Source organism: Enterococcus raffinosus (assembly GCF_018917525.1).
GTDB lineage: Bacteria > Bacillota > Bacilli > Lactobacillales > Enterococcaceae > Enterococcus_A > Enterococcus_A raffinosus_A.
Genome location: NZ_JAHLOS010000021.1, coordinates 1 through 57,671 on the forward strand (window position 1 = coordinate 1; position 57,671 = coordinate 57,671).

Sequence of the window (57,671 nt, forward strand, 5' to 3'; positions counted from 1 at the left end):
ATATTGGGTTTCATCTCTCTAGTTTAATAGGAAAAAGACCAGATGAAAAGCGGTCAAAAGATTGATGTATCAATCCTTTGACCGCTTAAAATGTTATACTTCCTTTAATGTTAAAAAAAACAGCGAAAAAATCGCTGTCTGACCATCTAGCCAATTATTCCTAACAAAAGAATTTTATTTTCACACTCTTTTGAATAGAACTATGTTTTAGTTTTCCACCTGTGCAAAACTTGTTTGATTCGCTAATTGATAGATTGGTACCAATTGTTTATAAGTTTCTACCATAAATGCTTGAGCGGCTTCGGGATTTTCCCAAATTGGATCGTCTCTTTTGATGATTCGACCAATTTGAAATTCGCCTTTTTTCACATCGCGAAATCTTATCAACAGCTTTTCTGTGCGTTCTGGTGATAACTCTTCCACTTTTGGTTTTGTGTGATCGCCGGATAGAACAAAATCTGAGGATAAGTTCTCAAATACTTCTGGATGATCTAGAAAAATTTGCGCAATCGCTTTTTCTTCCTTCGGCTGATCAATACATGATAACCACATAAAAACATACTCCGGCCAAATTCCCAGCTGAAAATGGGGCTCCATTTTGTATCCGCGCTTTTGCCGACTCAAGGCTGACCAGGTATTTTCAGGCGGATAGGTCGTCCTGCGTCGATGCTGGGCAATGTGGATAAATAGCTTTTCGTCTAGCAGCGGCTCTAACTCCTGTTGAAAAACTTCATCTAACTGTTGAAAAGTTGGTTGAACTTCCTGGCGAATCGCTGCCATTCGTTCATCCAAGCCGTCGATATCAAAAACATCAAAACTCTTTTCAGTGAACATGTTACTCCCCCTTATTCCTACTATCGTAATTCTACCTATCTTATCGCTGAGTCACAAGTTATCAACTACCCATGTTGATAAAAAATTCGTAGTGATTTTCCCTTCGAACAAACATCGTTTCAAAATTTTGATAAAACTCGCTGATTCTTTTGCTATTTTAAAGAAAATATTTCCTTCTCTTTGTGAAATCAAGTATATTATAAGTAGCCATTTTATTATTGGAGATTCAGAAATTTATTTCTGAGGAGGGTAAAACGAATGATTTCAGACGCAATTGGCTTCGAGAAAAAATTTCGTTTAAAAGAAGACAAAAAATTTGAACAATACAAGATCATGCTTCCGAAACTACGGGAAAATGATGTGATGATAAAGATTTCCGCTATCTCGATCAGTACCTTAGATACGCAGATTCGACAAACGATCAAAGGAGCGAAGAAACCTTATATTTTAGGCTTTGGCGGTGTCGGCATTATCACCCGTCTAGGCAGCAGCAATCAATACTTAAATGTTGGTGACCGTGTTCTCTATGTCAATAAGGTCGGAAAATACGGCAGCTATAGCAACTTTCAAATCGCTGATGTCCGTTCCATCGTCAAGCTACCAGACTCTTTTCCCACCGACGAAGCCGCCGCTTTTTCCTATAGCTTCTTTTTGGCCTTCGAAGTATTGTTCACCCAGCTGCAATTGACACCTAAGCCAAAAAAAAATCAGGGAAACTTATTGATCCTAAATACTTCTGATGGGCTAGGTGCGACCATTATCCAATTAGCGAAGTGGGCCGGCTTAAAGGTTGCCGCTACGATTGATAAAAACAATTCAGAGATCTGGATCAAAAACATGGGGGCGGATGTTGTCGTCTCTCAATCCACCCAGCTATCAAAGGAATTGACGAACGCGGAAATGACACCGGTTGATTATGTGATCAATTTGGATACTGAAAAGGAAAAAAACTTCGATCACCTGTCTGAATTCAAGGACACGGCCAAAGTGTTGCTTTTGCATTTCATAAATAAGAAAAATAAAAACTTTGATCCGGACTACCTCAACTTCTATTGTGAAGATTTCTTGGAATCCTCCTTTACTACCGATGAGGGTATCGAGTATTCCCGCAAGGTCATGGAGCTTTTGGTCTATTTATGGGAAAAGAATCAACTAACATCTATTTTGACCGCACAGCTGAACGGCTTTTCCGATAAAAATTTCTACGGAGCCCACAAACTGATCGAAAACAATCCAAACTTTCGTCACCTAGTTTTAATAAACTGACATAATCTCGTTCAATTGAGCGAGATTTTTTTTATAGAAAGCAATTTTTGGAGCTAAAAAGCAGCCGTTCTTCGCTTTCATAACGTTTGTTGTCATATCCTATAGAAATTTCTCGTTTTTCTGAGGTTAACATTTGCTAATTACAAAGAATGGGATTAAGATATAAAATGAAATTTTCATTTACATTTTCATTTCAATTATTTTATAGGAGGTCTTTATGGATTATTCACTGACTACTCGGTTAGCAGCTGAGTTCTTGGGAACTGCTTTGCTAGTAATGCTAGGAAACGGTGCAGTTGCCAATGTTGATTTAAGAGGGACAAAAGGTTACGGAAGTGACTGGATGTTGATTGCGGTAGGTTATGGCTGCGGGGTTATGATTCCTGCAATGATTTTCGGCGGTATCAGCGGTAATCACATCAACCCAGCGTTTACAATTGGTTTAGCTGTTAGCGGCATGTTCCCTTGGGCGGAAGTTCTTCCTTACATCGTTGTCCAAATCCTTGGCGCGATGGTCGGACAATTAGTCGTAGTAGCCAGCTACAAACCTTATTACGATCAAACAGAGGACAAACTACATGTGTTAGGTACCTTCTCAACGATCAATAGTGTCGGTTCTAAATTTAATGGATTCGTGAATGAATTCTTCGGATCATTCATTTTATTCTTTGGTGCACTGGGGATTACCAAAGCGCCATTCTTCCAAAACAATTTAGGAACAGCTCACTTAGCATTAGGTTTCTTAGTTTGGACATTAGTTGCATCCTTCGGCGGACCAACTGGCCCAGGTTTAAACCCGGCTCGTGACCTAGGTCCTCGTATCATGCACGCCATCTTACCACTGAAACACAAAGGCGATTCACAATGGAGTTATTCTTGGGTACCCGTACTTGCCCCAATCATCGCTTCAATCGTAGCAATCGCATTATATAAAGCATTGTTTATCTAAAAACACGAAACTGCCGCAATTTATTTTTGCGGCAGTTTTTTTGATCAACAATCTATGAAATTCTAAAAAGCTGTTGCATACTATTTACAGTTCCATCACGTATCGATTCAATCAAAAAAGAATAGCCACTCTAGCTTTTCCTTCTATTTAAACCAATCCTTCAACAAACTCAACCGGAAACATTGTTTTCTCAGCCGTCTCCTCCACTGACATTCCCTGAGCTAAATAGCGTTTCGCCACACTGGCCATACTTTCTGAGACCTCCACGATAAATTTATCATAGTCATAAAAACGCAGCACACGCTGGCCCCAAGGATATTCCTTGCTGTGATGCAGAAAGTCGATTCCTTCGACCTTTGAAAGCTTGTCTTCCCATTTATCCAAATCCTCAACCTCAAAATACAGTTGAAAATTATCCGACTGCTCCTTTGGATTCAATGGAACTCCCAGCAATCCTGCATAATCGGCCTGTAATGAAAAGCCGCTCTCAAAAGCAACATGGATATTATCCAGATCCATTTCTATTTTTTGTTCCATAACCTCTACATAAAACTGTTTCGCCTTCGTCATATCCTTCACTGCCAATAATACGCCGCCAAAATTCATTTTTATCCCCATCAGAGCCGCTACTCGACTCCCCTTCCTTTTTTACCAACTATACCCTTAGAATTTGGCGATTTCACTGTAAAAATCGGACATCTTCCGCTGATAAGCTTGCGGTGTAATGCCCGTCACCTGCTTAAAATCACGATTAAAATGAGAGAAATCGTAATAACCAGCTGCTTCAACTATTTCCGTAATACTCTGCGAATGAGTCAGTAAGCGAATCGCTTGATTGACTCGGACTAAACGAGCAAACGTTTTGGTACTCATTCCTAGATATTCATTAAACAGTCGCGTAAGATGATGTTCACTATAAAATACCTCATTAGACAACTTCTTTAAGGAGATATTTCCTGATTGTTGAACGATCGTTTTTCTCGAAGTTGCCAACTCTGGCGGACAGCCCTTTAAGAGTGCACGAACAAATAAATGATCAACTCCAGCCAGCAGCTCTTCCACACTTTCCGCTGCCTCCAACAATTCCATCAGCACCTGATTCAATTTGGCATGAAGCAATTGAAAAGAAAAATGCTGATCCGCTAATTCATTTTGTTTAAGACCTAGAAACGCATGAAGTCCAGCCGGTTGAAATTCCACGATGAATATCTGATTGAAAGTCGCGGCCTGCTCACCTACATTGGCAGCCACAGTCATTGGGCCAAGCAGCTGATTTTCAATTTGATGGTCCTTAATCCCGCATACCAATGTCCCACAGCCATGAGGAATGACCGTATAATTCTCAGAAATCGCCTGTTTCGTCGGAAAAGTCAATGTATAATTCGAAATATAAGGCAACAATGCCGCATGTGGCCTCACATACATACACTCTTGATTCCGAAAAATAATCCGTTGATTCTGCGGATACAAAAACAACGCCTTTTGATCGATCATTCCCTCACCTCATTCATAGTAATGATTCAATTTTGGTTAAAATTGATTGATCTTCATTCCTATTAATGACTCAATTCTATCATCATATCAAGACTTTTTTAGTTGCTACTAGATATTCATAACTTTCCTAGATGGTTATAACATGTTATAATTCTATAAAAAAGAGGGGATTTGAATGGGACAAATCAAAGTACGGAAGATTGGTAATTCCGTTGGGGGAATATTCCCTAAAGAATGGGGATTACACGAGGGAGATATCTTGGAGGTTAAAAAAGAAGGAAATTACTTCATATTAGATGCCCAAGAAGTCGCAAAAAAGAAAGATCGTGATTTAATCGAAGAGAGTTTTGCAGAGTTTGAAACGAATCAGACTGTTTCTGAAGAAGAAATGACTACGCTCTTTAGCAAATATGGTTGGGGTGAGTAATGAAATCTTATCAGCTCATTTATTCCGTCTCTTTTAGAAATAGCCTGATCCAGCTTATATCGGAATGGGAGAACGAACTTTTTCTTTCAGAAGAAAAAATCAAACACTTCGTTCAATTAATTTATCGCTCACTAGAATTATTAAAACTATTTTCTAAAAAGCATGAAGATGTTTCTCCATTATATGGTTTTGACATTCCGACTTATCAAATCTTAATTGGTCAAAGTTATGCAATCTTTTATCGAATTGATGAAGAGAACTATTCAGTTCTAATTGGAAAAATCTTTAAACAGAAACAAATGCATCTGAAATTTTAAAAGACCAAGCACAATGATTAACTAAAAAACTGCGACTCTCATCGAGAATCGCAGTTTTTCATTTATTTAGTTAGAAACGCCAATGCATTGTCAATCAAATGCTGAACCGTTTCTTTCGGCATAACCGACATGATATCCGTGATTTGAGGAGCAGATTTACTGTCGGTAAAGACGACGTTCAATGGCATGTACAGCTTACGTCCTTTTTGTCCTGTTTCTGCTTGAACAGCTGACAAGATGGCAGGATAATCCACTGGTTCTGAATCATCCTTTAATTTTCCTGACATCGCAGTCAAAATTTGTTTAACGCCTTCGCTATCAAATTCTGCCAAGTCGGTATAAGTGAAGGTCACTTGGTTGGCATTTTTGATAAACAAGATTTTTTCCATGAATGTCATTAAGGTCTTGGCTTCTGTGTGATAGATATCCACGACTTTTTTAACAAAATCAAGATCCTTTTCGATGCCAATTGCTTTTAATTGTTCCGCTACGTCTGTTTCAGCAGCGTCAACGAGTAGCATAATCCGTCTGGTCAATTCGTCCACAGAGGTCTTTTTAATGTATTCCGCATTGGTCCAGTCAAGTTTCTTTTGATCAAAATAAGCAGGCGAAGCGGACATCCGATTGATATCGTAAGCTTCGATCAATTCTTCGCGGGTGAACAATTCTTTTTCTCCGACTGGTGACCAGCCAAGGAAGGCGATAAAGTTCAACAATGCTTCATTCAAGTAACCGTATTTACGATATTGACTGATGAATTGCAGGGTATTTTTATCCCGTTTACTCAATTTTTTATGAGTATCCAAGCTATAGATCAGTGTGATATGACCAAATAGTGGTTGTGGGATACCTAGTGCTTCGTATACAGCGATTTGTTTTGGTGTATTTGCAATATGGTCATCCCCGCGTAAAACGTGGGTCATCTTCATTAAATAGTCGTCAATAACTACGGCAAAATTGTACGTTGCCATCCCATTACTTTTTTCAATAATGAAATCTCCGCCGATATTATCAGAATTGAATTCCACTCGGCCTTTAATCATATCGTCCCAGCCATAAACGTGGTCTTCTGGTAAATGAAGGCGAACGGTCGGTTTGCGGCCTTCTGCTTCGGCTTGTTTGATTTGTTCTTCTGTTGCACCATACCAGCGACCATCATAATGAGGCGCGATTTTGGCTTCGATTTGTTGTTCATGTAATTCTTTTAATTCTTCTTCAGTGGCATAGTCTTTATAGGCTAAACCAGCGTCTAATAATTGTTGTACATATTTGTGATACAAATTCACACGATCTTTTTGGTGGTAAGGGGCAAATTCAACTTTCGGTTTATCCGGACCTTCGTCCCAGTCGATACCTAACCAATGAAGATTTTCCATCTGGCTTTCTTCACCATGTGGAACATTTCTTTTCAAGTCAGTATCCTCGATTCGCAAAACCCAAGTACCCTTATAATGTTTGGCAAACAGATAGTTGAATAACGCCGACTGCGCATTCCCTAAATGTAAAAAACCTGTTGGACTTGGTGCGTATCTCACTCGTACGTCGCCGGTAACTTCTACTTTGTCTTTTTTCAATTTGATTCCCTCCAGTTTAAAAGCCCTAATAAATGATGAGATTATTAGGACTTTAATAACAGATGCTATTATAGGTTAAGATGCGTGATGAATCAAATGATTACGATTTAGATCGTCAATTGCACGATGTAAATCATCAATGAAGTCATCACAGATAGCCATGGTCATAGCTGGACGAACGACGATTCGGCTGATAGTTACATCATCAAGATCTTTTGGAAGTGGATAAGCAGGCACTTGCCAGCCGTATTCTTTTAGCTTGTCTTCTAAATCATATAGGTTCCAAGTTAATTCGATATTATCCGCAATTTTCCAACAGTTGATTGGTAATTTTGATCCGTCATTGATGATATCAAAAATACCTAGCGCTTTTAATTCTGTATTGATTCGTTTAGATACTTCTCTTACATTGTTCATAATCGCTGTGAATCCTTCACGACCAAAACGAATCAAGTTGTAGTATTGTGCTACAATATGTGCCCCACTATGTGAGAAGTTAATAGCGATCGAATCTACGCTGCTTCCAAGATAAGGTACAGCGAAACGCATTTCTGATGGTAAATATTCTTCCGTATTTTCACGCCAAACAATCCAACCAATCCCAGGATAGACCATCCCGTATTTATGTCCTGAAACATTGATTGATGCTACATTTTTCAAACGGAAATCCCATGGTTTGAACCCATCAACAAATGGTGCAAAGAAACCGCCAAAGGCTGCGTCTACGTGGATTTTGATTGGTAATTTAGCTGTTTTGTTGTATTCAGAAACAAGTTCATCTAATTTTTGAATATCATCTACTTGGCCAGTGTAAGTGATCCCTTGGATACCTACGACCCCAATCGTATTTTCATCTACGTAATCCATAACGATGTCAGTATTTAATGACATATGGTTTTCATCCATTGGAATTTCCCGCATCTCGACATTCCAGTACGTACAGAATTTTTCCCATACTACTTGGAATGCAGACATGATAACTAAGTTAGGTTTGTGTTCATGTAAGTTGTCGATATCTAATCCGGCTGCTTTTGCACGGTGTTTCCAGCTGTGCAATAACGCTAATCCGCCTAGCATACAACCTTCTGAAGAACCTACTGTTGAAGTTCCGATGAAGTCTTTATATAATTCTTTGCCTTCACCAATATTCCACATATGTGCAATCATACTAATTGAATAGTTTTCCATTGCTGTGGTTTTTGGATATTCTGATTTGTCAATCGCATTCGTTTCAAGTGAACCAAGCATCAAGCGATCCGCTTGTGGTTCCATTTGAGTGGTACAGAATGTAGCCAAATTTTGATCTGCTTTCGCTTCATTCAATCGAATATGATTGACGAGCGTCTCGGCTGTGTCAGGGTTCATACCCTCATCAGGTAATACTTGTTTAGGCATGCTGCGTGCTGCTTCTCTGCTTCCTAAAAATGAACTTTCTAAATAATCTGTATGCATTTAAAAGATCTCCTTATTCGTATTAAAGTAATCATTTTTCCAGGGAAAAATGAGGTCGATTCTCTTGCCGTATATCATTCCGCTAAACCTTTCTAGCCATGTCTCAAATAAATTTCTTTATTTTGTTCTATCAAAAGACAAACTGCGAAAAGTGGAACTGACATCCTTATTTGTACTTTCTTATATTTTCTAATGAACTTGATGGTGCAAATCTTTTCCTGATTTATCATGATGATGCAAGGTCCAATTTCCATGGAACAAATACATGATAAACGGAATAAAGAAAACGATAATAAAAGCTGTTAATAATAATGTTAGGTACGTATGTTTTTGTTGCATGTTGTAAGCAGCTGGTGGGAAGAATGTTACGACAAACCCGAAAGCTGATAAAACTAAACCTAGAACACCCATGATGACACGCATTACTTTTGATTTTGCTGCACGGAATGTCCGATGCAAATCGTCGTGTTTGAACACTAAAACTAAATAAGTAACAAACATCAGCATATACATTAAGGTATACAGAGCAACAGTTAAACTCATCGCTGTTTGGAATGAAAGGTTCGATTTGTCTCCGCCGGCACCAAAGGTTAATAACGCAGCCATGATTGAAACGATCACACCTTGCAAGATCATGACGTTTGTTTCGACACCATAAGGATTTGTTTTAGCAAAGCGTTCTGGCAAGTAGCCTTCTTTCGCTGCTTCGTACATTCCAGCATTTGGACCAACGACCCAGCTGCTGATTTCACCAATGATCCCAATTGCTAGTAGTAAACCAATCAACCGTTCAATAAAGACTACATTGATCCATGGAAATTGTTGAACTAAAGCGCCATAAGCATAAACAATACCAGTACTTAATTGAATTTTGGCATTGGGAATTGTTGCACCGATTGAAATTGTTCCGATAATATCAGAAGCAATCGCACAAATGGCCAAAGCCATCATAACTTTTGGATAGATAGATGGTTTCTTTAAGTCTTTAACGTGAGTAGCTGAACCTTCAGCACCTGCAAAGGCTAAAATAAATGGAACAAATCCGACTAACACATTACCGCTCCAGCTTGATGGCAAAATCGTGTGTGGATTGATTTTGATCAACATTGGATTGCCCTTTACTAGATAAGTAATCGTTAAGAACAACAATAGAAAGACTGGAATAATAACACCAATTGTAAAGCTCCATTGAGCAATTTTCCCTGTGATTTTTGTTCCTCGTTGTTGCGCGAAGATCAAGCCCCACAAGATAACCATCATGATGATGAATTTGAACAATGGATTTGTATTAATAACTGGAACATTAAAAGTGATCGATAAACAGCCAATGATGAAATACATCATGGTACACATACCAACAGTGATGTGGATCCATTGGTAAAATAGTGCAGACCACCCTAGGCGTTCGCCTAGCATATGACGTCCCCAAGTAAAGATTCCGCCTTTACTCCAACCATCAACTGAGGCCATTTCTCCAGCGGAACGAGTAACAGGAATGAACCATAGAATCCCTGCTAAGAATAGGAAGAACAAAGCTGTTGGTCCTTGTTTAGCGAAGGCTGCAAAACCGTAGACAGTCATGACCATTGAAGTAGTCATTGAGAATAGTTGAACACCTGTGAGCTGATTATGATCGCTAATAGAGGCGTTCTTCTCTTCGTTATTCATTTGTGACACATCCTTTAAATTCATTGCAATCGAAGTGCGCACCTTTCGAACTACAGCCATCATCATAGTCTTTACAAACTCAAAGTCAAACTACGCTAAACACAGCAAATTAGAAAAAATATTAAAATACATGCTATCACCACAATGGAAGAAATCCTTTAATAATCACCCTTTTGTATTAATTCTAGTAGTAAATAAAAAAGGTTTTTAAGAAAAAAAAGAAAAGGTTCGAATTGTGCAAAAAAAAGACGCAAACTTTTAGAAACTCGATATTAATCTTTTGCATCAAATGATAGTTCTCACAAAAAAAGCGGACACAAAAAAGAATCCTCGCAGTTATCTTTAAATCAACTTTCACATAGTGCTTACCCTTCCTTTAATCATTGCGGATTATACTAGTGACCTTGAAGGAGTGTTAATTCATGAGCATCGATCTACTATTAGATTTTGAGAGTCAGGCGCTTTTCGCCATTTTTACTTATTTAAAAGAAAATCCCGGCTTTCACGATATCAATGAAATTTCAGAACAAATTGGGTTTGAGAAACGAACAACGTTGAAATATTTGGAGCGTTTAGCGATGCTTTCTAACGAGGTAAAGGAACGTATTGGAACCAATCCGCTAACTATCTCGGACCGAAACTACCAAATCATTCAACAAAATTACGTGGAAAATAAGGAATTGAGCTTAGCCATCTATCACATCTCGATTAAGATTGACTTGCTGGAGGGGCTACTGCTAAATAAAGAAAATACGATGGATTCGCTGACGAATAAATACAGCCTGAGTTATTCTACCTTGAAAAAAGATGTGTACGAAGTGCGGGATTTCCTCAAAGAAGCCAATATCGATCTTCATATTAGAAATGGCGAGATCGTATTATCCGGCTTAGAACCAACGATTCGTCTCTTCTTCTTGAGCTTCTTTTGGCAGTTATATGGCGGCTACGGTCATCCCTTCAATATCGAAAATTCGACTGAAAAGAATTTTATTTTTGAGAAACTCAGCTTTTTACTTTCAGATCAAATCGATCCGATCACTAAAATTCAATACGATTATCTAGTAGATATTACGCTGATCCGCTATCTATCCAATCATCCGATTGAAAACAATGAACTGCCGGTGGAGTCTATCCTGATTGGAAATAAATTTGTTCAGCATTTCCATTTTATTACGGAAGAAAACGTCTCGGCTTACGCGAATTTTAAAGACGAACTTTATTTTATGCTATTATTCCTACAATCAAAAATGGTCTTTTATCGTAACACCAGCTTCTTCCGTGAAATAAAGAAGTATCACCAAGAAATTGATTCAAATATTTATCAGGCCAATCAGTTCTTTTTCCAAAACATCGGCCTGCTTTTTAATCAATTTGAATTTGATTATGACGAGCTGGAAAAAGAGCTTTACGTCATTCACACGCGTTTATTGTTCAAAAGCTTTTATAACTATGTACCGATTGGCGAACATCACAATCTTTATCCCGATGATATGGCGATCGTACAAGAAAATCTGCGGGTTCGTTTTGAAAACATCTGTCCCCGCAATAGCCTAATCTATTCACAGCTTGATTACGCCATTTTTCTTTACGCCGCTTTAAGTATTGCCAATGAATTTATGACAGAATACGAATTATCTATTTTTATTGATGATTCAAAAGGCGAGTTTAACTCTATTTGGTTAAAAAAATTCTTTATGAAAAGCACCAACGGATTGGTCAAATTGAACTTTGTCGACCCAAATCGCTTTTTATTAGCCGATGAATCCGTTGATCTAATTATCAGCACCAATAAATTTTTCCCAATCAAGAACGTCCATAATAAACCCATCCTGTTTCTAGAATGCAAAGACAAATACGAAGACCTGAAAAATGTCCAATCAATGGTTCGGAAAATCATGATGGAGAAAAATAAACTGCTGCAAACAAAATAGAATTACGCACACTTTTTAAACATAAATCTGACTTTTTCGCTTTTTTTAGAAAATCCTCATCTTATAAAGTACGCACCTATCAAAGTGTCTCAATGCAAAAGAATTATTCTGTGCTATACTACCCACAGTTAGTTTCTCTTTCCAAAATAAAACTAACAAAAGAAGACGATCGACCGACATATTCGATCGTCTTTGCGAGTTCTACTTCCTGCTTTCAGCAGGTTAGTAGAATCGTATGCGTACGAAATTCAAATCAACTTTTTTGCTTTTTAAAAAAGTTCTTCCTTAATAGGAGTTAGCTGCGTGTTCTTCTTCCTACTTTAGTAGGTTAGTAGAATCGTATGCGTACGAAATTCAAATCAACTTTTTCGCTTTTTGAAAAAGTTCTTCCTTAATAGGAGTTAGCTGCGTGTTCTTCTTTCTGTGTCAATTTCTAGAGACTATCAAAAAAACAGGATCAAAATCAGATAGCTGATTTTGATCCTGTTTTTTTATTCATGAACTTCTGCGTATGACTCACCGCTAATTTGTTCAGAGATAGCTGGATAATTTCCTCAATCATCCTCTCCTTCTATGGATATACAGATAGACTACGACTAACCCAACACCGGTCATAAAACACATAGCAGACAATAGAATGAAAGACCGATTAGCAAAACTCCCCGTTCTCGGTAGTGTTCCTGTTCGACTACGATTTTTTACTTTTATCGTCACCTGATTCTCATCTTTACCTAGTTCAACTGTATTAGCTACCCATGGATTATCATCAAATGACACCAGACCGTTGTCAAAAATATCAATGGTAATTTCTCCATCTAAACCAATATAGCTATTTGGAGCAGTCAGTTCTTTGAGATAGTAGACACCCGAATCTATATCTGTAAAAACGAAGGTTGATCCAGAAGTGAGCGTTTTGTTGTATGTTCCAGAGGAATTTCTCAAACGAAACGCAGCACCCACGATTTCATTTCCTTGTTCATCAGTCTTAACAACTGTTAATTTGAACTTATTTAGTTCATTAGTGACTGTTTTATTCGATGAATCAGCGATAACCGCCGTACCATCAGTTCTCTCTGTCACTGTAAAGATGAAATCGTCACACTTTTTGAATCCTTCTGGAACAAACGTTTCGCTTACATGATAAATACCTGCAGGCAGATCAGTAAAATTAACGACGCCTCCATTGTCAGGCGCAACATCTCTTACTACTACCATATTTTTTATCGTTTCTGTTAAAGTAAATTTGGGTCTTTTCTCATTTGAATCAGTAAACGGTTGTCCGTTTTTCATCACCTTCTTAAATGAATAATCAGTAGTCAGCAATCGATTCGTGATGGTAATTCCAATTGAATCTAAATTACTAGAGGTAAAACTTTCCTGACTATATACCGGCTTGGCATAACCAGGTACTCTATTCAGATTTCCAATTTTCTCAATAACTCGATACTCGATAGTGGGATTCCCAGAAACTGCAGGAAAGCGGTTAACCCAATGATTTTCTGTATTCAGATCAACTTCATGTAAATCAATCCATCGATTCCCATCTTTCTTTTGCAAAACAGCAATTACCTCTTGTCGCTTCTGCCAGCGATTATTTTCATCATCCGACCAGATTTTTTTTACTGGAATAACAAAATCTTCATTGAATGCTCGAACTGATGGAACACCGAAATCTAACTTGTCCTCGGTACGGTCAGGTGAAGAGTGTAATATTGTCTTTCCATTGGCTGGGTACCATCTTCCCGAAGCAAAACTAGACTCTTCCGTTTTTAAACGTACTTTATAAGTGATTTCAATTTCCTGATTGCCGTAAAGATTGATATTCGTTACTCTTATTTTTCTTGGGTTCGAACTATCGACTACTGCCATCCTTTCTGACTTGATTGCTTTTGTTCCCAAACCATTTCTTAATGAAATATCCGATACAACTGGCGTCCCAACTAGTTCCACCATATCTCCCAGCGGATCTTCAATCACACCACGTTCAACCGTTGTAAGCGTTGATTCAAACCATTCTTGGAAGGATTTCTCAAAATCACTTAAATTTTGTGCTTGATAGAAATAGTAATCTCTTTCTGAGTTACCTGTAGTATTCGCTCTTTGAGTGGTCATTTTGTAAAGTCCCTTTACCAACACTTCTGAGCTATGGAATTCTCCAGGCCCCCCATAAGCTCCCATGGCGATTGCTTGAATTTCAATGCCCTTGTCTCTTAAATCTGCCGCTTGAGAATTTGCCATATCTAAATGAGATTCGATCAACAGCGGAGCATTAGGATTTTCTATATTAGTGATCCGAAATCTATTATCCACGGGATTCCATCCAGAGTTCAACACATAAAGTGACGTTGATCCATTTGAATTAAAGGTCACTCCAGCATTTCCATCTGTTTGCCCTGTAGTCAGTGGTTTATATTGCGTGATTCTTACCTTAGAAGGAAAGATTGTCGTATCACTTTTGCCTGCTAGCGGATCCCTACTTCTATTTGGCGCCCCATCCGTTAGAAGAAAGAGGACTTTTCTTCGTCCATTATTATCTGCTAACAGTCTTTTTTGCGCTTCTATCAATCCCCCTTGTGTATAGGTTTGCTGGCTTTGCGTACTAGCGTTGCGATATTTTGTTACTAGCTGATCCCAATCGCTGTACCGTGATGATAAATTGGAAGTGCTGATTACATCCGAGCCAAATACGACACCCCCAAGTCTTAAATAACCTACATTATCAGGAACATTGTTTTTAAACTGAGTAATTAAATGACTTAAAGAATCTATTGAAACATCTTTTCTCAATCTTCCGCCAATTTTGTATTGAGTATCGGTGTAAGTCATCGATGCAGAGTTATCCAACACAAACATGACATCAACACCTGGTTTCGTAAGTGAATCTCCTCGAACATTCAATTTGATATTGAACTCATCTGGTTTATCTGTTTCGGTTGCGTATTTTCTTAGGGCGATGTCACCTTTTTCCTTCGCGCCAACTCCGTAATAAATATAAGAATTTTTATAGTTGTCTGTAAAAGTGTCCCAGCTTTGAAGCCCATCCCAAACATTCGCAGCTGTATTATCCTTACCGCCTTGATGATTGATCACATTAGTCTGACCGATTGGCTGCCAAGAGAATTCCGGGTATTTCCCGTTGTCCGTCTTGTAGATTGGCTCTTTATTGGTATACGAATTGCTATGAACTACACTTCTAGCATTCGCCACCGATGGTACTTCAGCTGGCTTTGAAAAAATCTTTTGATCTGAATAAAGCGAAAAACTATTTTCGCCGTTGTCAGTTACTGAGTTTTTAGAATCCTTCTTGGTAGCTTTTTTTTCTACTTTCAACCAAAGAGGTTCATTTATTCCTAATATATCGGTGTCAGATTCCGTAGTGTCTTGTTCATTCTGAGATTTTTTTGTAGTCTGCTCATTTAGCTCTACATACATTTGAAGTTTTTCATATTTCTTAGGAACCGCAATTTTAAGTTCACGCTCACCCGAATGAGTGAATTCTTGTTCAATCAACCACCCATCTTTTTCTTCCATCCCATCAACCGCAGGGTAATCAATGATTTTCTCCTTTTCTGTTAATAATTTTAGTTTTAAGCGGTTTTGCTGTTGCTCATTTTTCCCCTCACGACTTAGTTTGATATGAAAAATATTCTCCTTGTCTGCCAATTCTGTACTATACGAAACAGTCAAAAAGGATTCTTCTATTAATATCTCTTCATTTTTTTCTGCAAATGTCCGAGTGCTCACAGTCATTAAACCTATTAAACTTAAAAAAATTCCCCCAATTAAAATGAGAAACTTCTTTCTTTTCCCTAGCATACTCTTACCCCCTTTATCCCAAGAGTCATTCCTTCGCTATTATTTTATAAAACAAGAAAAAGTTCCGCAAATTCGGAAATAATTATATTTAAGTTATTTATAGATGTCATAAACTCGAGTTTTCAGTTTGATTTTTTTGAAAAAAGCACAAACAAGTAGTTATTAAATCACTTTATTTTACTTTTCATTAAAATTTCAAACATTCATTTAGTTGAATATCGATTAAGTATATTAGACATATAAAGTTGGATATTTTTTGAAAAATCTAGTAAAATACACGAATAAATCGCGTGATGATTCCTTTCCCACTATCGAAATAACTTTTTAATTTACCCTGGCTTCACACTTGCAGTCTTAAGGCATTTGAAAATAATTTATAAAAAGAGCGTTATCCAAAAGAATGTACTTTATTTTTTCGAATAAATTCATTTTCGTTATTTAAAAAAACCTAAAAGATAGATCGGCAGCTTTTAAAAATCTGTTTTTGTTTTTTATCAAAATAAATATACTTTGTCTCTTAGCTGATCAATATAAGCCCAGATACGACGTTTAATGAAACAATAAAAAAATCGAGCCGAGGCTCGATTTTTTTACGCATATGTTTGGATGATTTGGACCAACGCTTCTGTCGCTCCCGCACCGCTCTTTTCATCATAATACTGAGTGAAACGCTCATCGGCTAAATACATCTCAGCCAATCCTTTATGAGCCTCACCGGAGTATGCCTTCCAGCTGAAACTCAGCCACTCTTTATGCAGCTGATAAATTTCTTCAGCCAAGGACGGTGACTCTTCTGTCAAATAGCTCCTCAATTTCTCAGTTAGCGTGGCTTCTATTGTCTGCATTCTTTGATAATCGGCCTCACTCATATTCTGCCATTTTTGATTCGAGGCTTCGACCGTTTCTTCTCCATATTTTTCACGGACCTCTTTTCCATACTTTGCTTCATTCTCCGTGAGCTTTTCTTGTTTAAACGCTTCAAATTTTTCTTTATTTGTCATTTTTAATTCTCCCTTATAGTAACGCAAGGTCTTGTCAATTGTTTCCAGCAGCTGATCTAGTTCTTGGCGCTTTTGCTCCAATTGGATTTTTTGCTGGATCAACGTATCCGCGATTTTTTCGTCAGGACGGTCCACTAATTCCTTGATTGTTTTCAACGGAATACCCATTGAGCGGTACAAAAGAATCTGTTGCAGTCGATCAATTTCCTTTTCAGTATACATGCGGTAGCCTGCCTCACTTAAAAAAGCAGGCTTCAGTAATGAGCGCTCATCATAAAATCGCAGCGTCCGTGCACTGACGCCTGAAATTTCCGCCATTTGTTTCACTGTATAATTCATTCTGCACCTCCTGACAAGAACTATCTTACACCTTGACGTAACGTAAAGGTCAAGAATTTCTTTCATCGTAAATTTGGTATATCGTTTTGACAGCTAACTCAATTATATTGTATTTATTTTTCTATTAAACTGCGAAAAGTGGAACTCGCAGCTATCTCAGAACTAGGAAATCATTTTCCCAAAAACCGGTAAAATGAATCTATTCTCGTTTCGCATATCATTATGCTAAACAGCTTGTCTACTATTCATGCTAGAAAACATAGATACATTTCATCAATTGACAAACTGCGAAAAGCATAACTGACAACTAGCTCAGTCATAATGTATTCATTTTCCTAAAAACCAGGAAAATGAGTTTTATTCTCGCCACGCATACGATTCCGCTAAACACCACTACTATTTATTTGTTCAAAATCTGAGATCAATGCTCTTTTCTTATTAAACTGCGAAAAGCGTAACTCGCAAAAAACCCCTCTTAGAATAAAATTCTAAGAGGGGTTCTCCCAGTACCAAATAATTGATAGAAAGGTTCTTCGTCCACTAAGCTTCTTTCCGACACCCTGAAATCCGACAGGTGACTTGCGTCGTGTGCCTCTGGATCGAAGGATCAATCTTTCAGATCCACTCGACTCGTCGCATGTGACACACTATAGCACATCAGCTTAGTCTTTGACAATCATTTTTGATAGTTCTTATAAATTGCTTCCGTAATCGCTACTGTTTTTAAGGTTAATTCCTTGGTAACGATTGGACTTTCCAGTAATCCTTGCTCCAGACAAGCATTCACATGATCAACTTCAAAAACAAACTCACTGTGTTGATTACTGCTGAGCGTTTCTTTTTGCCCATCATTATAATGAATTTCGGCTTTATCTGTTTTCCAAAAATCAGGAACAATAATTTTTCCCTTTTCTCCATAAATAATCATTCGTTTTGTTAGGTTTAGATCAACAGTCAAAAAGATCGTGCCAATCACACCGTTTGGGAAATTCAAAGTTACTTGCGCTTGCGCGTCAGATTGTCCCTCTGGAAAAGTCAGTGTACCTTTGAACTCCTCAGGTGAAGCCCCTAATAAATGCTGCATGTATTCTAACGGATACGTTCCGGCTCCTCGGAAAACACCGCCGCCCGCACTCAAATCACGGAACCACGAAATATGATCAATATTGGGGTAAGCCGTTACTGAATCTAACCAGCGCAACGGTCCGATTTTTCCTTTTTGGATCACCTGCTGAATTTGCTTGGTAATTGGCAAGAACAGCGCCTTTTGCGCTTCCATTAAAAACAAATTACGTTCTTTAGCCAATGCAAATAATTCCTCCGCCTGAGCCAACGTCATAGTAAAAGGCTTTTCTAGTAGAACATGCTTATGATTCAACAAAGCTAATTTTGCGGCATCGTAGTGCCCCTTATTGTAGACCGCTACATAAACGATATCTACATCGTCACTTTGACAAAGCTCTTCATAACTTCCGTAAGCTTGTGGAATGTCTAACTCTTGAGCCATTTTCTGGGCCTTTTCGATCCCACGAGACGCAATGGCCGTTACTGTACCACCTTTACTTTCCTTCACTCCCGCCACGAAACGCGGAACGACTTGAGCTGTACTTAAAATACCGTAACGAATCATTTCATTTTCTCTCCTATTCATTTTAAAGCAATAATGAAGGAACTGATTCGATAAAATCAGTCCCTTGTTTGTTTCGATTCTAATTTTAAAGACCAGCGAATGTTTTATTTAAGACGAATAAACAGAAATAGCCGTAGGAAGCCACTGACCAAATCTTGAAAATCAATACGATCTTCAGATACTCACGAAAAGAGAGATCCGTCATTCCCGCTACCAAACAGGTGAGGTCATCTGGCAGGAAGGGAAAGATAAAACAAACAATCAATAACTTTTTGATGTCTTGAGTATGGTCTTGCAACGTCGTCTCAAATTTCTCAAAATTTTTCTCAGACAGGACGAGCCGAGCAAATCTCGAACCAAAACGGCGAACCAATAAAAACAATCCGACTTCGCCAATCACCAATCCTATATAACTATACAAAACTCCTGGAATATTACCAAACATTAACATTCCAACAATCGTAGCAAATCCGCCAGGTAAGAAAGGAACAATCGGCTGGATGGCCTGCACAACGATGAAAGCTACGATAGCAAAATTACCAAAATTCTTGATAAAGTGCTGCAAATCAGCGACAGAACTAAAAATTCCAGAATGTCTAATGTAGATCAATATAATAATAAAGGCAGCTAGGCCAATGGCTGGCGCCACTTGAATAACTTTCTGCTGCCAGGGAGCGCGCTGTTTTGTTTTTTGTGCCATCCTTCCCCTCCTTTGTCTGGTTAAGTTGCTTTATAGCTCATTATTGATAAAATTCACCAATTTGATCAACGTATGGGAGTGATTCTTTTAATGGGTAAACGACAAAATCATGCATCATGCCTTCCACAACCTCCAAGCGCATCGTGGTTCCTTGACTGCGCTTGATTCGGTCCTGCAAACGCAGGACATCAGGATATAAGATTTCATCCGTGCCAGCAACGACCAGTAGTTCTCCAAGTTGATCAAAATTGCCATAAATCGGCGAAACCATTGGATCGGTCAACGGTAATTCCCCTGCATAATTTTCACCAGCTTCCGCCAGCAAGTCCTTTTCTAACAGGACGTCCTTTTTCTGCAATTCCTGAGAACGTGGATCGCTTAGTGACGCATCCAGCCACGGTGAGGCTAAAGCGATTTTCTTTGGTCGCTTCGGCAGATCAATATTCCGTAAGTGCTGTGCCAGACTCATCGCTAATCCGCCGCCAGCAGAATCGCCAAATAGGAAAAAGCAGTCATCTGGATATAAGTACGCCAACTGGCGAAAGGCCATCTCCGTTAGCGGTACTGTCTTTTCTGCCGTATTCTCAGGTGCTAGGGGATAATCGAAATAGCTTACTTTTAAATTATAGCGCTTCACAAAACGCTCTTGAATTTCTTTATGAAATGGCGATGCCTCTAGCGCATAGCCTCCGCCATGTAGATAAAATACATGACGTCTCGTAGGATGCCCTGGAAATAACGTGATTAATTGATGCCCATCGATTTCAGCGATTTTTTGTGGGATATCCGTTTGCGAAAGTTGACGACTGATCAGACGCCGACGTTTTGGCGGATCTACCATTGTCGCTCCCACAAGCTTTTTCATATTGATCACTTTAAAAACATTCTTTACAAATTTTGCTGAATAGCGCATCGCTTTATCCTCCAAATAATTCCCACATAATCGCATAGAACTCGACGTTTCATGCTACAATAGACACGGTGGACTATCGCAGTCTGCTTCTTAAGCATAACGGAATCTGAAGGAGGTGTCCACAATCACAAAACAAAATCGCGAATACCTTTACGATAATATTCGCGGCATCCTGATTTTGCTCGTGGTCTTAGGACACGCGTTGGAATATTTTCGTTTAGATAACAAGGTCGGTGAGTTTCTCTACGTCTTCATCTACCTGTTCCATATGCCGGTTTTTATCTTTATTTCCGGTTATTTCTCAAAAAATCTAAAAAAGGGTCGCTCCACAGCAGTGGAAACCTTTCTTGTCCCTTATCTGCTATTAAATTTAATTTTGACCCTGATCATGCTGGCCATCGGCAAGATTGATCAATTCATGATCTTGAGTCCGGGCTGGACCCTTTGGTATTTATATTGTATGTTTATCTGGCGTTTATTGCTACCAGACCTCGTGAAAGTACGAAGAATCTTAATTTTAAGTTTTATTATCGGAATTTTCTCCGGTTTTTTGACCGAATTCGGAACCTATATGGCAATGGCGCGGACATTGGGCTTTCTGCCCTATTTTTTAGCTGGGTATTATACGACCCCCGAACATGTCGCTCGAATCCGTAAGATTCCTTTCAGGAAGGTAATCAGTTTTGGGATTATTATTTTTGGGATCATTAACGCCTATCTTTGGACAAAAAATAATTTACCGCCAGAGCTTTTATGGCGAGATCGTGCGTATGCATTCTTTCCTGTTCCTTTACTACAAAATTTACTGACGATCGTCTTTTTATACGGAATTGGCTTTGCCTTTATTTTCGTCTTTTTAGCCCTCGTCAATAATAAACCACACTTTTTCACAGCATGGGGACAACGAACTTTGGCCATTTACTTACTCCATGTTTACCTAGTGGCGCCATTAGTAGAATTTACCCAATTTGAAGATAATCCTGTCCTTCATTTAATTCTCTTAGTGGCCGGCAGCGGCTTTATCACTTACCTGTTGTCTCATCCTAAAGTGACAGAAATACTGCGAAAAACACTTTCGCGGATTCTACATTTTATCATGCCGAATAAAAACGGCGACTCGTCATGAGTTGCCGTTTTTCAGTCTAATGCACTTATTCAAAACTGCTTTCTGTTAAGCATGCTGTAAAGATTTCCTTCACTGCTGCTTCGTCCAATGGCACAAAAGCATCCGTCTTAATCGTACTGTGAGCCACCGCTTGTTTTGCCATTTCATCAAATTTTTCTTCATTAATACCAACTTCTGGTAAGGTCATTGGAATACCGCAAGCCTTGAAGTAATCATATAATTTTTGAATCCCGATGCGCGCCGCCATCATTGGCACTCTTTCTTCTACGTCCCAAACATTCCACGCAAAGCTAGCAAATTTATCGACCGTTTCATCATTCAGGGCATATTCCATCCAACGTGGTGTTAAGATTGCTAGACCAACGCCATGAGTAATATCATAAAAGGCGCTCAACTCGTGTTCCATTGGATGACATGACCAAGCACCAGGCTTGCCGTTGCCAGTTAAGCCATTCAAAGCCAAAGTACTTGCCCACATCAGGTTTGCACGCGCATCATAGTCATCAGGATACTTCAACGCAATCGGACAATTTTTGATCACTGACCGCATCAAGCCTTCAGAAACCGAATCTTGGACATCGGTTCCTTCTGTCCGTTTGAAATAATTTTCGATCAAGTGACTCATGATATCGGCAGAACCAGCCGCTGTTTGATACTTGTTCACACTAAAAGTATTTTGCGGATCTAAGAAAGAAACCTTTGGAAGCATTGCTTTGCTTCCAGTTCCTAATTTTTGATGAGTGGCAAGATTAGAGATTACTGCCCCGCTGTTCATTTCACTACCGGTTGCGGCTAAAGTCAGAATCGTCACTAATGGCAACGCCCCGCCTTGATATTTGCGACGCTGCAAGACTAAATCCCAAGCATCTCCTTCAAATTTAGTCGCCGCCGCGACGACCTTCGCACAGTCGATCGTTGACCCGCCGCCGACTGCTAAAATCACATCAACCTTTTCCTTCCGACAGATCTCTGCACCACGACGCACAGTTTCTACACGTGGATTTGGTTCAACACCGGCTAATTCAAAGACTTCGTTGCCGTTCGCCTTCAGCTGTTCCATCACCTTATCGTATAAACCGATCTTTTTAATGCTGCCTCCGCCGTATACGATCAACACTCTTTTGCCGTATTGGTTTAATACTTCCGGCAATTCAGCCAAGCGATCCTTACCAAAACGAATATCCGTCGTTACATGAAAATCAAAATTCTCCATTTAACTTTCCTCCTACTGTTCACTTCTATCCAATAAGCATAAACCAAAGTTTTCCAGAATGGAACTAAGTTCGCTCAGATATACCTAAGTTATCCGCAAAAAATTCCGTAATCTGATCCATCGTGGCAATCTGAACAAAGTGCCGTTCCTCCGCGCTGACAAATGTAATATTGTCTTGCGGATTCGCTTTAATAAAATCAGCGGTATGCTGATAAGGCACCTTTTCATCTTCTGTCCCATGCCAAAAGAATAAAGGACGCCCCGAAATTTTTTCCGGTGCTAAAGATAAATCATACGCTTCTAACCACGAAGTCAGTTGCCGATAATCCTTCGGTAAATAAAATCCTAATTCGCCAGCATGCATAGCGATTCGTTCACGATACTTGATCGGAGCCGGTGAACCCATTACACAAGCAGCTACATTGATTTCCGGATGTTGAGTTAATAGCATGCAGGTGGTAATTCCACCCATCGAAATCCCGCCAACGCCAATTTTCCCCATGACTAATCCAAGATTTTCAAAATAATCCACCAAAAAACCGAACTCGTACAAATTTGTTTGGATACTATCCCAAAAAGTCAGGGAAGGAATCTCCGAAGTTTTCGTCTTACGTTCACCATGATTTGCAGCATCTGGCAGCAATACCCGAAAATTCTTCGCTGCTAATTTTCGCCCTTGCGTCAACACCAATTCCTTCGCCGTTTGCCAGCCATGGTAATAGATGACCAGCGGCAGCGGTTCATAAATTTTGTCTTCTGCGACGACTTCAAGCAATGGAATATTTCCTACTGTGCGTTTACGTACAACTACTTTCATATTGCCCTCCTACTAAGCATTTCTTCTATTATACCTAGTATTCTTAAAATACACGAAAAACCGCCCTTCACGAATGAAGAGCGATTAAGATCTTATTTTGCAATCAATGTTTCCAATCCAACATACATCATATCTTTAAAGGTATTTTGACGTTCTTCTGAAGTGGTTTCTTCACCCGTCACCATGTGGTCGCTGACGGTCATGATTCCTAATGCTTGAACATGGAATTTCGCGCCCAAATAGTACAAGATCGCAGCTTCCATCTCAACACCTAAAACACCATATTCAGCTAATTTGAAGGTTGGTGCTAAATCATCTTTATAGAAAGTATCTTCTGACAGCACATTTCCAACATGAGTAGTAAAGCCTTTTTCCATCGCCACTTTATATGATTTCATCATTAAATCAAAATCAGCAATCGGTGCAAAGTGGAAATCTGGAAAATGTTTTTTCACCATTGAAGAACTTGTCACCGCTCCTTGAGCAATGATCAAATCACGAACGTGGACATCTTTAGACAACGCACCGCAGGTTCCCACGCGAATCAATTTTTTCACGCCATAAGATTGAATCAATTCTTGTGCGTAAATACCAGCAGACGGCATGCCCATCCCAGTACCTTGTACGGACACACGTTCACCCTTATAAGTTCCAGTGTAGCCTAACATGCCTCGCACATTGTTATAGCATTTCGCATCCTCTAAAAAATTCTCCGCGATAAATTTCGCCCGTAACGGATCTCCCGGCAGTAAAATTTTATCTGCGATCTCACCTTGTTTTGCCTCAATATGAACGCTCATTGTATTCCTCCCAACAATATACTTACTTCTATACGATTATAACACCGCTAAGGTTTCTTTGATTAATTTCTTAAAGTCCTCTTTGACACGCTCAGTTGTTTCAACAACTTCAGCATGGTTTAAATTCGCCTGCATGCCCGCCGCTAAGTTGGTAATACAAGAGACACCTAGAACCTTTAGACCACTGTGAGCCGCCACGATGACTTCCGGTACGGTTGACATTCCAACAGCATCCGCGCCGATTGTACGAGCCATGCGAATTTCCGCTGGCGTTTCATAGGTTGGTCCAGTGAAGCCCATGTAGACTCCTTCTTGCAAATCGATAGCCAATTTATTTGCGACTTCACGTGCTTTTTCTTGGTATTCCTTCGTATAAGCTGCACTCATATCTGGGAAGCGTGGACCCATGTTCTCATCATTTGGTCCGATTAACGGATTGGTGCCCATGAAATTGATATGATCGGTAATCAGCATCAAATTCCCTGGTTGGAAGCCTTCGTTCACACCGCCCGCAGCATTTGTCACAACCACTGAATGAATGCCTAAAGCAGCCATGACACGAACAGGATAAGTCACAGTATCCATTGGATTTCCTTCATAATAATGGAAACGACCTTGCATCGCTAATACATTTTTTCCTGACAATTTTCCATAAACTAATTGTCCAGCATGACCAACCACTGTGGAAACAGGGAAATGTGGAATCTCGTTGTACGGAATCACTACAGGATTTTCGATTTCTTCTGCTAATTCACCTAGTCCTGAACCTAGGATCAATCCAAATGCAACATCTGCTACTCCTTTTTCTTGAATATAGCTTGCCGTCTGCTGAATTTTATCTTGTAAGTCTGTCATAAAGGTCTCCTTATATAGAATATTTTTTATTTCAATAATTTTAAGAAGCTTTCGCCATTTTCTGTCGCTGGGACATCAAAGTTTTCGGCGATCGTTGCAGCGATATCTGAATAATAGCCTTGCGGTAATTTTCCTTGTGCTGCCATTTTTTTGCTGTAAACCAAGAAAGGTACATATTCACGCGTATGATCGGTTCCAGTAAAGGTTGGGTCATTTCCATGATCGGCCGTGATCATCAACAGGTCATCCTCTTGCATCGCGTCTAAAATTTCTGGAATTCGTAAATCAAATTCTTCGATGGCATGAGCATAGCCGACAACATCACGACGATGACCGAATAAGGCATCAAAATCTACTAAGTTGGTAAAACTCAAACCAGTGAAATCATTCTTCATTACATCTAGCAACTTGTCAACGCCATCCATGTTGCTCTTTGTGCGAACAGCATCCGTAATTCCTTGGCCATTGAAAATGTCGTTGATTTTACCAACCGCAATTACATCTTTACCATTTTCCTTTAATGAATCCAACACGGTTTTACCGAATGGATCAAGGGCATAGTCGTGACGATTGCTTGTTCGAGTAAAGTTACCAGGTTCACCAACATAAGGACGTGCAATAATTCGACCAATCATGTAAGGATCATCCTTCGTAATATCACGAACATATTGACAAATTTTGTACAATTCTTCTAACGGAATGATTTCTTCATGGGCTGCAATCTGCAATACAGGGTCAGCAGACGTGTAGATAATCAAATCACCGGTCTTCATTTGTTCTTCGCCAAAGTCCTTGATAACTTCAGTTCCGCTATAAGGCTTATTGGCCCCCATAATAATTCCGCGACCAGAAAATTCAGAGATTTGATCAAGCAACTCTTGCGGGAAGCCTTCAGGAAAGACACGGAAAGGGGTTTGGATATTCAATCCAGCAATTTCCCAATGACCCGTCATGGTATCTTTGCCGACAGAGATTTCTTCTAATTTTGTCGCATAGCCATCATGATCGGCAACATCCTTCACACCTTTTAGTGGACGAATCGTTCCAAGACCAAGCTGTTCCAAATGCGGAATGTTCAATCCAGCTTCTTCTGCAATATGACCTAAAGTATCTGAACCGACATCTCCAAATTTTTCAGCATCCGGTGCTTCTCCGATACCGACTGAATCCATTACGACTAAGTGAATGCGCTTAAACATTTCTATTCCCTCTTTCTATTTATTTATATCAAAATAAGTAAGGCGAAACCTACTTATATATTTAACAAAACCATTGTACTGCTAAACTGACTGACACAGCTCCAGTATATTGGGTTCTTACTGTTCCGTAAAATAAAAGCTATTCTGTGCTAGAACTGTGGGACTGGCAGCTAATTCGATTTATGGTATTAACTTTTTCAAAAGCGAAAAAGTTAGTTTGATCCTCATAACGCATACCATCCAACTAAACCTCGCGTATTTATGTGTGATTTAAAAATTTTATTTTTGCTAGTCCAACCTTGAGCAACTGCGAAAGTTGGACTGGCAGCTAGCTCAGTTTAGCGGAATTCATTTTTCAAGAACCGCGAAAAATGATTCTATCATCGTACGCATACGATTCCACTAATCGCGCTGAAGCGCGAAGTGGAACTCGTAAAAAGGGCGTGACTAAGAACATTGTCCCATAGCCCCACCCTTTAATAACGAAAGAATTATTTTGATTTGATGTAATTGACACCGTCTGCTTTTGGTGCTGCTGCTTTTCCTAGGAAAATGACCAGTACCACGATGGTTAAGACGTATGGTGCTGATTGTAGATACACGTCTGGAATTTGTGAAATGATCGGTAAGTTTGATCCTGCGATACTCAAGTTTTGTGCGAATCCGAAGAAGATCGCAGCCCCCATCGCACCTAACGGATTCCATTTACCAAAGATCATCGCTGCTAGTGAAATGAACCCTTGACCAGCGATGGTTGTTTGCGCAAAACGTCCAGCGATGGATTGTGCAAAGACTGCTCCACCCATTCCACCAAGGAAACCAGAAATCAAGACACCCGAGTAACGCAAGGCGTAAACATTGATTCCCAAAGTATCAGCTGCCTGTGGGTTTTCACCGACAGAACGTAATCGTAAGCCAAAACGTGTTTTAAAAATTATGAACCAAGAAATTACCGCGACCAAAATCGCAAAATACGCTGGCAAACTTGTATTTTTAAAGAAAAGATCACCAAGTACAGGAATCTTGCTTAATACAGGAAAATCAAAGTAACCAAATTGCTGTTGGATCGTATCTGTTTGGCCTTTTCCATAAATAACCTTAATTAGGAAAATCGCTAATGGCGGTGCCAATAGATTCATTACAGTACCACTGATAATATGATCCGCACGGAAGCTGACTGTCGCTACCGCATGCAGTAACGAAAATGCCATTCCTGCTAAGCCGCCGACTAAAACACCCAACCAAGGAGTCATTGCGCCAAATTGATCGGCAAAAGCTAAGTTAAAGACTACTGAACTAAATGCCCCTGCAACCATGATTCCTTCCAAACCAACGTTAACGATCCCGCTGCGTTCAGAAAAGACCCCACCTAAAGCCGTTAAAATCAACGGTGCTGAATACACAAGTGTCTGAGCAATAATTGAAGCTACTAAATCCATATTCATCAGACTTTGCCCCCTTTTTCAGATTCTTCATTCGGAGCACTTTCTATTTCTTGGACAGTTGCGACTTCTTTTTTACCGCCCATGACTTTAGCTAAACCAACACGTACGATGTAGTTGATGGCTACGAAGAAGATGATCAACGGAATTACACTATTGGCCAATTCACTTGGAATACCTGAAAACTGCATCCCTTGTCCGCCGAGCTTCAAGATACTGAACAGCAATGCGGAAAGTAAAATTCCCACTGAGCTTCCATTTCCTAACAGCGAAACAGCCATTCCGTCAAACCCGATGCTGACAGATGTTCCTTGAACAAAGTAATTCATAAACGTTCCTAGTCCATAAACCACACCACCAAGACCTGCTAAGGTACCTGAAATGATCATTGAGATTACGATCGTGCGTTTACTGCTCATCCCAGCATATTCAGAGGCAAAAGGATTCAAACCAACAGAACGAATTTCAAAACCTAGCGTTGTTCGTTTCATTAAGAACCATACAAGCACTAAGAAAACTACTGCTAAAATAATCCCCATGTTGACCCGTGAACCGCCAAATAAGTTTGTTAACCAAGGTTCGCGTAATGACGCATTCAAGCCGACACCTTTGGTTACACCTTTGTTTGAAATGATATCTGGTGACATTACATGGTTAACAATATGATTCGCTACGTACAGGATCACATAGTTCATCATGATCGTTACGATAACTTCACTGGTTCCAAAGAATGCTCGCAACACTCCAGGAATCGCTGCAGCCGCAGCTCCGGCCAAAGCACCAGCGATGATCGCTAATGGTAAAACAACGAATTTCGGTGAATCCGGCATACTTAAGGCAACCCAGATACTTGCGACCCAGCCGCATAAAGCTTGCCCAGATAACCCGACGTTAAAGAATCCTGCCGAGTTGGCAACGGAGAACCCAAGAGCGGTAAAGATCAACGGACCTGCACCCACCAAAATTTCTCCAATCGACATTTTGCTTTGGAACGCGGAACTGAACATCGCGTTATAGCCTTCAATCGGATTAAATCCAAACACTAACATTAAAACAGCACCAAGAACAAATCCTAAAATAACTGAAATAATCGGTACTAAAATATTTCTAATTCTTTCTGAGCGATCATTCATTTGTCTCACCAGCCTTTGCTAATTCTGCTCGCGCTTCTTCTAAACTATAGCCGGCCATCAATAGCCCAAGCTCGTTTTCAGAAGTTTCTTTCGGATCTACGATACCAACGATCTCCCCTGCATGAATAACCGCGATACGGTCAGAGACATTCAAAATTTCATCTAACTCAAAACTTACTAACAGTACGCCTTTTTGCTTGTCGCGCTGTTCAACCAAACGTTTGTGGATATATTCGATCGCCCCAACATCCAGTCCACGAGTTGGCTGTGATACGATCAATAGATCTGGATCACGATCCACTTCCCGCGCAATAATCGCTTTTTGCTGATTCCCGCCTGATAGTGAAGCAGCTGGTGCTTTTTCACTAGTCGTTCGTACATCGTATTCTTCAATCAAGCGTTTTGCGTAACGGTCGATTTCCCCATAGTTCAAGATACCTGTCTTACTGAATGGTTCATGATAATACGATTGCAGTGCAATATTTTCTGATAACGGCAACGGTAGAATCAAACCATATTTATGACGGTCTTCCGGCACATGTCCGACACCCGTTTCAGTAATATGACGCGGTGCTTTTCCTGTGACGTCTTTTCCGCTAATTGTGACAGTTCCGCTTTCGACTTTGCGCAAACCAGTTAACGCTTGAATCAGCTCTGTCTGACCATTGCCGTCGATTCCGGCAATCCCGACAACTTCGCCGCGATGGACATCCAGTGAAAGATTCTTCACTGCTTCTAAGCCGCGACTTTCTTTTACAACAAGATCCTTGATTGAAAGAACGACTTCGCCCGGCGTTGCTGGTACCTTATCTGTTTTGAATGAAACAGAGCGCCCCACCATCATATCGGCTAATTGTTGCGAGCTGACATCTTTGACGTCGACCGTTCCTATGTATTGTCCCCGACGAATGACTGAACAGCGATCCGCAACTTTTTTAATTTCATCTAACTTATGAGTAATTAGAATAATGGATTTGCCCTCATTGATAAGGCCTTCCATAATCGTAATCAGCTCATCAATTTCTTGCGGTGTTAATACTGCCGTTGGTTCATCAAAAATTAGAATATTCGCGCCACGATACAAGGTTTTCAAAATTTCAACCCGTTGCTGCATCCCAACTGAAATATCGCGAATATACGCATCCGGATCAACCTTCAATCCATATTCTTCTGATAGACGAACGATTTCGGCCTTAGCTTTCTTTTTGTCCAGCATGCCGTTTTTCTTCGGCTCGCTGCCTAAAATAATGTTCTCTGTGACGGTAAAGGCATCCACTAACATGAAATGCTGATGGACCATTCCGATCCCTAATTGATTGGCTTTCGTTGGGCTTGAGATATCGACGGGTTGACCATCCATTAGAATCTCACCAGAAGTTGGCTGTAATAGCCCAGACAAGACATTCATCAATGTTGATTTTCCAGCGCCATTTTCACCTAGAAGCGCGTGAATCTCGCCCTTTCGAATCTGAAGATTGATGTTGTCATTTGCTTTAAACGTACCAAATTGCTTGGTGATATTGCGCATCTCAATGACATTTTGTTCTTCTGTCACTTTCTTTTCACATCCTATCGCTTTTTAAAACCTGACAAAACATTGCAACGCTAAGGGCGTTCTTCCCTTAGACAAATCAAGCACAGGCTGTGACTTGTCTAAAAGAAGAAAACTTTTTTTAAAAGAGGACCATAGCCTCACGCGTTGGAGACTATGGTCACCTGAATAATTATTTCTCAGGAGTTTCTGGAACTTTGATGTCGCCAGCAGAAACTTTTTCTTTTGCTTCTTTAACAGCTGCTTTCGCATCGTCTGAAAGATAGCCGTCTGTTAAATCAACACCGCCGTCTTTTAAACCAAATGATAAGTGTTTGCCGCCAGGGAATTTGTCATTCAATGCATCCGTAGAGATTGATTGAACCGCTGCGCCAACGCCTTTAAGTGTTGAAGTCAAGCAGAAGTTGCTTTCTTTACCGTCTTTAGATTTGTATTTGCCATCGTTTTGTTGGTCGCTATCGACACCGATAACCCAAACTTTGTCAGCTTCGTCAGCTTTTTCGTTACGTGCTTTCGCTTCTGAGAAGACCCCTTGACCAGTACCGCCTGAAGCATGATAAATGATGTCTACGCCAGCATTGTACATATTCGCTGCCAAAGCTTTCCCTTTAGAAGGATCACCAAATGAAGCCGCATATTGTACGTCTACAGAAATGTCTTTGTCTAATTTTTTAGCAGTATCTTTTACCCCTTGAACGAAACCAGCTTCAAAGCGGTCGATTACGGCACCTTCTTCACCACCGACAAAACCTAATTTATTTGATTTTGTTGTTTCAGCTGCTGCTACACCTGCTAGGTAAGCTGCTTCTTGGTCTTTAAATGTTGCTGATGCAACGTTATCTTTGTCTTCAATCACTGAGTCAATGATAACGAAGTTTGTATCTGGGTTTTGATCTGCTGCTGCTGAGATTGGATCAGCTAGTAAGTAACCAATCCCGAAGACTGTTTTGAAACCGTTAGTAACAGCTTGTGAAATATTTTGTTCATATTCAGAAGCATCGTTTGATTGGATATAGTTATATCCGCCAGTACCTTTTTTGATATCGTGTTCTTTTCCCCATGCTTGAAGACCTTCCCAAGCACTTTGGTTAAATGAACGGTCGTCCACCCCACCAATGTCTGTTACGATTGCTACACTGTGTTTTGCATCGTCTTTGGCCGCTCCGCCTGAAGAATCAGTTGAACCGCCGCCATTACCGCCGCCGCAAGCTCCTAGAGTCAGCAATGCTGCCATTGCCACGGTACCTAGGCCAAATAATTTTGCTTTTTTCATTTCTGTAAAGCCCCCTAAATATGTTTTTTTCAACAGTCCTGCGACTGAATGAACATGGTTTATAAATCTTTGTCAGTAAAGGTATACGGCAGTAACTCTCCAACGGTCATTTCTTTTGTTACACCGTTGTCACCGACTAAGGTTACTGGCATCGCTGGATCGCAAAATTCCGCCATAACTTGACGACAAGCGCCACATGGAGAAATCGGTTCTGGTGTGTGACCAGCGACCACAAGATGACTAAAGGCTCTTTCGCCTTCCGAAACAGCTTTAAAAATGGCTGTTCGTTCCGCGCAATTCGTTAAGCCGTAAGAAGCATTTTCAATATTGATTCCTTGATAGGTTTTTCCTTCTTTTGTCACGAGACACGCGCCAACAGGAAATTTTGAATATGGGACGTACGCTTTGTCGAGTGCTTCAACTGCGATATCGATCCATTCTTGTTTACTCATGTATACTGCCTCCGCTCTTAGTACCCCGTACCAGATAGGCCGTTCATAATAGCAACACCTGAGCTGGCACCTAAACGTGTTGCTCCTGCTTCGATCATTGCTGCTGCTTCTTTCGCGTTGTGGATACCGCCGGAAGCCTTAACACCCATTTCTGGTCCAACCGTTTCACGCATCAAACGTACATCTTCGACCGTTGCGCCACCAGTTGAGAAGCCAGTAGAAGTTTTAACAAAATCTGCTCCAGCTGCTTTCGCTAATTCGCAGGCTTTGACTTTTTCTTCATTCGTTAATAGAGAAGTTTCGATGATCACTTTGACTAAAGCTTTATCCTTTGCGGCTGCTACGACTGCTTCGATATCTTTTTGAACTTTTTCGTCGTTGCCGTCCTTCAATTCGCCAATGTTGATAACCATATCTACTTCATCCGCACCATTTTGAATCGCATTTGCTGCTTCGAATGCCTTTGTTTCGGTAGTATTTGCGCCCAATGGGAATCCGATCACCGTACAAACCGCAACAGGTTCACCTTGCAGTTCTTTGGCTGCAAGTGATACCCAAGTTGGATTAATGCAGACAGAATAGAAGCGGTATTTCTTTGCTTCTTCAATAATCTTCATAACCTCTTCTTTGCTAGCATCTGCTTTTAAAATTGTGTGGTCGATCATTCGATTTATTTCCATTTCTGACCCTCGCTTCTTTCATTATAATATACTTTTTATTGTTACAAAAAAGTTTTAAATACTTATTCTGTAATAATATCGTGGATTAAAATAGGCTCTTTTGGCGCTTCACCAATCGAAATATTTTGATAAAGTAATTTTTTCACTTCGTCAATTTCATTGGAGTTCGCGTAGATTGTTAATAGCGATTCACCTTCAGCAACTTTGTCGCCAATTTTTTTATGCAGCTTGATACCAACAGCATGATCGATATCTTCTTCTTTTGTTTTGCGACCCGCGCCTAATAGCATTGCGGCAATCCCAATTTCATTAGCTACTAATTCAGTGACATAACCCGAACTTTTAGCTGGTAACTCAATTTCATATTTAGCGGTTAAAATCTTATCTGTTTGATCAATTACTGTTACATCTCCGCCCTGATCCTTAACCATCTCACGGAATTTTTCGAGCGCCTTACCTGAATGAAGCGCTTCTTCCAACATCACTCTGGCTTCTTCCAACGTCGCTGCTTTACCTGCCAGAACAACCATTTGACTCCCCAGCACATAGCACATCTCCGTGAGATCTGCTGGCCCATTGCCCTTCAAGGTATCAATCGCTTCAACGATTTCCAAACTATTTCCAATTGCTTCACCTAGCGGCTCAGACATATCCGAAATCACAGCCATCGTTTGACGTCCAGCAAGCTTCCCAATGCGAACCATGGTTTTCGCTAAGCGCTTGGCATCCTCAATGTTCTTCATGAAGGCCCCTTCACCAGTAGTCACATCTAAAACGATCGCATCTGCACCCGCCGCGATTTTTTTACTCATAATCGAGCTGGCAATCAAAGGGATTGAATCCACAGTTGCCGTTACATCCCGCAACGCATACAGCTTTTTATCCGCCGGAGCCAGATTTCCTGACTGACCAATCACGGCTACTTTGCTCTTGTTCACGATATCAACAAATTCTTGATCCGACAATTCGATTTTAAAGCCAGGGATTGATTCGAATTTATCTAAGGTACCGCCGGTAAACCCAAGACCGCGTCCAGACATTTTTGCTACAGGGACACCGACACTCGCTACAAGTGGTGCTAGAACCAAGGTTGTCGTGTCACCAACACCGCCAGTGGAATGCTTATCCACCTTCACACCCTCAATGGATGACAAGTCAATGATATCACCTGAGTTTGCCATAGCTAAAGTTAAATGAGAAATTTCCTCATCCGTCATGTCCTGATAAAAGATCGCCATTAACAAAGCGCTCATCTGATAATCTGGAATACTTCCGTCTGTATAGCCATCAATAATGAAGTCGAGTTCTTCTTTTGATAGGGCTTTACCATCTCTTTTTTTTTCGATCAAATCTACCATTCTCATAGGTTTTCCTCCAAGCTTCAAAAGATATTATACAATAAAATGGCGAAAGGTAAACCACTTTAGTAAAACAGTTTACTAAATACAGAAGCGCTTTCTGTTAGCGCTGCCATCGTTACTATAACGGGTACTCGCCCCGTTGTCAACCCTGATCTACTTCTTTCACACTCTCACGAATAATTAATTTAGTTTGGAAGATTTTATTCGGAATTCGCTGAGAAGGGAAATTAATCGCGTCAACTAAAAATTTAGCTGCTGAAAAGCCGATCTCGCTACTCGGCTGGAAGACTGTTGTCAAAGGTGGAACCATGTATTCACTGACCTCTAAGCCGTCAAATCCCACGACCGAAATGTCCTCAGGAATTTTTAATCCCGCCTCATAAATCGCTTGATAGCAGCCCAGAGCCATTTCATCATTTCCGCAAAATATCGCCGTAATTTCCTTATTCTTTAATACTTCTCTTGCCGCATGATAACCGCCAGAGATTGTTAATTGTCCAGAACAAATATAGCTTTCTTCAAATGGCAATTGATATTCAAAAACCACCTGTCGATAGGCCTTCACCCGCTCGGTCAATTGGTAATAACCTTGGCTTTCTTTTAACATACCAATATGACGATGCCCTTTATCTACCAACATCCGCAGGACTTCTTGTGCTCCAGCGTATTCTTCGACTAGTAGCTGACCCCAATCGCGATCATTCAAGCCTCGGTCAATCAAAACAATCGGGTGTTTACGGTAGAAATCACTGCCCAGCTTGTGTTCACCCTCTAGTTGATTCGGTGTCGCCAACAAGATTCCGTCTACTGATCGATGCGACAATTCATTTAAATAACGTTTTTCTTGTTCAATGTCATGGCGGGAATTACACAAAATAATCATATAGCCTAAAGGGTTTAAATAACTCTCTACCCCTTCAATCACTTTTGAGAAAAAAAAGTCCGTTACATCGGGCACAATCATTCCAATCGTTTTCGAATGACGATTAATCAAATTCGCCGCAAAAAAATCCGGTTTATATTGATATTCTTCAACGATCGCTAATACTTTTTTGCGCGTCTGTTCGCTGAAGCGACTGCCCTTATTATTTAAAATCTGCGAAACAGTCGTTACGGAAACGCCTGCCATCTCAGCGATTTCTTTTATGGTGATCTTCATCATGGTCCTTCTCTCTGCGTTTTTTTTAAGTGTAGCAAAGGAAAAAATAGAAAGAAAGCCTTTTTCATCAAAACACAAGACTTCTTACTTGCCCTGTAAAAAAAAGAGCGTAAATTAAAGACTGTAATAAATCAGAAGGCAGGTGAGAAAATGTTAGACGTTTTAGGAGCAATCAACAATCTACGCTGGACAACAGAGCATCATTTTCTGCACATCAAAAATCAACACGAATTTATGCGTATCTGGGCAGTTCAATTTGAACTCGCTTATACTGATTTTCGCGTGATCCAAATGGCGCTGCAGCTAGACAAGCAAACGACATTGCTGCAACGTTTTACAAAAGCCTATGATGCAGTCTATCAATACGAATATGAATTCGTGAAAGGCGGACTGGAAGGCTTCAACCAGCAATTCGGCAACCAAATCGAGGCCTATGACGAAGCTCAGCAAAGGTTATTAGTTATCTTAGATGAATTATTGCAGCAACAGCCTCAGGTAACCGCAGAAAACAATTTGATTTAAATACAGTAAAAGAAGTGAGATACGATGATCAAAGATTATATATACGATGAAGAACACCAACTAACTTTAGACATTTATGAGCCAGAGACTATCAAAGCCGCGATCATTTTAATTCATGGCGGCGGTTGGTTTCGCGGTGATAAAGCCAAAGAAACAGCTTTAGCAGAAAGACTGATGACGGATGGCTTCCTCGTTGTCGCGCCCAATTATCGCTTAGCTCCAGAGCATATCTTCCCCGCTGCTATGGACGACCTGCTGAAGGTCTATGACTGGCTAGCAAATAGCACGTATCCAGTAAAAGGAAAGATCACTACCCTTGGTTCTTCAGCTGGCGGCAATCTAGCAATTGAATTAGCTTTGCAAAAGGGCATTCCTGCCGCTTCTTGGTCAGGCATTATCGATCTTTATGATTGGGTGGAGCAACATCCCGAAGTCGTACCTGCGATGAATCAAAAACCTGATTTTGACAAACAAGCTAGTGGAAAAATCGATCAGGACGGCACGAACGATGCCTTTTACAAATGGTTTATCTTGAATTACGTGAATCAGGATCTGGAGCTTTTAAAACAAGCAGATCCTTTATCCCGCGTTTCAAATAACAGTGGGCCAATTTTCATTGCCAACTCACTGAATGAATTAGTTCCTTTGTCTGGCGTTTATAAATTACAAAGCGCTCTGGCTGAAAAAGGCATTCCCAGTGAAGCAAAATTGATCACTGGAACGGTTCATGGTGAGGGCTACTCAGATATCGCCTATCAAGCAACCGTGCAGTTTCTAAAAGAGAATCTATAAAATGAACTACCGCAGAAACAGTTCTTTTCTGCGGTAGTTCTCTTTTTATATTTAGGTTAATTCAACTCTAAAATACGAACATTAAAAAAGCTGAAATACTGAAAACAACCAATTAATTCATTTACTTAATTTAATTTTAAATATTTGGATAATTTTTCAGAACATAGTTTTCGGCCTTTTGACTCCATATACCGTCGGTTTCAGCCAGAATCGCGCCTAATTCTGAATCCTCAGCAATCTCCGAGATTTTTTTCAATTCTGATTGCTTGTGGGTGTATACCAATTTTTTTCCACCGCCGATCGCTGGTTGATTCAACGTGGTTTCTCCTACTGCATCCAAACCTAAGATGTGGGTCACGACATTGGCCACTTTGACCTGTTTTTCTTCAATTAACTTAACGGCTTTACGCATGTCCTCAGTATTCCCGCCAGAGGTTCCTACAAAGTGTGTAAAGGAATAATGTACGTCATAGAAATTTACTGGTGCTGAAAATTCTTTATCCTGCGGACCAGCAAAGAAGTTTAGGCAACCATCCGGATTCAACATTGCTGCAGCCTCTGTCACGACCGCTGCGACTGGGATCATTACGAAGATATCGTCGAAGCCGCCGCCAACCGTTTCCTTTAACAGACTAACTTGATCGTCAACATCCGCGACATTCACATAAGAAACCTCGATCCCACCTTGACTTGGATAAAGCTTTGCCGCACGTGCTAATTTTTCTGCGTCGCGATCGGTTACTACTAGTTTCTTGGGTTTAATCGGACCATGCAGGGCATAATCGATCGCTAGTAACCCCATCGGACCCGTACCACCCATAATCAATAAATTACCATCGGCCTTAATCCCCATCTTGTGTTCATAAGAACCTTCTTTTAAGTGATAATTGGCTTCAAAAGCACCGATCACACAAGACAGCGGTTCAATCAATGAGCCTTCAAAATACGTATCGCCTTTGTAGGGAATCAAGCAGTCCTGATTCATGACATCTTCCGAGATCACAATATAGGTCGCATCGCCGCCAGTATAAGGATACGAATAGCCGGGACAATCTGGCCGATCTGGTAATTGCAGGTTCGCCTGTAAAACATAGCGCTCCCCTTTTTTATACTTATGCGCCCATTTCCCACCAACTTCAAGCAGTTCGCCGCAAAATTCATGACCGATGATAATCGGATTATCTGCTAAATCATTGGGTGCTTTTTTATGATCTGCCCCTTGATTGGCTAATTTCCATGTCGACATACAAATGCTGTCAGTGATGACCGAAGCCAAGATTTCATTTTCTTTGATTTCTGGTAATTCAAATTCCTCCAAACGTAAATCCTTCTTACCGTATAAACGCACTGCTTTCGTTTTCACTGCTGTTCCCCCTAGTTTCTTCTATTAATAATGCTAAGCTAAAATACCTAACCAATACCCGATGATTCCGACTGCGAATAAAACAAAGATTAAAACAATCGGACTGACCTTTTTCTTCAATAAATACATCATCAATAGTGTTAAGCCTAACGCTGGCAATCCCGGTACCAAGTCATCCAAGACATTTTGCACCGTTGTGATAACTGTTTTGCCATCCGCACCTGGTGTTTCCGATACAACTAATGGAATATTGACAGTCGTCCATTTCGTTACCAAGACCCCCATGATGAACAATCCTAAAATTGTCGCGCCTTCAGTCAATTTTTGTAATAAATTACCAGATAGATCTTTAACAATGTCCATTCCTTTACTGAAACCGTAAGTTAAACCAAACCACTTCATCGCCAAACGAATCGCATTAAAGGCCACAAAGAACAAGATTGGTCCCATCACATTTCCAGATAAAGCCAAGGAAGCACCTAATGCTGCGGTGATCGGCCGCAAGGTTCCCCAAACCAACGGATCACCGACACCAGCTAACGGTCCCATCAAGCCGACCTTCAAACTATTGATTGTTCCATCATCAATATCCGCGCCGCTTGCCCGCGCTTCCTCCATCGCCATCGTTACGCCGATAACCGGCCCACAAACGGCTGGTGTTGTATTGAAGAAGGTCAGATGGCGTTTCAAAGCTTCCGCTTGTTCTTCTTTTGTTTTATACACACGGCGGATCGTTGGAATCATGTCTACACAGAAAGCCAACGCGTGAATCCGTTCAAAGTTAAAGGATGCCTGCTGAAAATTTGAAAAGACGAACGTCGTCATCAAATCTTTTTTGGTTAATTGTGATTGCGCATAAATATCTTTTTTTGTTTCTGCTATTGAAGTATTTTCCATTTTAGAATTCCTCCTAATCTTCTAACTCATCATCAGCTAACTCGCCAGCAACGACCGCCGCCACTTGATTGCCCTGAACTTCATTTTTCTTAAAATTCGGATTCAGCTGCACATAGATTAAGGCAGTGATCAAGCCAATAATCCCGAAGGCCAATAAGCTGAACTCTAAGTAGCCGCCCATAACGAACCCAAGATAGAAGAATGGCATCAGGTAAGCGACACTCATCATGTTCAGCACCATCGCATACCCGACCACAACGATAAAGCCGCCGGCTACCGCCAATCCACCAGTAATCACATCGGGAATCATGTTCAACATGTTCGTCACCATTTCTGCACTAACGAATGCTGCTACGATGGTTGCAGGAATAGCGACACGTAACGCCTGAATAAATAGGGCACTAAAATGTAGAAAGATAATTTTATTGAAATTGGCTTTTTCCGCTTCACGATCTGCTGCATGCTGGAAAGCCACCGTAATTGTTCGCGCGATAACCGTCAATACCTGACCAGCCGCCGCAACAGGCAAAGCAATCGCGATTCCTGATTGAATATCCTGTTGACCAACCACAACTAAAATCGTCGAAATGACACTCGCCAACGCCGAATCCGGTGATTGCGCCGCACCAATATTCATCCAGCCCAGAGCGATCAGCTCCAACGTTCCACCTAAGATAATTCCGGTCTGCACATCGCCTAAGATCAATCCAACCACCGTACAAGCAATCAACGGTCGATGCGTCTGGAACTCATCCAACACACTACCCATTCCACATACACAAGAAAAAAGAAAAATAAAGACAATTTGTACTACTGATAATTCCATTTTTGTGTCCTCCTCGTTATATAGCTGCTTAGAAACCTGCTTCTTTCAGTTTTTCTTCAAAATTTCCCTTTGGATCAGTCGCGACAACCCGAAGATCCAGCTCCACGCCTGCTGCTTCTAACTTACGAAACGCTTCTGCTTCTGTCTGATCCACTGAAACAGCCTTAGTGATTTGCGTCCGGCCTGTTTTGAATTGCATCCCACCGATATTAATGGAGCTGATCGGAATCTGCATTTCCACCATTTCCAAAACCTCCATCGGATTCGTAAATAAATAGAAGACTGTTTCATCTGCATACTTCGGATTGTTGTAGACCTTCACCGCTTTTTCTGGATCAACGATATTCACCTTGATTCCTGGCGGTGCCGCTTGTTTCACCAATGTTTTACGAATTTCGTCATTGGCGACTTCTTTGCTAACGACAATAATTCGTTTCGCGCCCGCTTCCTTCGCCCAAACCGTTGCGACCTGACCGTGAATCAACCGATCATCAATCCGTGCTAAATTGATTTTCATCTTAAAACTCCTCCTCTTCTTCAATCACCTGTTGTTTAAACGCTTTCACTGTATCGCAGGGAATACTTGTAGCATGATTCACAATATCCTGCAGACTTTTACCCAACATACTGGCTACTTCCAAGACGATCGGCAGCGACATTCCTGATACGACCTCGATCTCTCGGCCAGGATTTTTCATTGCTACTGCACAGCTGGCATTGTAAGGTGTTCCGCAAAATAAGTCCGTTAACACCAGATAAGACGCCTTCTCTTCACACATTGCCGCAGAAATCTTTTCTTGGATCGTGTCCAAGCCCTCTTCCTTCAAAAATTCCACTGATTCAAAATCAGGCAGTGCGCCAAAAATCATTTCCGCGGAATTCTTCATCTCATGAGCCAGCTTGCCATGAGCTACTAAAATTACTTTGTTCATAAGTCCCTCCCAGTTCTGTATTGATTGATAATTCTGCCGACCGCACATTTCCCACAATCAGCAGAATCAAAAATTACCCTCGTGTTTTGCCGCCAGCGACGTTGACGGTAACGCCATCCACATAGCTTGAACGACCAGAAATAAAATAAGCCACCAAATCTGCCACTTCACTTAATTTTCCGTCGCGGCCTAAAGGAATTGTCTTGGTATTGGTGTAGCCAGCGCGTAATTGTTCAACTGAAATCCCCCGTGTATAGGCTAAGGCTGTTTCATACTCGATCGTACGTAACCCTGTTTCTTCCATAATCCCAGGAGCGATCCCAACAACGCGGACGCCTTTTTTTCCTAACTCTTTAGCCCATGAACGAGTGAAGCTGTTCACCGCGGCCTTCGTCGCCGCATAGACGCTTTGGCCTTCCGAACCTTCTAATCCACATTCCGAAGACATATTGATGATGACACCATAGCCTTGTTCAACCATTACACGACCAACTGATTGCCCCATTAAGTAGACACCCTTTTGATTAATCGCGATCATCTTATTAAAAATCTGTTCGTTGATTTGGAACTTCCCGTCTTCGGTCATTTTTTCATCGACCAGCAAAGCTGGAATGTTAATGCCGGCATTATTCACTACCGCATCGATCGATTGATACTTCGCCACCGCTGCTTCTACCGTTCGTTCTACCGATTCAGGTGAAGTAACATCCGTTTGACTGAAAAATAGCTTCTCGTGTGTAAATGATCCTTCGCGTAAATCCGCGTTAACAACATTGATCCCTAATTCGCATAATTCTTTAACAATGGCCGCACCAATTCCTGATGAGCCTCCCGTAACAATGACCGTCTTTCCTTCTACATCTAACCAATCCATTGTAAACGCCCCTTTTAACATTTGTGATTTCTTTTTAACATTTGTTGCACCTTTATAGTAACCGCAGAGGAAAACGTTGTCAATAACTTTTTGCAACTTTTTTAAAAGTGAATCACAAAAGTGCAAAAAGGCGTAAAAAAAAGACGAGTCCTTCAACTCGTCCCAATAGCTAATTATTCATACACCAATTCCATAATTGTTTCCTGCAGTTCTTCAGGTATCTCCTCATCACTTAAATAATACTCATAGGAAATCCCGCTGAATTTCCCTCCGATTCGTTTAATCTCATCCATCATGGCGAAATAGGGCTCAGTCATATCATCATAGCGCCCGACATAAAGTGCTGACAAAGCTTTATAGGACGGAAGAAAATAGCTGTCGCTTTCGATCTCCGCAGCATTTTTGACTTCCTCTGCCACAGGAAAGCCTACCTCCATTTCGATGGCTGTTTCATCTAGTCCGCCATTTTCATCCATGTTTTTGTAGGATACAAACGGCGTGCTTAAAATTTGGATGCCCTGCTCTTGGATGAAACCGCCCAGCTTCATAAAGGTTGGTCCAATGACTTGAGGAATTTCTTCGACCTTCACCGTAAAGGTTTGAGAAAGAATCCATTGATCTGGTTTAACAATTTGTTCAAATTTCATTGATGTCGCCTCCTTTTTCTTAAGTGTAACGAATAAAAGTGCCAGAACATGTCATATTAAAAATGATTTTCATAGAATGCCCCAACGTAATTTAAAACCTTCTCGCGAATCCAATACGGACCAAGAATTTCAACATTCTTGCCGAGCGGAATTAAAAAGCGATAAAGATCATCAAATTCCGTGAAGGTCAAAGTCGCATCAAAGCTACTGTCAGGATTGTCCGTCCAAGCAAAATCCGCGAACTCGGCATATTTTTTATAAGCGATCCGTTTGCTGAAACGCAGGTGAACAGATAGCTGAGGAAATATCAACACTTCCTCTGGAAACGGATAGTCGATCGGCTCTTTTAAAACAACGCTTCTGATTTGTTTTAAGGGAAATAATTCCCATTCTCGCTTGCTTAATTCCCACGCCAGCAAATACCACGTTTGATACTTGTACATTACTCGTTTTGGTGCTAAAGACAAGAGTCGGGTTTGTCCATATTCAGTGTGATAGACACAGTCAATCTCACAATGATTGAATAACGCCTCTTTGATTTGCTCAAAGGTTTGGCTGGTAATCTCTGTCTGACTCAAATCGACCTCCAGCCATTCGCTCCAATCATAGACCGTGCCCATTTTCTTCAGCAAGTCTTCTGTATCAGCTAACCCCACGGATTGCAATAAGTGCAGGGCTAAAAACAGATCATCCTGCTCCGTCTTATCGATCAAGGCATTACTAACATGATAGGAATCATCCAAAAAAACCCCGCCATTTCGCCCTTTATTGGCATAGACCGGAACTCCCGCTAAACTTAGCGCATCGACATCACGATAGATCGTCCGAACTGATACTTGGAACCGCTCCGCCAATTCCTTTGCGGTGACTTGCTTGCGGCTCAATAAAATTAAGGTTGTTTGAAGCAAACGAATAACTTGCATGGCTCCTCCTTAAATAGAAAAAGATAGGACTCACCTATCTTTTCAATACTTCTCGTGCGGTTTCTTCTGTCGTCACTAATACATTAATATAACGGCCTTTTAGTGCGCTAGCGATCGCGTCAGCTTTATCGACTGCTTCTGCTACACCGATTCGATACGGTGTTCGCTTCAAGTCAGCGATATCGATACCGATCAACCGATCATCTAAGGTGTTATCAATATGCTCGCCCTCAATGTTATAAAAGCGTGACACCACATCTCCCACTACTTTTTTCCCTTCTAAATAAGCCAGTACGTCTTCGCCATAGAACTGCTTCCAGCTTTCACTTGCCTTCAAGGTTGGCGAGCCGATCCCTAAAATGGCAATATCAATTTTGCGCCAATAATCGATCAATTCCTGATTAAAGTCATTTTCCATCAAGGCTTTTTTCAACGCAACCGTTTCGGGAAAGGCCGGCGAATCGATCAATAACGCCCGACCATTCAGTTTCTTCGATGCTTCATAAGTGATCGTGTTGACGTGATAATCACTGATCAAACGCCCAGAAGGACCGCCGATCATTGGTACACAGAGAATGTTTTCTACAGCATAATCCGTCAACCCCTCAGGAATCGCCGACATGGTTTCGCCCCAAGAAAAGCCGAAGATCATATCGTCTTTGATAATTTCTGTCAGGTATTCACCGACCCCCTGGGCTAACAACTTGTCCTTTTGCGTACGACTCAGATCTGTCCCCGCCTGTACAATGATCGCCTTCTCCAAATCGAATTTTTCCTGCAATTCCTTTTCGATACTATAGGTTCCAGCCTTATCATAATTGATCGAAATATTCACGATCCCTTCGTTGCGCGAACGCTTCAATAAACGACTAATCGTGCTGCGGTGAATATTCAGTTCTTTAGAAATCTGGCTCTGGTTTTTATCTTCTTGGTAATACATTTCAGCAATGCGGACCAATAATTTATCTTCTTCTTTTTGCATAACCTTGCCTCCTTATCACATTTGTGAAAAACATGAGTCAATGTGATTGTACCCTTTCTTTGACTGTACTTGCAAGCCTTTTCCCTAAACGTAAAAATCCCATCCGCTCAAAATCTGAACAGACGGGATCAACTTTATTCCTTCACACTGCGAATAATGTAATAGCCTTTGTCCTTCGCAACAATTTCAGCGTTGCCAAAAACTTCTTCCATTTTACTTTTTGCACTAGGTGCTCCTTGTTTCTTCTGGATCACGATCGTCAACGTACCGCCAACTTTTAGTAGCGGTTCTGCTTCACTTAAAATCTGGTGCACGACTTTTTTCCCTGCACGGATCGGGGGGTTACTGATAATCGCCGCATACTCTTTCTGATGCAAGGTTTCATAGATGTTCGATTGATGAATATCTGCTTCGATCCCGTTGCGCTTCGCATTACCTTGCGCTAGTTCCACTGCTCGGTTATTCACATCGATCATTTCAACAGGGTGCCCCGTTTGATACGCCAAAGCCATGCCGATTGGCCCGTAGCCGCAGCCAACATCTAACAATGTTCCTTCCGGTAATTCTTCCGCATCGAAATGTTCGATCAATGCACGTGAGCCATAATCAACGGTGTCACGAGAAAAGACCCCGCTGTCAGTCATAAATTGAAAATTCTTTCCTGCTAATTCAAACGACCATTGATGCAGATCGTGCGCCGTCTCAGGATTTTCCGAATAATAATGATTTGCCATGTTCTTACCCTTCTGCTAATAAAATTTCTTTGATATCCCGTGCAATTAAAGCTCCTAGGAAATGATAGCCTTCATCTGAAGGATGAATACCGTCGAATGTTTGCACGAACTCATTTGGTTTTGGATACACCGTCATGTGCTGGTACAGATCAATCACATTAACGCCCGATTCTGCTGCCACCATCTTCGCTTTTTGGGCGAAAAGCTGCTGCCGTTCATTGTCACCCTTTGGATAAATCTCTGTATTGATATACCCCGTCGTCAATAAAATCACTTTTGACGCATCAAAGGATTCGATGATTTCTTTCATATTTTCGCCGAAGGTATCTAATGAATCCGCATGTTTCAGCGAATCGTTGGTGCCAAATGAAATGATCACAAAGTCACCTTCAGCATCCACAGCTTCTTCTACACGAGCCAAGCCATCAGCTGAAGTCTCGCCGCGATTGCCCAACTTAACTAAAGTGTAGCCAGGAAAGCCCATCTCCGTCAGCTCATCAAGAATATACTTATCTAAAATATCACTGGTTTCACCATTCATCACACCAGCCAATAAACTGTCTCCGAATAAAACGATTTTTTTCATCCTACGCACTCCCTCTTACCATTTTCTTCCTTATCATAGCACGAAATGCGAAAATTATTTAGGCAAATAGCGCGAACCAAATTCCTCCCGAGCCTTTTGACTGTATTTCTGCACGAATTCTGATTTCTCATCCGTATAGGCATCACGATTGTGCTCATACTTTTCCTTTAACGCAAGCTTTAATTCTTCATATTGCCGCGCAACTTCTGGATACTTCCTCAGATAATCACGAAAATAAAGCTCATCCCAATCACCTATAGCACGAACATGCAGATGATACACCTTTTCCGCAAACCCAGCCGGTGTATAGCCTTTATTCAAATCTAATGTTTGTTTTTCCCTATCTTCAATCATCAAGATCCAGCCGGATTTTTGCAGCCTCGCTGAAGCTTCTTCCATATCATACACGTCAGGAAGTTCCAGCAATATATCCACGATTGGCTTAGCGATCAAGCCCTCGACTGAGGTACTACCGATGTGATTGATTCGTTGAAACGTAAAATCTGCGAACAACTCCGTTAACTGCTGCTTTTCTTCCTCGTACCATCTTTTGTATTCCGAACGATGTTCCTTCAGAATAATTGGAAATAGTTCCCACAATTCCGCCAGCGTCATTTCTTCCAGTTTTTTCATTTCAGCACCTGCTCTCTTGAAAGTTACTTCTTTTATTCATAGTACTTTTTGTCTGCATTTGGAGCTACTAAATGATTGAGCCAACTGATCATTTCTTTTTGTGCCCGTTTATTAGGAATTGATTTTCTAACACTATCAAAGGCATGATCCACTCCAGGCAACTCTAAGTAAGAAATCGTCTTTTGCCTTTTAATCAAAGACTGAAACAAGTCGCGATTATCCTCCATAACGACCATACTATCCAGTTCTCCTTGGATCATTAATATCGGTATATCCTGATTGCCAATGAGCTGCTTAATTTCCGTATGACCATAATGATTTTGCGTGCCGTACTCGCCAAAAAATGGCGCCATTGATACTTTCGTCTCACCAGCCAGACTACCGGTTTTCCCTTTGAAGGTATTGCAATACAGCTTATCACCTAAGTAGTCAAAGACATTCGAAGCTGGGTTCTCTAAGACGAAATACTCATAGGCTCCTTTGGGACTGCTTATTGGGTACAGAGCAATAACGCCATCAACCGTAACTTTCGGTACGTCATATACTTCATCACCAGCTGCAAAAGCGCAAAGTAAAGCGATCGTTGCGCCAGCCGAACCGCCTATTAGGAAAATTTGTTCATATTGAAATCGATCCTTGAGCCATGCTACTCCTCGATTTACATCATTCACGGTATCGATAATATCGCCATCACCGGCATCCATCCCAGCAAGTTGCGCAAAACTATAGCCCTGTGAAACACTCATGTCTCTAAGACCGTTTCCCGCAGAAACATCTTGCCTTTTCCAACCGCCATAATTCACATAAACAACGCACACTTTTGATAAAGAAGACTTCCTCGGAGTCGTCACAAATAGCTGCTGCATCTTTGCATCTTCAGAAACATCTTCCGTATCAGATTCATAGGATTGATCACTTGCAACTTCTCGATAGTTCATCCCTTGTTTCTGAGCTTTTACGGTCATTATCCGAAACTGATAAATGACTCCACCAATCAGTACGAACGTAAAAACACCCGCTAAAATCCATTCACTAGAAGAAGGCAATGTTCCCTTAAAGAACTTGAATCCCAAAAAGACCAAAAGTCCGATAGCCAACACTGGCGTAAAGTAGTTCACCGCATATTGATACGGCATCCGCAACATCACCATTAATACACTGGCAGGTGGAGACAGTTTAATAAATGCCGTGAGAGTCATCATTAAAAACAATACTGCTAATAAACCAAAAAGCACGATCATTCCCTTCACCTCAATCATCCTTACTTCGGTGCATATTCCTGACAGAAATTCTTTATATACTCCTTGATCATTTCTTCGGCTTTTACCGATTCACCAATCGAAGTATAATCAAAAGCCAAATCCAATAAACTATGAATCGTCAAGCAGAATGACGTCACCGCTGTCTTAAAAACCGGAAAAACTAACAATTCATTTTCCTGCATGACTGACAGCAATTCTCGTGTTCTTTTTAACATCGTCTCAGTTTCTGCAATCATAATTTTAGCTGCCATCGGATTCAGTACCCGTTCACTGCTGATGAACTTATAGAAGATAGCGAGATACCCTGTTTCATTCATCCGCTTATAGCCGCATACGACTTCTGTTAAAATCTCTGTCGCTGTTTTATTTTGAACGAATTCCGTATAATCAAAGGACTCCGCTTGATGCTTCTGAGAAATATTTTCCCTTAAATATACATATAACTCAGTAAAAATCTCATCCTTAGATTTATAGTGACTGAACAATGTTGCTTTGCGCACCCCAACACGGTCAGCAATCTTTTGCAGAGATACATTTCCCATCCCAACCTCCGATGCTAGTTCCAAGGTACTCTGTAAGATTCTCTCTCTTGTATTCATCTTATCCACTCCCTACCGATTGGTAGTTTTAGTTTACTACCAATCGGTAGGTTGAACAAGTTCAATTAAAAAAATCGTAGCAAAATATCGAAAATCTGAATAAATTAGCAGATTTCCGTTCTTAAATAAGAAATACATGAAACTCCTATCTTTCTAATAGCTTTTCTGGTTTTTTTTCGGCTAAAATGGCTTATAACGTTTTGTGTCAGGAAATTATTCGGATTTCTTAGAAGCAGAGCAATTTCTTCTACCATTTTTGTGGTAGAATAAGCGCAGTTGCCAGTTCAGCTTTTCACCTTAAATTGACTGAAATGTGGCACGATATTAGACTCATTTTTCGATTTTTGAAAAATGATTACTTTAGTATGAATAAGGAGGTTCTTATGAACGAAAGAGGGAACTATTTCCGGATCGCCCGCGATCAGTGGCAGGATTTCTACACACCGGGAAACACACCGTTGACGCAAGCAGAGCTTGACAATATCAAAAGCTTGAACGACCAAATCTCGATGAAGGATGTGGCCGATGTTTATGTACCCTTATGTCACCTGATCCATCTTTATATGAAGGATTTTGAGTCGCTCACGTTAAGCAAAGGGTTGTTTCTGCACCGTTATGTGAAGATGCCGCCGTTTATCATCGGAATCGCTGGAAGCGTCGCTGTCGGAAAAAGTACCACCGCTCGTTTATTACAGACCTTATTAGATCGCCTATTCAAACATCAAACGGTCCAATTAATCACCACTGACGGCTTTTTATATCCAAACGCTGTCTTAGAAGAACGCGGAATTATGGATCGTAAAGGGTTTCCCGAAAGCTATGACATGGAGAAACTGATCGATGTCTTAAATGAAGTGAAATCAGGCAAAGAAAATATTCCTATCCCCAAATATTCCCATGATGTCTACGATATCGTAGAAGGTGAATACGAATTGATCGATTCGCCGGATATTTTAATCGTGGAAGGGATCAATACCTTGCAGCTGCCGGCCAATCAGCAAATCTACGTCAGCGACTTTTTCGACCTGTCGATCTATGTCGACGCTGATCCGAAAATGGTGGAGCGCTGGTATATCGAGCGTTTTGAATCCTTGCTGGATACTGCCTTTAAAGATCCGGATAACTACTATTATGACTATGCTATTGGGGATCGCAAAGAAGCGATTGCTATGGCTGAGGATGTCTGGAAAAATGTGAACTTGAAGAATTTGGAAGAGTATATCTTGCCAACGAGAGGTCGAGCTGATATTATCTTGCACAAGGCAAAGCATCATATCATTGATGAAATCTATTTGCGTAAATACTAGCTTATAAAGAAAGCTTGCTTTCTTTTATAATAAAACTTGAAAAGGGGTAATAATTGTGACAAACGTTTCTGCCGAAATGACAAACGTAGAAAAAATCATCGTACTCGACTACGGTAGTCAGTACAACCAATTAATCACTCGTCGTATCCGTGAATTCGGTGTCTTCTCAGAACTTATGAGCCACCGCATCACTGCTGAAGAAGTCAAAGCCATGAATCCAAAAGGGATCATCTTATCCGGTGGTCCGAATAGTGTCTATGACGAAGGAGCCTTCTCCATCGATCCAAAAATCTTTGAATTAGGTATTCCCATCTTAGGAATCTGTTACGGCATGCAGCTGATCACATATAACCTAGGCGGAAAAGTTGAACCCGCAAAAAACCGTGAATACGGTCAAGCAACCTTAGAAGTCGTTTCTGATCACGCGGTATTATTTGAAGGAACGCCAAAAGAACAAACAGTTTTGATGAGTCACGGTGATTTAGTGACGAAGGTTCCAGAAGGCTTTGAAAAAGTCGGCACCAGCAAAGACTGCCCAATCGCAGCGATCCAAAATACCGAACGCAATATCTACGGGATTCAATTCCATGCAGAAGTGCGTCATTCAGAATACGGCAACGAACTATTACGTCACTTTGCCCTAGATGTCTGTCAATGTAAAGGCGATTGGACGATGAGTAATTTCATCGACATGCAAATCGCAAAAATTCGCGAACAAGTCGGCGACAAAAAAGTTCTATTAGGCCTATCAGGCGGCGTAGACTCTTCTGTCGTAGGGGTGCTTTTACAAAAAGCCATCGGTGACCAATTAACATCGATCTTCGTAGACCACGGTCTATTACGTAAAAACGAAGGCGAACAAGTCATGGAAGCACTTGGCGGAAAATTCGGCTTGAACATCATCAAAGTCGATGCCAAAGACCGTTTCCTAGACAAACTAGCTGGCGTTTCTGATCCAGAGAAAAAACGTAAAATCATCGGAAACGAATTCGTTTACCTATTCGACGACGAAGCAACTAAACTTGCTGGTCAAGAAGGCATTTCCTTCTTAGCCCAAGGTACGCTTTATACCGATGTGATCGAATCTGGTACCGAAACAGCACAAACAATCAAATCTCACCATAATGTTGGTGGATTACCAGAAGATATGCAGTTCGAATTGATCGAACCATTAAATACCCTATTCAAAGACGAAGTCCGAGAATTAGGAACACAGCTTGGCATGCCAGACTCAATCGTATGGCGCCAACCATTCCCAGGACCAGGTCTAGGTATCCGTGTCCTTGGTGAAATCACCGAAGAAAAACTAGAAATCGTCCGCGAATCAGACGCGATTCTCCGAGAAGAAATCGCCAACGCCGGCCTTGACCGCGACATCTGGCAATACTTCACTGTCCTACCAGGCATCCGCTCAGTCGGTGTTATGGGCGATGGCCGTACCTATGACTACACAGTCGGTATCCGCGCTGTTACCTCAATCGACGGTATGACCGCAGACTTCGCACGCATCCCATGGGATGTCTTGCAAAAGATTTCTGTTCGAATCGTGAATGAAGTCGCTCATGTTAATCGGATCGTGTATGATATTACGTCTAAGCCACCTGCTACTGTGGAGTGGGAATAAAGAGCCAACATAATATGAATGGGGAATGCCGATAAACCAAGGTTCTTCAACTCCTGAAATACTGTATTTTCATTTAAAGTGAGACTATTTTCTAATAAAAGCCCTATCGAAATTTTCTTTTTCGATAAGGCTTTTATTTTTAGTTCTATTTAAAAGCTTTTGTCCCTAAATCAATAATATTACAGCCTCCTTCTTTTAATTTATCAAGAAATATTTGAGGACTTTCTAATTGGTCTTGAGTGAATCCTATAATAATTTGGTTGTTTTTAAATAGCATCGCTTGATTAAAAAATTCAATCATATCTTTTTCATGTATACTATGTTGCTTTGGTTCATCGAAAATAATAAAACCTAGGTGATTACCATCGTACATATTTGAAATATTTAATAGACTTAAAGTATATGACCATATTGTTCTAATGTTGTCGCTAGCAGATGAATCTGCTTTCAAGTCAAATCCATCTGCTTCAGGCATATAGGTGTTCCTAGAAATTTTCACCTCACTCAAGTTAGAGACACTTCTGTAATCAAAAATTTTAAGGTAATTTACAAAAGATGTACTGAAATTTTTTAATTTTTTTTCATCTAATATTGATAATCGGTCTTCTGGTAATTCATCTAATTTTACATACTCGCTTTTTAGTCTGTTAGATAAGGAGTTGAATTTTTTGATTATTTTTTTAAATTCCATCTTTAGAGTTTCTTTTTTATCAATATCTAATTTAATTCTTATTTTCCTTTCGAGATTAACTTCTGAATACGCTTCAGACACACTATAAATATCATCCTTTATTGCTCTCATTAAACTAAACAATGTTTTTTCTTTGGAAGTTATCTCCCTTAAAGCCTTTCTTGCTTCTTCTTCTGCATATCTTTTTTGAGTTATTAGATTATTAAATAGCTTTAACTGCTGAGTCAAATATGTGATATTTTCATCAATACTCATGACTTGAATATTCTGCTGACTATCTAACAAAGAATCATTTATTTCCTGATGACAAACTGGACATGAGTGTCCAAGTACTGATATGTTTTCTTCTGAGCCTAGATTTTTTATTTTTTTTAAATCTTTATTATTTTGAATATCCTCAGATATAGCTTCGCTACTTTTTATATATTCTTCAAGTTCAGTTTTGATCAAACTAATTTTCGTAGTTATTTTTAAACGTTGTGAGTTCAACTTAGATAATTCATTTTCAATTCTTTCATTCTCAGTAGATAAGTTGTTTATATCATTACCCTTAACATATAACTTATTATCCAAATCTTCTTTTTCAATTATCTTATTTTCTAGATACTCATCAATTGTTATTATTTCTCTGTTTTCATCTTCTGCAACTAGTCTAATTAAATTTTTTCGAAGTATATCTTCACCGATAATCATCGCTTCTGGTAGTAATTCAGTAATGTAAAATGGAAAAGCCTTACTTTTAAATTCTGTATATAGTATTTTCCATTCATCTTTTATTTTTTCGATTTCTTTTTTTATTTCAGACTTCTTTTTTTCATTTTCTAAAGTTTCTAACTTTAATAAATATTCTACTACTCTCTGTTTAACATCAATAATCCCGTAATTTGGAACTCGTACTAAAATATCTGACCATCCACGCTTTTGCTCAATAAACATGGCACCAAAAATATTTTGCAAATACAGCTTAGTGGGCTCTCCTTTATATCTAGGAACAATTGGTAAATCTAGCGACAAAAAGCTTTCTAAAAAAAATAAAAATCCTTTAGAGTTTTTTGCAGCTCCCTTTAAATTAACGTAATAACTTTCACTACTAGTACTAGAGTTTTCGATATTATTATAACTACTGAAATAAATCGTGATTAAATTGTCATCTATACTAGGATTATTTGCATGTCTCTTTAAGGTAATCACTTCTGATCCATTCGAAATTTCAAGATACATGGTAGAAAATAATACTTTATATGTTTTTCTTTGTTCATCACTCTTTCCTGCTTCATCCCATATTTTATTATGAAATGCTGTACTCAAAGCTCTGTGTCCCTTACTCCCACCGATTAATTCTTCCATTCCTAAACAATAAACAATAGCATTAATGATGGCACTTTTCCCGCTAGTATTCATTGAACTAGTAATAACATTTACTCCATCATAGAATTTATTATGGAAAGTACGACTCTCCTTTTCCATTTGGATATTAATTGCCAACTCATTTATCTTTAACATAGATTTTTCCCCTTACATTAAACAATTCTAGTTTTCATTTCCTCAATAATTTTTTCTGAAAAATGAATCCCTATTTTCTCGAAAAAAATTTTTTCATTCAAAAAAGCATCTTCCTTTTCAATGATTGTATTAAGTTTTCTACCTTTAGCCGTTAATCTGTATTTACCATCTTTTTGTAGTTTCAGTATTCTTTCTGAATACATGTAGTTAACTGCTTTAACTAAGAATAAATCTTCCTTAAATAGTATTCTTTGTCTATTATTCCTAAGCATATATAAAAAATTATCCTGTTCATTTTTGTTGAAATAATATGAACTTATTATTTGCATTTTTTCTAAAGAACACCCTGAAGAAGGACTCGTATATTTTATAAGTAATGATACAAACATTATTTTGTATGAAATTCTATTTTTATACGGCACTGCTTCTGGTTTTCTATTAAACGTGATTTTATCAAAATTCAGATTGTCTTCAATATTCATAATTTATTCCTTTCTTCATGTTTTAAAAATCTAATGGGCAGTCTCCTAACCATTTAGCCATTACTTGTCGACTGAGTCGGCTTCTTGATGAGCTATTTAAAAAATGTAACTCTCCGTCTATTCTTGTTAAAAAATCTGAACTTAATTCTCTGTACTTGTCAGAAGGTACAGTTCCACTATTATTCATCAATGATTCAAGTTGAACTTTTTTTGTATATTCCTCTATAAGATTTACTATCTTGGAATATATTTTAGTAGAGTATTCGTTTATCTCTAACAATTCTGAAACACCCGATACATACCCTTTCATAAACATTTCTATCAATAATTCTCTATGACTATCATCGTCCGTTAACTTTGAAACTTTTCGACGAACGTTACTTTTAATTTCGCTGTCTGTTGATTCCCAGTCAATACTGTCCTCATCCACTAGTTTTATATCTAGAGAGATAGCGGCATTTTCAGTTAAGATTATATCTGTTAAGTAACTCGCTATATGTTTTTCTGTACATAAAAGTATAGTAAAATTTTCATCTAAATAATCATATAACTCTCTATTTCCTTTTATCTTTTCTCTAACCTCTTTTGATTTTTTTTCAGCATGTTTAATCAGTTCCTTATTACTATATTCTGGAACTAAAAAATGCCACTCCTTAATTGGACAAATCCCCATATTTTTAAGATTTTTATTAGCATTATCCTCATCTAACAGTCTTTTGATGTCCTTACTTATCTTATTGACTTGGTGAGTATATAATTCTTGAAACGTAAAATCACTTTCTGGATAGTAGCATTGAATAGCGATTCCTGTCCCTTTTTTAGTAAAACCCTCTATTCCTGCATCCCCTTGATTCCTTGCAGGAACTTCAATAAAATGAAATTCATTATATTTTATAGTGTACGCTTGTACACATAGTTCTTCCCAATATTTGCTATTAACTCCACCTTCTATGTGTTCAATAAACATAGTACTTACTCCTTTACATATTTAATATTCAAACTAAACTCTTCTATTCTTTTATCTTTTATATAGTGCTTATTTACTATTTGGATTTCCAAATTATCTAAAAACTGAACTAAATATTCATCTATATTCTTTATCTCTTCCAGTATTCTTATTTTTCGATTGAAGGCAAATTTTTCTTTCAACATATTTATCCCTCTTCAAATTAGATTTTCGTCTTGGAACATACATTAACACTTCTTTTATCCTTAACATCGCAATTTCAAATTGAAACTTCCGTGAGTCAAAAATATCTAACGTTTACACATAATTTGACAAATTGTTGCAAGATTCAGAAAATCTTTTTTATTACTTTCTCTGGCATTACATTGAGACTTTCCATAATTCTTGTTAACAAAGTCTCTTCTTCTGTATAGGTATTTTTGATTAATATTTTTGGACTGCTTTGTTCCTTTCTCGCTAATTGTAACATGTAACAATTAGCGTTATTAAAAAACTTTTCAAAAAAGTCAAAGAGTATCAGGTAATATTTGTAATTCAACTTGACACCGTTTATTGATTTCTTTTCAATCAGGGGATTACCTTTTCAATAAGAAAGTATCTTTTACTTCTGATATATTTTTTCGCATACTATGCTTCCTTCAAAACCAATATGCTATACTAACCCTAGTACCCGAAAGGAGCATTACAATGGGAGTAATTATTAAAGCCTAGCAAAAGCTTGGCAGGAATGCTTGAAGAGCTTTTGCTGAATCCTAAATTTACTTTAATTAGGAGGCTAAAAGATGGCTTATCAAAACGCATTCGAACTTCTACCAGAGGAGATCGTAAAAGAGATCCAAAAATATGTTAATGGTACAATCCTTTATATTCCAAAGAAACCAAAGGATCGCTTGCCTTGGGGCAGCAAGACTGCTAGTAAGGAGATGCTTCGACAAAGGAATCAACAGATTTATCAGGAGTATCAGCTCGGAAAAAGTACCCGTGAGCTCGCTAGCAGATATTACATGGATATCAAAAGTATCCAACGTATCATTCGCACAATCAAAAAACAGTGTTAAGAAAGAGCGAATTCCGGCTCTTTCTTTTTTTATAAAAAAACTCGTTCCTCCGTCTATGCATCGCTCCTTTATACTAAAGATAGAACAACGAAAGGATTTGATTTCTATGAAATTAATTGCTGACTGCTAACTGCAATTTTTGCTGAAAGGAGGAGCATTCATGACACAGTCTAAGGCGAAGTTGGAGGATTTTCTTCATCAGAAGAAAAAGAAAGCCTTTGAGAACTCGCAGCAACTATCTAAAAATAAAGTGAAGGGCAAACAAAACATCCATCCAGTCCAAAATAGACGTGGTCGTCCGTTATCTAAGTAATTGGCACAAGGTCCTCATTGGAAAACGACCACATAAAAGAATAAGAACCTAAACACCGAATTATCCAGTGTTTAGGTTCTTATTTCTCGTTTAGTTTGATTAATTTTTCATCCAAAAAAGATTATCAACTCGATAGCTATAAGTATCCCGATCAACAGCGCTAACCCCAACGGATGATAAGGATTGATCGCCCAGCCGACACCAAATGATTTCGAAATGATTATCGGGGCGTATTTTCCGCTGACTTTATCGTCTTTCGGAATAATTAGAAAGAAGCGCAGGATCGTAAAAAGAAACACGATTCCTACAACAAGCATTGGCAGTATCCTTTGATTCGCAAGCTCCGGTATCCGGCTCATCACAAAAGCAAAAAATACCGTCAGCAGCAAAATTACCACAAAGACCGCGTCAAAGATTTTTCTTCGCTTGGTTCGTTTGATGAGCTCTGCGTCTTTCTTCATTTTATCCATTAATTGTTCATCACCTTTCAACAGTTCGTCTAAGGAGATTTGGTAATAATCGCTAATTGAAATGATCATCGGAATATCTGGAAAATTCCGTCCGACTTCCCAATTGGAGATTGTCTGTCGTGAGACGTGCAGATGATCTGCCACCTCCTGTTGGGTCAATCCCAATGATTGTCGTTGTTTTTTTAATTTTTCGCCTAGCAATATTCCATCCCCCTAAATCAAAATTACCTGTTGATAAGACAACTTACAAGCAAGATACCAAAGCACTCTGAAAAAGACAAGCTCGAATGACAAGCATCGTGATTAAATCAACGTTTCCAGCTATTGAAATATCCCAAGACTTTCATAATAATTATATCGTTAAGGACAATCAAAACACACCCTTAACTCGAAAACAAGATAAAAAAGTGGTCGCAAATGAATCTGCAACCACTTCCTATTATTGTTTTTTTCAAATCAGCTTCCTACTCTTCGCCGATCGTTCTTCTGTTTTTATTTTTCAAACTTCATGATAATACCGTTTGGATCAACGATGGTTAAACTGCCGCTTTCGTCTTTGGAATAATCGATCTGATTTTTCCAATGCTCTTCCAAGCGATCTAGCTCTGCTTGATCGGATACGACGAAGCTAAAATAGTCCAATCCTAAATCCTGCTCAGTCACGGCAGGAACATTTTTTCCTAACCAGATGTTGGACCCGATATGGTGATGATAATCCCCCGTCGCAAAGAATTTGGCTTGATTGCCAAAATTATTCTTCAAGGATAGTCCTAAAACTTCTGTGTAAAATTTTTCTGTTTGCATCAAATCCGCTACCTTTAAATGCACATGACCAACTGTCGATCCTGCTGGAAATCCTTCCCCTGCACCATCGCTCGCAGCGATGACCGCTTCGGCATCCATCTCGAGAGTCACGCCAACAATCTCACCATCAGCACGAACATCCCATTCACTTTGCGGCTTGTCACGGTAGACTTCGATCCCATTGCCCTCGGGATCATTTAAATAAAGAGCTTCGCTATAGCCGTGATCACTAGCTCCGATCAAAGGCGCCTCGATCGTCAAATAGTGACGCAGCGCATTTCCTAAATCTTTTCGAGTCGGTAATAAAAAGGCTACGTGATACAAACCGGTTTTTGGTGTTATAGGCAAAGGGTTCTGCACCTTATGCAATTCTAGTAGTACCGTATTATCAACGCCTAAAGTACTTTGAATTGCGCTTTTTTCTAAGACCTGTAGCCCAATCACTTCTTGGTAAAAACGGGTCATTTTTTCTAAATTCGCTACCTTCAATGCCACGCGGCCAATGTG

The 57,671-nt window shown here is 39.9% G+C and carries 56 protein-coding genes (1 of these 56 running past the window's edge); 12 read left to right on the plus strand and 44 right to left on the minus strand.

What is annotated here, in order from left to right; genetic code table 11:
- Positions 1-207: 207 nt before the first annotated feature.
- The gene (locus KQI58_RS13390; RefSeq protein WP_216409583.1) at positions 208-834 is read right to left on the minus strand and encodes a DUF1054 domain-containing protein; all 627 of its coding nucleotides are present in this window, start codon (positions 832-834) and stop codon (positions 208-210) included.
- Positions 835-1,092: 258 nt separating this feature from the next.
- Here KQI58_RS13390 and KQI58_RS13395 point away from each other — a divergent pair, with 258 nt between their 5' ends.
- On the plus strand, positions 1,093-2,100 hold the full coding sequence (locus KQI58_RS13395) for an alcohol dehydrogenase catalytic domain-containing protein (RefSeq protein WP_216409584.1): 1,008 nt from the start codon (positions 1,093-1,095) through the stop codon (positions 2,098-2,100).
- A 217-nt stretch (positions 2,101-2,317) separates the two neighbouring features.
- A complete protein-coding gene (locus tag KQI58_RS13400; RefSeq protein ID WP_016181637.1) occupies positions 2,318-3,049 on the plus strand; it encodes an MIP/aquaporin family protein in 732 nt (243 codons plus the stop codon).
- Between the two features lie 147 nt (positions 3,050-3,196).
- Here the strand turns inward: KQI58_RS13400 and KQI58_RS13405 are convergent, their stop codons facing one another.
- A complete protein-coding gene (locus KQI58_RS13405) occupies positions 3,197-3,667 on the minus strand; it encodes a glyoxalase/bleomycin resistance/dioxygenase family protein (protein ID WP_216409585.1) in 471 nt (156 codons plus the stop codon).
- Positions 3,668-3,712: 45 nt separating this feature from the next.
- A complete protein-coding gene (locus KQI58_RS13410) occupies positions 3,713-4,543 on the minus strand; it encodes an AraC family transcriptional regulator (protein WP_216409586.1) in 831 nt (276 codons plus the stop codon).
- Between the two features lie 175 nt (positions 4,544-4,718).
- Between KQI58_RS13410 and KQI58_RS13415 the strand changes: the two genes are divergently transcribed.
- Both KQI58_RS13415 and KQI58_RS13420 read left to right on the plus strand, forming a co-directional pair.
- Entirely contained in the window at positions 4,719-4,970 is a 252-nt protein-coding gene (locus KQI58_RS13415; protein ID WP_216409587.1) for an AbrB/MazE/SpoVT family DNA-binding domain-containing protein, read from the plus strand.
- Entirely contained in the window at positions 4,970-5,287 is a 318-nt protein-coding gene (locus tag KQI58_RS13420) for a type II toxin-antitoxin system RelE/ParE family toxin (protein ID WP_216409588.1), read from the plus strand. Before KQI58_RS13415 ends, KQI58_RS13420 begins: the two co-directional genes overlap by 1 nt.
- 62 nt (positions 5,288-5,349) lie before the next feature.
- On the opposite strand, the gene gltX is transcribed toward KQI58_RS13420, so the two are convergent.
- The 3 genes from gltX to KQI58_RS13435 all read right to left on the minus strand — a co-directional run bounded on the left by gltX (position 5,350) and on the right by KQI58_RS13435 (position 9,981).
- The gene (gene gltX / locus KQI58_RS13425; protein WP_216409589.1) at positions 5,350-6,861 is read right to left on the minus strand and encodes a glutamate--tRNA ligase; all 1,512 of its coding nucleotides are present in this window, start codon (positions 6,859-6,861) and stop codon (positions 5,350-5,352) included.
- Between the two features lie 75 nt (positions 6,862-6,936).
- The gene (locus tag KQI58_RS13430) at positions 6,937-8,313 is read right to left on the minus strand and encodes a glutamate decarboxylase (protein WP_016181643.1); all 1,377 of its coding nucleotides are present in this window, start codon (positions 8,311-8,313) and stop codon (positions 6,937-6,939) included.
- Between the two features lie 189 nt (positions 8,314-8,502).
- A complete protein-coding gene (locus KQI58_RS13435; RefSeq protein WP_216409590.1) occupies positions 8,503-9,981 on the minus strand; it encodes an amino acid permease in 1,479 nt (492 codons plus the stop codon).
- A gap of 422 nt (positions 9,982-10,403) precedes the next feature.
- On the opposite strand from KQI58_RS13435, the gene KQI58_RS13440 reads away from it, so the two are divergent.
- Entirely contained in the window at positions 10,404-11,912 is a 1,509-nt protein-coding gene (locus tag KQI58_RS13440) for a helix-turn-helix domain-containing protein (RefSeq protein WP_216409591.1), read from the plus strand.
- 558 nt (positions 11,913-12,470) lie between these two features.
- Here KQI58_RS13440 and KQI58_RS13445 read toward each other — a convergent pair.
- The 5 genes from KQI58_RS13445 to KQI58_RS13465 all read right to left on the minus strand — a co-directional run bounded on the left by KQI58_RS13445 (position 12,471) and on the right by KQI58_RS13465 (position 20,311).
- Positions 12,471-15,728, minus strand: coding sequence for a SpaA isopeptide-forming pilin-related protein (locus tag KQI58_RS13445; RefSeq protein ID WP_216409592.1), 3,258 nt, complete (start codon positions 15,726-15,728; stop codon positions 12,471-12,473).
- A gap of 590 nt (positions 15,729-16,318) precedes the next feature.
- Positions 16,319-17,068, minus strand: a complete 750-nt coding sequence (locus KQI58_RS13450; RefSeq protein ID WP_216409593.1) for a MerR family transcriptional regulator — start codon at positions 17,066-17,068, stop codon at positions 16,319-16,321.
- 676 nt (positions 17,069-17,744) lie between these two features.
- Positions 17,745-18,698, minus strand: a complete 954-nt coding sequence (locus tag KQI58_RS13455) for a Gfo/Idh/MocA family protein (protein WP_216409594.1) — start codon at positions 18,696-18,698, stop codon at positions 17,745-17,747.
- Positions 18,699-18,783: 85 nt separating this feature from the next.
- Entirely contained in the window at positions 18,784-19,398 is a 615-nt protein-coding gene (locus KQI58_RS13460; RefSeq protein ID WP_216409595.1) for a TVP38/TMEM64 family protein, read from the minus strand.
- Between the two features lie 40 nt (positions 19,399-19,438).
- Positions 19,439-20,311 carry an alpha/beta hydrolase fold domain-containing protein gene (locus KQI58_RS13465; protein WP_216409596.1) on the minus strand — a complete coding sequence of 291 codons (873 nt, stop codon included), beginning with the start codon at positions 20,309-20,311 and terminating at the stop codon, positions 19,439-19,441.
- A gap of 115 nt (positions 20,312-20,426) precedes the next feature.
- Between KQI58_RS13465 and KQI58_RS13470 the strand changes: the two genes are divergently transcribed.
- Positions 20,427-21,437, plus strand: coding sequence for an acyltransferase family protein (locus KQI58_RS13470; protein ID WP_216409597.1), 1,011 nt, complete (start codon positions 20,427-20,429; stop codon positions 21,435-21,437).
- Positions 21,438-21,462: 25 nt separating this feature from the next.
- On the opposite strand, the gene KQI58_RS13475 is transcribed toward KQI58_RS13470, so the two are convergent.
- From KQI58_RS13475 to KQI58_RS13535, 13 genes are all read right to left on the minus strand, one after another.
- The gene (locus tag KQI58_RS13475; protein ID WP_216409598.1) at positions 21,463-22,650 is read right to left on the minus strand and encodes an iron-containing alcohol dehydrogenase; all 1,188 of its coding nucleotides are present in this window, start codon (positions 22,648-22,650) and stop codon (positions 21,463-21,465) included.
- Positions 22,651-22,714: 64 nt separating this feature from the next.
- Positions 22,715-23,467, minus strand: coding sequence for an alpha/beta fold hydrolase (locus KQI58_RS13480; RefSeq protein ID WP_216409599.1), 753 nt, complete (start codon positions 23,465-23,467; stop codon positions 22,715-22,717).
- Positions 23,468-23,559: 92 nt separating this feature from the next.
- Positions 23,560-24,267: a purine-nucleoside phosphorylase gene (deoD, locus tag KQI58_RS13485; RefSeq protein ID WP_048722202.1), complete on the minus strand. Its 708-nt coding sequence runs from the start codon at positions 24,265-24,267 to the stop codon at positions 23,560-23,562.
- A gap of 36 nt (positions 24,268-24,303) precedes the next feature.
- Entirely contained in the window at positions 24,304-25,122 is an 819-nt protein-coding gene (locus tag KQI58_RS13490) for a purine-nucleoside phosphorylase (RefSeq protein ID WP_216409600.1), read from the minus strand.
- A 26-nt stretch (positions 25,123-25,148) separates the two neighbouring features.
- Entirely contained in the window at positions 25,149-26,321 is a 1,173-nt protein-coding gene (gene deoB / locus KQI58_RS13495; RefSeq protein ID WP_216409601.1) for a phosphopentomutase, read from the minus strand.
- A gap of 491 nt (positions 26,322-26,812) precedes the next feature.
- Complete coding sequence (locus KQI58_RS13500; RefSeq protein ID WP_216409602.1) at positions 26,813-27,766, minus strand: ABC transporter permease; 954 nt, start codon at positions 27,764-27,766, stop codon at positions 26,813-26,815.
- Positions 27,766-28,896, minus strand: a complete 1,131-nt coding sequence (locus tag KQI58_RS13505; RefSeq protein ID WP_216409603.1) for an ABC transporter permease — start codon at positions 28,894-28,896, stop codon at positions 27,766-27,768. The genes KQI58_RS13500 and KQI58_RS13505 overlap by 1 nt, the downstream gene beginning before the upstream one ends.
- Positions 28,889-30,424 (minus strand): ABC transporter ATP-binding protein, encoded by a 1,536-nt coding sequence (locus KQI58_RS13510; RefSeq protein WP_253295951.1) that lies wholly within the window; start codon positions 30,422-30,424, stop codon positions 28,889-28,891. The genes KQI58_RS13505 and KQI58_RS13510 overlap by 8 nt, the downstream gene beginning before the upstream one ends.
- Before the next feature lie 196 nt (positions 30,425-30,620).
- On the minus strand, positions 30,621-31,721 hold the full coding sequence (locus tag KQI58_RS13515) for a BMP family lipoprotein (protein ID WP_049218143.1): 1,101 nt from the start codon (positions 31,719-31,721) through the stop codon (positions 30,621-30,623).
- Between the two features lie 59 nt (positions 31,722-31,780).
- A complete protein-coding gene (locus KQI58_RS13520) occupies positions 31,781-32,173 on the minus strand; it encodes a cytidine deaminase (RefSeq protein ID WP_216409605.1) in 393 nt (130 codons plus the stop codon).
- A gap of 17 nt (positions 32,174-32,190) precedes the next feature.
- Positions 32,191-32,853: a deoxyribose-phosphate aldolase gene (deoC, locus tag KQI58_RS13525; protein ID WP_216409606.1), complete on the minus strand. Its 663-nt coding sequence runs from the start codon at positions 32,851-32,853 to the stop codon at positions 32,191-32,193.
- A 62-nt stretch (positions 32,854-32,915) separates the two neighbouring features.
- Positions 32,916-34,217, minus strand: coding sequence for a pyrimidine-nucleoside phosphorylase (locus tag KQI58_RS13530; protein WP_216409607.1), 1,302 nt, complete (start codon positions 34,215-34,217; stop codon positions 32,916-32,918).
- Between the two features lie 139 nt (positions 34,218-34,356).
- A complete protein-coding gene (locus tag KQI58_RS13535; RefSeq protein WP_437177532.1) occupies positions 34,357-35,376 on the minus strand; it encodes a LacI family DNA-binding transcriptional regulator in 1,020 nt (339 codons plus the stop codon).
- 147 nt (positions 35,377-35,523) lie between these two features.
- On the opposite strand from KQI58_RS13535, the gene KQI58_RS13540 reads away from it, so the two are divergent.
- Both KQI58_RS13540 and KQI58_RS13545 read left to right on the plus strand, forming a co-directional pair.
- On the plus strand, positions 35,524-35,895 hold the full coding sequence (locus KQI58_RS13540) for a hypothetical protein (protein WP_216409609.1): 372 nt from the start codon (positions 35,524-35,526) through the stop codon (positions 35,893-35,895).
- A gap of 24 nt (positions 35,896-35,919) precedes the next feature.
- Positions 35,920-36,687 carry an alpha/beta hydrolase gene (locus KQI58_RS13545; RefSeq protein ID WP_216409610.1) on the plus strand — a complete coding sequence of 256 codons (768 nt, stop codon included), beginning with the start codon at positions 35,920-35,922 and terminating at the stop codon, positions 36,685-36,687.
- 136 nt (positions 36,688-36,823) lie between these two features.
- On the opposite strand, the gene KQI58_RS13550 is transcribed toward KQI58_RS13545, so the two are convergent.
- The 14 genes from KQI58_RS13550 to KQI58_RS13615 all read right to left on the minus strand — a co-directional run bounded on the left by KQI58_RS13550 (position 36,824) and on the right by KQI58_RS13615 (position 47,945).
- Positions 36,824-38,050, minus strand: a complete 1,227-nt coding sequence (locus KQI58_RS13550; protein ID WP_216409611.1) for a zinc-binding dehydrogenase — start codon at positions 38,048-38,050, stop codon at positions 36,824-36,826.
- A gap of 33 nt (positions 38,051-38,083) precedes the next feature.
- Positions 38,084-38,947 (minus strand): PTS system mannose/fructose/sorbose family transporter subunit IID, encoded by an 864-nt coding sequence (locus KQI58_RS13555; RefSeq protein ID WP_216409612.1) that lies wholly within the window; start codon positions 38,945-38,947, stop codon positions 38,084-38,086.
- 13 nt (positions 38,948-38,960) lie between these two features.
- On the minus strand, positions 38,961-39,773 hold the full coding sequence (locus KQI58_RS13560; RefSeq protein WP_216409613.1) for a PTS mannose/fructose/sorbose transporter subunit IIC: 813 nt from the start codon (positions 39,771-39,773) through the stop codon (positions 38,961-38,963).
- Between the two features lie 28 nt (positions 39,774-39,801).
- The gene (locus KQI58_RS13565; RefSeq protein ID WP_216409614.1) at positions 39,802-40,290 is read right to left on the minus strand and encodes a mannose/fructose/sorbose PTS transporter subunit IIB; all 489 of its coding nucleotides are present in this window, start codon (positions 40,288-40,290) and stop codon (positions 39,802-39,804) included.
- Between the two features lies 1 nt (position 40,291).
- Complete coding sequence (locus tag KQI58_RS13570; protein WP_216409615.1) at positions 40,292-40,705, minus strand: PTS sugar transporter subunit IIA; 414 nt, start codon at positions 40,703-40,705, stop codon at positions 40,292-40,294.
- A 73-nt stretch (positions 40,706-40,778) separates the two neighbouring features.
- Positions 40,779-41,579: an SDR family oxidoreductase gene (locus tag KQI58_RS13575; RefSeq protein ID WP_216409616.1), complete on the minus strand. Its 801-nt coding sequence runs from the start codon at positions 41,577-41,579 to the stop codon at positions 40,779-40,781.
- A 173-nt stretch (positions 41,580-41,752) separates the two neighbouring features.
- Positions 41,753-42,226 (minus strand): GyrI-like domain-containing protein, encoded by a 474-nt coding sequence (locus KQI58_RS13580; protein ID WP_216409617.1) that lies wholly within the window; start codon positions 42,224-42,226, stop codon positions 41,753-41,755.
- Between the two features lie 56 nt (positions 42,227-42,282).
- The gene (locus tag KQI58_RS13585; RefSeq protein ID WP_216409618.1) at positions 42,283-43,149 is read right to left on the minus strand and encodes a helix-turn-helix transcriptional regulator; all 867 of its coding nucleotides are present in this window, start codon (positions 43,147-43,149) and stop codon (positions 42,283-42,285) included.
- A gap of 34 nt (positions 43,150-43,183) precedes the next feature.
- Entirely contained in the window at positions 43,184-44,131 is a 948-nt protein-coding gene (locus KQI58_RS13590) for a sugar-binding transcriptional regulator (RefSeq protein ID WP_216409619.1), read from the minus strand.
- 134 nt (positions 44,132-44,265) lie between these two features.
- Entirely contained in the window at positions 44,266-44,865 is a 600-nt protein-coding gene (locus KQI58_RS13595; protein WP_216409620.1) for a class I SAM-dependent methyltransferase, read from the minus strand.
- Between the two features lie 4 nt (positions 44,866-44,869).
- On the minus strand, positions 44,870-45,451 hold the full coding sequence (locus tag KQI58_RS13600) for an SGNH/GDSL hydrolase family protein (RefSeq protein WP_216409621.1): 582 nt from the start codon (positions 45,449-45,451) through the stop codon (positions 44,870-44,872).
- Positions 45,452-45,505: 54 nt separating this feature from the next.
- Positions 45,506-46,084: a GrpB family protein gene (locus tag KQI58_RS13605; RefSeq protein ID WP_216409622.1), complete on the minus strand. Its 579-nt coding sequence runs from the start codon at positions 46,082-46,084 to the stop codon at positions 45,506-45,508.
- Positions 46,085-46,116: 32 nt separating this feature from the next.
- Positions 46,117-47,325 carry an alpha/beta hydrolase family protein gene (locus tag KQI58_RS13610; RefSeq protein ID WP_253295953.1) on the minus strand — a complete coding sequence of 403 codons (1,209 nt, stop codon included), beginning with the start codon at positions 47,323-47,325 and terminating at the stop codon, positions 46,117-46,119.
- A gap of 20 nt (positions 47,326-47,345) precedes the next feature.
- Positions 47,346-47,945 carry a TetR/AcrR family transcriptional regulator gene (locus tag KQI58_RS13615; protein WP_216409624.1) on the minus strand — a complete coding sequence of 200 codons (600 nt, stop codon included), beginning with the start codon at positions 47,943-47,945 and terminating at the stop codon, positions 47,346-47,348.
- A gap of 383 nt (positions 47,946-48,328) precedes the next feature.
- Here KQI58_RS13615 and coaA point away from each other — a divergent pair, with 383 nt between their 5' ends.
- Both coaA and guaA read left to right on the plus strand, forming a co-directional pair.
- The gene (gene coaA, locus KQI58_RS13620) at positions 48,329-49,252 is read left to right on the plus strand and encodes a type I pantothenate kinase (RefSeq protein WP_216409625.1); all 924 of its coding nucleotides are present in this window, start codon (positions 48,329-48,331) and stop codon (positions 49,250-49,252) included.
- Between the two features lie 55 nt (positions 49,253-49,307).
- Positions 49,308-50,876 carry a glutamine-hydrolyzing GMP synthase gene (gene guaA, locus KQI58_RS13625; RefSeq protein ID WP_216409626.1) on the plus strand — a complete coding sequence of 523 codons (1,569 nt, stop codon included), beginning with the start codon at positions 49,308-49,310 and terminating at the stop codon, positions 50,874-50,876.
- 145 nt (positions 50,877-51,021) lie between these two features.
- Here the strand turns inward: guaA and KQI58_RS13630 are convergent, their stop codons facing one another.
- The 4 genes from KQI58_RS13630 to KQI58_RS13645 are packed head-to-tail and all read right to left on the minus strand — an operon-like array spanning position 51,022 to position 54,704.
- Entirely contained in the window at positions 51,022-53,070 is a 2,049-nt protein-coding gene (locus tag KQI58_RS13630) for a hypothetical protein (RefSeq protein WP_216409627.1), read from the minus strand.
- A 17-nt stretch (positions 53,071-53,087) separates the two neighbouring features.
- Complete coding sequence (locus KQI58_RS13635; RefSeq protein WP_216409628.1) at positions 53,088-53,552, minus strand: hypothetical protein; 465 nt, start codon at positions 53,550-53,552, stop codon at positions 53,088-53,090.
- Positions 53,553-53,574: 22 nt separating this feature from the next.
- Positions 53,575-54,519: a hypothetical protein gene (locus tag KQI58_RS13640; protein ID WP_216409629.1), complete on the minus strand. Its 945-nt coding sequence runs from the start codon at positions 54,517-54,519 to the stop codon at positions 53,575-53,577.
- 5 nt (positions 54,520-54,524) lie between these two features.
- A complete protein-coding gene (locus KQI58_RS13645) occupies positions 54,525-54,704 on the minus strand; it encodes a hypothetical protein (RefSeq protein WP_216409630.1) in 180 nt (59 codons plus the stop codon).
- Between the two features lie 597 nt (positions 54,705-55,301).
- On the opposite strand from KQI58_RS13645, the gene KQI58_RS13650 reads away from it, so the two are divergent.
- Positions 55,302-55,577, plus strand: coding sequence for a CD3324 family protein (locus KQI58_RS13650; RefSeq protein WP_216409631.1), 276 nt, complete (start codon positions 55,302-55,304; stop codon positions 55,575-55,577).
- Positions 55,578-55,737: 160 nt separating this feature from the next.
- Positions 55,738-55,890 carry a hypothetical protein gene (locus tag KQI58_RS13655; protein WP_216409632.1) on the plus strand — a complete coding sequence of 51 codons (153 nt, stop codon included), beginning with the start codon at positions 55,738-55,740 and terminating at the stop codon, positions 55,888-55,890.
- Between the two features lie 107 nt (positions 55,891-55,997).
- Here the strand turns inward: KQI58_RS13655 and KQI58_RS13660 are convergent, their stop codons facing one another.
- Positions 55,998-56,561, minus strand: coding sequence for a helix-turn-helix domain-containing protein (locus tag KQI58_RS13660; protein WP_216409633.1), 564 nt, complete (start codon positions 56,559-56,561; stop codon positions 55,998-56,000).
- Positions 56,562-56,852: 291 nt separating this feature from the next.
- Positions 56,853-57,671, minus strand: the 3' portion of a protein-coding gene (locus KQI58_RS13665; protein ID WP_216409634.1) for a VOC family protein. It continues 42 nt past the right edge of the window; only the last 819 of its 861 coding nucleotides appear in the window; its start codon lies beyond the right edge, outside the window; its stop codon occupies positions 56,853-56,855.

What these genes read in the sequence shown, in the direction of transcription:
- KQI58_RS13390 (WP_216409583.1), bottom strand. Translation starts at nt 834, where the DNA reads ATGTTCACTGAAAAGAGTTTTGATGTTTTTGATATCGACGGCTTGGAT.
- KQI58_RS13395 (WP_216409584.1), top strand. Translation starts at nt 1,093, where the DNA reads ATGATTTCAGACGCAATTGGCTTCGAGAAAAAATTTCGTTTAAAAGAA.
- KQI58_RS13400 (WP_016181637.1), top strand. Translation starts at nt 2,318, where the DNA reads ATGGATTATTCACTGACTACTCGGTTAGCAGCTGAGTTCTTGGGAACT.
- KQI58_RS13405 (WP_216409585.1), bottom strand. Translation starts at nt 3,667, where the DNA reads ATGGGGATAAAAATGAATTTTGGCGGCGTATTATTGGCAGTGAAGGAT.
- KQI58_RS13410 (WP_216409586.1), bottom strand. Translation starts at nt 4,543, where the DNA reads ATGATCGATCAAAAGGCGTTGTTTTTGTATCCGCAGAATCAACGGATT.
- KQI58_RS13415 (WP_216409587.1), top strand. Translation starts at nt 4,719, where the DNA reads ATGGGACAAATCAAAGTACGGAAGATTGGTAATTCCGTTGGGGGAATA.
- KQI58_RS13420 (WP_216409588.1), top strand. Translation starts at nt 4,970, where the DNA reads ATGAAATCTTATCAGCTCATTTATTCCGTCTCTTTTAGAAATAGCCTG.
- KQI58_RS13430 (WP_016181643.1), bottom strand. Translation starts at nt 8,313, where the DNA reads ATGCATACAGATTATTTAGAAAGTTCATTTTTAGGAAGCAGAGAAGCA.
- KQI58_RS13435 (WP_216409590.1), bottom strand. Translation starts at nt 9,981, where the DNA reads ATGAATAACGAAGAGAAGAACGCCTCTATTAGCGATCATAATCAGCTC.
- KQI58_RS13440 (WP_216409591.1), top strand. Translation starts at nt 10,404, where the DNA reads ATGAGCATCGATCTACTATTAGATTTTGAGAGTCAGGCGCTTTTCGCC.
- KQI58_RS13445 (WP_216409592.1), bottom strand. Translation starts at nt 15,728, where the DNA reads ATGCTAGGGAAAAGAAAGAAGTTTCTCATTTTAATTGGGGGAATTTTT.
- KQI58_RS13450 (WP_216409593.1), bottom strand. Translation starts at nt 17,068, where the DNA reads ATGAATTATACAGTGAAACAAATGGCGGAAATTTCAGGCGTCAGTGCA.
- KQI58_RS13455 (WP_216409594.1), bottom strand. Translation starts at nt 18,698, where the DNA reads ATGATTCGTTACGGTATTTTAAGTACAGCTCAAGTCGTTCCGCGTTTC.
- KQI58_RS13460 (WP_216409595.1), bottom strand. Translation starts at nt 19,398, where the DNA reads ATGGCACAAAAAACAAAACAGCGCGCTCCCTGGCAGCAGAAAGTTATT.
- KQI58_RS13465 (WP_216409596.1), bottom strand. Translation starts at nt 20,311, where the DNA reads ATGCGCTATTCAGCAAAATTTGTAAAGAATGTTTTTAAAGTGATCAAT.
- KQI58_RS13475 (WP_216409598.1), bottom strand. Translation starts at nt 22,650, where the DNA reads ATGGAGAATTTTGATTTTCATGTAACGACGGATATTCGTTTTGGTAAG.
- KQI58_RS13480 (WP_216409599.1), bottom strand. Translation starts at nt 23,467, where the DNA reads ATGAAAGTAGTTGTACGTAAACGCACAGTAGGAAATATTCCATTGCTT.
- deoD (WP_048722202.1), bottom strand. Translation starts at nt 24,267, where the DNA reads ATGAGCGTTCATATTGAGGCAAAACAAGGTGAGATCGCAGATAAAATT.
- KQI58_RS13490 (WP_216409600.1), bottom strand. Translation starts at nt 25,122, where the DNA reads ATGACAGACTTACAAGATAAAATTCAGCAGACGGCAAGCTATATTCAA.
- deoB (WP_216409601.1), bottom strand. Translation starts at nt 26,321, where the DNA reads ATGTTTAAGCGCATTCACTTAGTCGTAATGGATTCAGTCGGTATCGGA.
- KQI58_RS13500 (WP_216409602.1), bottom strand. Translation starts at nt 27,766, where the DNA reads ATGAATATGGATTTAGTAGCTTCAATTATTGCTCAGACACTTGTGTAT.
- KQI58_RS13505 (WP_216409603.1), bottom strand. Translation starts at nt 28,896, where the DNA reads ATGAATGATCGCTCAGAAAGAATTAGAAATATTTTAGTACCGATTATT.
- KQI58_RS13510 (WP_253295951.1), bottom strand. Translation starts at nt 30,424, where the DNA reads ATGCGCAATATCACCAAGCAATTTGGTACGTTTAAAGCAAATGACAAC.
- KQI58_RS13515 (WP_049218143.1), bottom strand. Translation starts at nt 31,721, where the DNA reads ATGAAAAAAGCAAAATTATTTGGCCTAGGTACCGTGGCAATGGCAGCA.
- KQI58_RS13520 (WP_216409605.1), bottom strand. Translation starts at nt 32,173, where the DNA reads ATGAGTAAACAAGAATGGATCGATATCGCAGTTGAAGCACTCGACAAA.
- deoC (WP_216409606.1), bottom strand. Translation starts at nt 32,853, where the DNA reads ATGGAAATAAATCGAATGATCGACCACACAATTTTAAAAGCAGATGCT.
- KQI58_RS13530 (WP_216409607.1), bottom strand. Translation starts at nt 34,217, where the DNA reads ATGAGAATGGTAGATTTGATCGAAAAAAAAAGAGATGGTAAAGCCCTA.
- KQI58_RS13535 (WP_437177532.1), bottom strand. Translation starts at nt 35,376, where the DNA reads ATGATGAAGATCACCATAAAAGAAATCGCTGAGATGGCAGGCGTTTCC.
- KQI58_RS13540 (WP_216409609.1), top strand. Translation starts at nt 35,524, where the DNA reads ATGTTAGACGTTTTAGGAGCAATCAACAATCTACGCTGGACAACAGAG.
- KQI58_RS13545 (WP_216409610.1), top strand. Translation starts at nt 35,920, where the DNA reads ATGATCAAAGATTATATATACGATGAAGAACACCAACTAACTTTAGAC.
- KQI58_RS13555 (WP_216409612.1), bottom strand. Translation starts at nt 38,947, where the DNA reads ATGGAAAATACTTCAATAGCAGAAACAAAAAAAGATATTTATGCGCAA.
- KQI58_RS13560 (WP_216409613.1), bottom strand. Translation starts at nt 39,773, where the DNA reads ATGGAATTATCAGTAGTACAAATTGTCTTTATTTTTCTTTTTTCTTGT.
- KQI58_RS13565 (WP_216409614.1), bottom strand. Translation starts at nt 40,290, where the DNA reads ATGAAAATCAATTTAGCACGGATTGATGATCGGTTGATTCACGGTCAG.
- KQI58_RS13570 (WP_216409615.1), bottom strand. Translation starts at nt 40,705, where the DNA reads ATGAACAAAGTAATTTTAGTAGCTCATGGCAAGCTGGCTCATGAGATG.
- KQI58_RS13575 (WP_216409616.1), bottom strand. Translation starts at nt 41,579, where the DNA reads ATGGATTGGTTAGATGTAGAAGGAAAGACGGTCATTGTTACGGGAGGC.
- KQI58_RS13580 (WP_216409617.1), bottom strand. Translation starts at nt 42,226, where the DNA reads ATGAAATTTGAACAAATTGTTAAACCAGATCAATGGATTCTTTCTCAA.
- KQI58_RS13585 (WP_216409618.1), bottom strand. Translation starts at nt 43,149, where the DNA reads ATGCAAGTTATTCGTTTGCTTCAAACAACCTTAATTTTATTGAGCCGC.
- KQI58_RS13590 (WP_216409619.1), bottom strand. Translation starts at nt 44,131, where the DNA reads ATGCAAAAAGAAGAAGATAAATTATTGGTCCGCATTGCTGAAATGTAT.
- KQI58_RS13595 (WP_216409620.1), bottom strand. Translation starts at nt 44,865, where the DNA reads ATGGCAAATCATTATTATTCGGAAAATCCTGAGACGGCGCACGATCTG.
- KQI58_RS13600 (WP_216409621.1), bottom strand. Translation starts at nt 45,451, where the DNA reads ATGAAAAAAATCGTTTTATTCGGAGACAGTTTATTGGCTGGTGTGATG.
- KQI58_RS13605 (WP_216409622.1), bottom strand. Translation starts at nt 46,084, where the DNA reads ATGAAAAAACTGGAAGAAATGACGCTGGCGGAATTGTGGGAACTATTT.
- KQI58_RS13610 (WP_253295953.1), bottom strand. Translation starts at nt 47,325, where the DNA reads ATGATCGTGCTTTTTGGTTTATTAGCAGTATTGTTTTTAATGATGACT.
- KQI58_RS13615 (WP_216409624.1), bottom strand. Translation starts at nt 47,945, where the DNA reads ATGAATACAAGAGAGAGAATCTTACAGAGTACCTTGGAACTAGCATCG.
- coaA (WP_216409625.1), top strand. Translation starts at nt 48,329, where the DNA reads ATGAACGAAAGAGGGAACTATTTCCGGATCGCCCGCGATCAGTGGCAG.
- KQI58_RS13630 (WP_216409627.1), bottom strand. Translation starts at nt 53,070, where the DNA reads ATGTTAAAGATAAATGAGTTGGCAATTAATATCCAAATGGAAAAGGAG.
- KQI58_RS13635 (WP_216409628.1), bottom strand. Translation starts at nt 53,552, where the DNA reads ATGAATATTGAAGACAATCTGAATTTTGATAAAATCACGTTTAATAGA.
- KQI58_RS13640 (WP_216409629.1), bottom strand. Translation starts at nt 54,519, where the DNA reads ATGTTTATTGAACACATAGAAGGTGGAGTTAATAGCAAATATTGGGAA.
- KQI58_RS13645 (WP_216409630.1), bottom strand. Translation starts at nt 54,704, where the DNA reads ATGTTGAAAGAAAAATTTGCCTTCAATCGAAAAATAAGAATACTGGAA.
- KQI58_RS13650 (WP_216409631.1), top strand. Translation starts at nt 55,302, where the DNA reads ATGGCTTATCAAAACGCATTCGAACTTCTACCAGAGGAGATCGTAAAA.
- KQI58_RS13655 (WP_216409632.1), top strand. Translation starts at nt 55,738, where the DNA reads ATGACACAGTCTAAGGCGAAGTTGGAGGATTTTCTTCATCAGAAGAAA.